Below are 57671 nucleotides of genomic sequence, written 5' to 3' on the forward strand. Positions count from 1 at the left end.
CAGTTAATCCTGACAGAACAATATTATTTTTAAATACTTTACATAATCATATGCTTTGCATAACCTTTATTATGTGAAGCTTCACATAACAAGGGCAAAATTGAAAGGTTTTACTTAACTGTTAGAAAAAGGTTTTTACCTCTTTTAACTGATGAAGATTTATCTTCCCTGGATAAGCTAAACAAGAGCTTTTTTAAATGGCTGGAAAAAGATTATCACCGTAAAGTGCACTCTTCTCTAAAGATGACTCCTCTGGATAAATACATGTCCCAGATAAGTCAGGTTAAAACCTATGATGATCCTGAAAAACTTAAGCTGCTTTTTCTTAAAAGAGCACAGAGAAAAGTCAGACACGATGGAACCATATCTGTTAATTCTAAACTCTATCAGGTGCCACCTGTCTATATTGGCAAAAAGGTTAAAATCCGCTTTGATCAAGAAACATATGATAATATTTATCTTTATGAAAATGGTAAATGCATTACTAAAGCTGAGCCTGTGATTATGGCTGATAATGCTCATGTTAAAAGAGGTAATCCTATCTCCTTTGCTAAAATGACTGAAGGAGGTAGCAAAAATGTATAAATCTTTTTATTCTTTATCAGATAATCCATTTAAAAAAGAAATTGAAACTAAAGATCTCTACCAGTCTGAAAACTTAAAAGAACTTTCTGCCAGACTTAATTATCTTAAAAAAACAAGAGGCATTGCTGTCATTATTGGTGAACCTGGAAGTGGTAAAACTTCTGCCCTGAGATCTATGGCTGACAGTGTTAATCCATCATTATTTAAGGTCATCTATTTCCCTTTATCTACAGGCTCAGTAATGGATTTTTACAGAGGCATAGCCATTGGCCTGGGAGAAGAACCTAAATTTAGAAAGGTGGACCTTTTTAATCAGGTTCAGGCTGCTATCTTAAAGTTTTACAACGAGAAAAAGATTACTCCGATTATTATCTTAGATGAAATGCAGCTTGCTCCCAACAAATTCTTAAGTGATCTTGGTATTTTATTTAATTTTGCTATGGATTCTCAGAATCCATTTATTCTTATTTTAGCTGGTTTATCTCACTTTATGACCAAACTAAATTTAAATCATAATCAGTCCTTAAATCAGCGAGTGATCATGAAGTATCAGCTGAACCCCTTAAACAAAGAGGAAGTCAAAGAATATGTTGAGCACCAGCTTAAACTTGCTGGAGCAAATCACCCAATATTCATACCTCAGGCTCTGGAGGCAATTGCCTTGAGATCAAGAGGACTACCCAGATTGATTAACAATATCGCAGTTAATTCTCTGCTTTTAGGGTTTCAGCTTAAAGCAGAGCAGATAAACCAGGAAATTGTCTTCAAAGCCTGCGAAAAAGATACATTTTAAAGTGAAAAATATTATTCAAATTAAAGGGGCTTATTTTTAAGTCCCTTGCTAATTTAATCTGCAAAATGTTTTTGTTTTTACTAATTTAATTTGAAAATTATGCTGTAATTTTAGCTAATTTAGGCTGATTTAATCTGAATAATTTAACTGGATTAATTTGCAAAATCACAATGATCTAAGTTTTCTATATACCAGTGATCATCTTGATATAAGCTGATATGTACATCTAAATGTCTGGCTAAACTATATATATCTTTTAGATCCCTTTTGGCTATAGTTAAATTTAATAAATAATCTGAATTTTTTTCAATAACTAATGCACCATTATATGAAATTATTGCTTGATCGATCTCCAGTTCATCCTGTAAAAACCAGATCCCCTTGGGCATCCGTGCTGATACTAAGATCACTAAGATTCCTCTTTTGACAGCCTCTTTAATCATTCTTTTAGTTTTGGAACTAATTTGATGCTCTGAATTAAGTAGTGTCCCATCAATATCTAAACATAACATCTTAAAATCATCCATCAAATTCCTCCTATTTTTCTTTGTTTAGGATCAATCAAAGTGTAAATTTCAATCCTTGTTGTAGTGGATTTAGTCTTCTGACGCTTAAAAAATATAATTATCCGGGCCAGCAGCAGTAGTTTCAATCCTTGTTGTAGTGGATTTAGTCTTTTGACTCAAGCAGTGATTTAGCATTAGAGAAAATAGAAATGTTTCAATCCTTGTTGTAGTGGATTTAGTCTTTTGACATTTCCTCTCAGCCAGGGAATAAATATGGTTGGTTAGTTTCAATCCTTGTTGTAGTGGATTTAGTCTTTTGACAATGGCCTGTTTTTATTTAAATTACTTAAGGAGGAAGTTTCAATCCTTGTTGTAGTGGATTTAGTCTTTTGACCAAGTTTTTCTCAGATGATCCATACTGGGAACTTTAGTTTCAATCCTTGTTGTAGTGGATTTAGTCTTTTGACAGGTTAATCGGAAATATTATGGGAAAGATGCTTATCGTTTCAATCCTTGTTGTAGTGGATTTAGTCTTTTGACCCCTACTTATGATGTTGTGCCACTCCCTGCAGATGTGTTTCAATCCTTGTTGTAGTGGATTTAGTCTTTTGACCTATTAATTCAGCAAGTGGATTAATGCAGTAAGTTAGTTTCAATCCTTGTTGTAGTGGATTTAGTCTTTTGACCCCATTTACCTGATAGTAGTCCTTCATTATAAGCTGCGTTTCAATCCTTGTTGTAGTGGATTTAGTCTTTTGACATGATAATACATTCTATTATGATTTAGAAATCGGGTTTCAATCCTTGTTGTAGTGGATTTAGTCTTTTGACCTAGCCCCCTGCAGCTCATTATTTATTTCTTTTTCGTTTCAATCCTTGTTGTAGTGGATTTAGTCTTTTGACCCGTCAAGCTTTACAAATCCTATTTTAACAGCTTTCAAACCACTTTGCCTGGAACAGGTGATTAACATTTCAGACTCAAAAAACGGCTCAAAATAGCTGTTTTTAAGAAAATGCCGCGACTTTGACTATCCTGACCAAATTGCTATTTCAATAATTATCAAGGTTCAAATTTTTACTCTTAAATAATTTTGTCTCAGAATAAAATTATTTCTTAATTATATATTTAAATATAGCCCTCTTAAATCCTCTTTTTTGTCTTAAATATTTATTTTTGACTATCAAATTTATATACTAATTAAATTATAGCCGACTATTAAAATCAGAAAATAATTTTATTTAATCCTTTCTTTGAGAAACTGATCTAAATCCTTTTGACCGGGGATAGAGCTCTGAGCTCCCTTGATAGTTACTGAATAGGCCGCTGCTTTAATGGCAAATTCTATAGCAGATTTTAGATTTCTTTCTCTAACAAAACTGGCTGCAAAAGATCCTGCAAATACATCTCCTGCAGCTCTTGTGCCAACTGCTTTCCGCTTGAGCCTCGGGAAATAACAGGTTAAGCTCACCTTCATTTGGCAGCAGATAATCAATTTTTGCTAAAATATGTGCCGGCAGTTTCTGAGCTGGTGCAGGATCCAGAATTATTTTTGTATTGTTTTCAGAAGCTATTTCTACAATTTTCTCAACTGCTGCCATTTTAATTTCCAGCTGCAATAATATATTTTCAGCCTCAATAATTTTATCTTTTAACTTTCCTATTTTTTCAGAATCAAGCTCATAATTGACCCTTTTCCACCATGAATTTGTTCAAACTTGCCTCCGATGATGGTTTCGCCTGCTTCAGGATAGCGCTCAGTTTCGACAACTAAATCCATATTAATACTCCCAATCACAAGTACTTTAGACAATTAATTCCCCTGCTTTTGTATATATTTTTCTTAAAAATAATTGAAATCTTAAACTAATTATTTTATCAAGAAATATTTCGGAAAAATGTTGATATATATCCTCTATCCGCAAATTACTTATGATTTAAAATAAATACAAAAACATATAATTAAAATTTTTCTGAAACTTATAAATATTGAGTAATACCTAGTATTTTAGATTTAATATCATTTAATAGAGTTTAAGCATTCATTTGATTTCTTGATAAATAAAATAATTCAGTATATCATTATACTTGATAAATCGATTACATGAGTTCCGATCGAACTTTATTGGTTTATTTCTGTCATGTCAGGCTTTTATGATAAATATTTTTTAATAATTTGATAAAACGATTACATAGGAGGAAGATAAATGAAAAAACTCAATGGTGTAACTGTAGCTATGGTCACCCCTTTTGATAAAAATGGGGAAGTCAATCTGGAAGCAGTGAGAAATTTGAGCAGTTTTTTAATAGATAAAGGTGTAGATGCCTTATTCCCTTTAGGCACCACTGGCGAAATGTACAGATTAAACATTGCGGAAAGAAAAAAAATTGCCGAGGCAGTCTTAAAAGAAGCAGCCGGAAGAGTAACAGTCTATCTTCATACCGGTGCAATGAGAATGGATGAGACAATAGAACTTTCTCAGCATGCCGAAAAAATAGGAGCAGATGGTATTGGAGTGGTTACTCCTTCTTATTTTAATGTTAATGATCGAGAATTGGAAGAGTATTATACAGCAGTAGCTGAGTCTGTTTCAGAAAATTTTCCGGTTTATCTCTATAATATACCGCAGTGCAGTGCTAATGATCTCTCAGCTGAGGTAGCAGAAAAATTATATCAAAAACATTCTAATATAGTCGGAATCAAATACAGCTATCCCGATATTATGAAAACAAATAAATATCTAGAAATTGGAGATGGCCAATTCTCTGTGATGCACGGAACAGATAAGTTAATGCATACACTCCTGACATTAGGCTGTGCTGGTGTAGTTTCCGGGATATCTTCTGTTTATCCTGAACCCTTTGTGGCTCTTTATCAGGCTTATCAAAATAATGATCAGGAAAAAATACTAAAAGTCAAAAAAATAGCCGCAAAATTTGTAGAAACATTAAAAGCAGGCACCAATCTTGCCTATTTTAAAGCTGCCCTTAACCGGAGAGGAATTAACGCAGGTTACATGAGGCGTCCCCAGTTAGAATTAACAGCAGCTGAAAAAGAAGAATTATATGCTAACCTTGATATTCTTGAAGATCAGCTAAAACTTTTATAATGATTTTAGCTGGTTTATATCTGAAAAATATACATTTGTCGGCTTTTATCTACTAAAATATTATCAGGAAAGGAGGGATAACTCTATCTGTCTGTGATCAGGGAATTTTTTCAAAAAAATTTAAGGGGGAAGAAAACTAATGATTAAGAAATTAACTGTATTGTTTTTTGCTTTAACTTTAGTATTTAGTTTAGCTTTTGCTGTTAGTGCTCAGGAAGAAGAAGTAGAACCCGATTATGTTTTAACTTATGCAGACGTTGCAAGTCCTAATCAGCCTCAAGTTAAGGCTGCCCAGACATTTGCTGCCGCTGTTAAAGAATTAACAGATGGTAAAGTAGTTATTGAAATTGCACACTCCGGAACATACGCCGATCAGACAGGACAGATTACCGGTGTAATGAGAGGTCAAATTGATATGGCTCCTGCCGGCCCTGAATGGTTTGCTGATCTGGTTCCACTTCCAGAAATCAGTGTATTAGCTTCTGCTTATGCCTATCGAGACATTGATCATTTATATCAGGTAATGAATGGTCCTATTGGTAAGAGATACTGGAATCAGGTAAGAGAACAGGGAAATATGGTAGTCTTAGATACCTGGTACCTGGGTGCCAGACAGCTTAACTTAACAGAATCCGCTGGAGAAGTCCGCACACCTGAAGATCTAGAAGGCGTAAGATTGAGAATGCCCGGTAGTGCAGCCTGGTTAGATGTTGGTAGAGCTCTGGGAGCTGAACCAACTCCAGTTGACTTTGGGGAACTATATACAGCTCTGGATACAGGAACTGTTGAAGGTCAGGACAATCCACTGCCCACAAATAGAGCCCAAAATTTTCATGAAGTAACCGACTCTATTGTTTTAACTGAGCATTTCTTAAGTGTTATCAACCCCACAATTAATGCAGATCTGTGGGAAGAATTGCCAGAAGATTACAAACAGGCTCTCACAAAAGCAGCCAGAATTGGCAGAATGCACATGAATTATATGGTGCTGCAGCAGGAAGCTGAATTGTTAGGATATTTCTCTGGAGAGGGTCTAAATATTATTTATCCTGATAAAGATGCTTTTATGGAAAATGTAACCGAATACTATCGCGAAAACCAGCCAGAAGAATGGTTCGAAAATTATCAAGAAATTCAGGAAGTCGGTTCAGAAATGTATTCCAAGTAATTAACTTTTACTGCCCCCTTCTCTTAAACTATAAGGCTGAGGGAAGGGGGAATTTAGCTAACCAAAGGGTGATAAATTAATGAAAAATAATTTATTAAAAATCTACAGCTTTATTATTAATTTTATGGAAGAAACAATCCCATCTATAGCAATTCTTTTAATTATTTTAGTCTTAATTGTACAGGTGTTTATGAGAACGGTTTTCAGGATTTCTTATACTTCCCTCTATGAACTCTCACTCTGGGGATATGTCTGGCTTTTATATTTTGGAGCTTCTTATGCACGCCGCAAGGATAAACATGTGCGTCTGGATATTATTTATGAGAAGTTTCCTACAAAGGTTCAAAAAGGTCTTAACATTTTTTTCAATTTATTTGTGACAGTAGTTTTTGTAATCTTATTACCAGATATCTGGGAGTACTTAATGTTTGTCAGCAGAATTAAAACTCACACTTTAAGATGGAGCTGGACCTATGTTTTTTCTCCATTTTTTATTTTCATGGTATTAGTTATTATTCATAATTTGGAATATATTTATAAAGATCTTAAATATATACTTGATAATTAAGGAGGAATATTTTTATGTCTCTTCAGATCTGGTTTTTAACTTTTATTGCTATGTTTGCCCTGGGCTATCCAGTAGCTTTTGCCATAGCAACAAGTTCAATGTTATACATAATTTTAGAAGGTATTGATCCTGCTGTTATAGTTGATCAAATGGCTATTCACTTTCAGACCCAATTTGTATTAGTTTCAATACCACTTTTTATCTTTGCCGGTCGGGTGATGAATGAAGGGAATATAACTTCTAAAATTTTTGGTTTTGCAAATAGCCTTGTCGGTTCTTTAAAAGGAGGACTGGCTCATGTTAACGTGGTTTCATCTCTAATTTTCTCTGGGATGACCGGTTCTGCTCTTGCTGATACTTCTGGTGTGGGTTATATGGCAACTACAGCTATGGAAGATGAGGGTTTTGATTCTGCTTTTAGCTGTGCTGTAACAGCTGCCTCTTCGACTGTAGGTCCGATTATACCTCCCAGTATACCCATGGTTATCTATGCCAGTATTTCTGGAGCTTCAACAGGATACTTATTTTTAGGAGGTATTTTACCTGGTCTTATTCTGGGATTGGTCTTAATGGCTTATATCTGGTGGGTATCCAAAAGAAGAAATTATCCTGCAGGCGAAGCTTTTAGTCTAAAAAACATCTGGACTAAGTTTATTGCTTCTTTTCTACCTCTGCTCACTCCGGTGATTTTATTAGGAGGAATTTACAGTGGTGTTTTCACCCCGACAGAAGCTGCGGCAGCAGCCAGCTTTTATGCCCTCATCTTAACCATGCTTGTTTATAGAGTTTTAGGTTTTAAAAAGCTGAGAAATATTTTAAAGGAAGTCACACTTTCTACCGGCTATGTGGCCTTTATAGTTGCTGCTGCCTTTTTGTTCAGTTATGTAGTGGCAAAAGAAGGAATTGCCGTTTCGGCTGCTGAGTTTGTAACTTCCTTCGAAATTATGACCAACCCGATAGTTTTGTTATTTGCAATCAACATCATGTTTTTAATTCTCGGCATGTTTTTAGATACAATGGTTGTTCTAGTTATAGTAATCCCAATATTTTTACCAATTTTACAGGCAGTTGGTATAGATTTAGTTCACTTTGGAGTAGTAGCTGTGTTTAACTTAATGATCGGTCTTTCTACACCACCTTATGGGGTTAATTTATTTATTATCAGCGGTTTAACTGAGACTCCTTTAAGCAAGATTTTCAAAGAAATAATTCCGTTTATTAGTGTGCTGCTTATTGCCTTATTTTTAATCAGTTTTGTGCCTGATATAGTTTTAGTGCTGCCAGAGTTATTTGGTTATTTACCATAATATTTTACTTTTTAGTTCTTAGATTACTTATTGTTTTTGTTTGTAATAAAACAGCTTTCTTTATATAATTAGGTTTAAAGTAATAACTATTATTTTAAAGGAGTAAAAAAATGACTAACACAACCATGAAGGATGTTGCAGAAAAAGCTGGTGTTTCTACTGCAACAGTATCTAGAGTTATCAATAGAGCAGATAATGTAAATCCTGAGTTACGGAAAAAGGTTATGAGGGTAATTGAAGAACTCGATTATAAGCCTAACCAGCTGGCCAGAAGCTTAAAAAGTAGTGAAACTAATACTATAGCTTTTATTTCTTCCGATATGTCAAATCCCTTTTTTATTAGAATTGCCAAAAAAGTTGAAGAAGCTGTTAGGAAAAATAATTACACTATAGTTATTGGCAGTACAGAAGATAAACCTGAGATAGAATTAGAATATTTAAAATTATTATATGAAAAAAGGGTCGATGGAATTGTCATTTCTTCGACTGGAGAAAATGAGGATTACTTAAAAGACTTAAGTAAAAAAATACCGGTTATTTGCGTTGACAGAAGACCTCAAAAAAACAATTTAAATTCAGTTTGTGTAGATAAAGAAAAAGCTACTTATGAGGCAGTTAATTTTTTAACTGAAAGGAAGCATCAGAAAATTGCCTTAGTTACTGGAGCTAAAAAAATTATCACAAATTATGATCGATACGTGGGATATACAAAGGGAATCTATGATAATAATGTTGCTTTAAATTCAGATTATATCAAGTTTGGGCAATTTAGTTTTGAATTCGGAAAAAATTCTCTGCTGGAATTGCTTGCTTTAAAAGAAAAGCCAACCGCTGTAATCGCAGGCAACAGCTTTATTGCGGCAGGGATTTTGTTAGTTGCCAGGGAAAAAAATATTAATATTCCTGATGACCTCTCTCTTATCAGTTTTGGTAACATCTCTAATTCTCAATTAATCACTCCATCATTGACCTATATTGATGAAAAAGTAGACGAAATTGGTGAAAAAGCTTCCAATTTACTTTTATCTAATTTAAACAATAAAAAAAGTGAAATTAAACATATTAAAATTAAAACTAAAATTAATAAGGGTAATTCAGCTGCTGTATTAGAATAATAAGTTGGTTATAAGAACTATAAAATTTTATAATTATTTTTAACAGGAGGGAAATTTAATAATGAGTGAATTTAACGGCAAAAAAAGGCTAATTGGTGCAATGCCCAAAATTGGTATCAGACCCACAATTGATGGTCGAGAAAGAGGAGTCAGAGAATCTCTAGAAGCTCAAACAATGGGCTTAGCTGAAAGTGTGACTGAACTGTTAGAAGAGACTTTAAGACATCCCAATGGTTTACCGGTAGAATGTGTAATAGCTGACAGCACTATTGGGGGAGTGGCAGAAGCAGCAGCGGCCGAAGAAAAGTTTCAGCGTGAGGGAGTTGGGGTTTCCCTGACTATAACTCCCGCCTGGTGTTATGGAACTGAAACAATTGACCAAAATCCTTTACGGCCAAAGGCAATCTGGGGATTTAATGGCTCCGAAAGACCGGGAGCAGTTTATCTGGCTGCAGCTGCAGCAGGACATAACCAGAAAGGACTTCCTGTTTTTAAAATCTATGGAGAAAATGTACAGGATGCAGGAACCGAAAGTATACCGGAGGATGTAAAAGAAAAAATACTCAAATTTGCTAAAGCTGGTCTGGCAGCAGCAACAATGAGAGGTAAATCCTATCTATCAATGGGCGGAGTTTCCATGGGGATAGCTGGTTCAATTGTAGACGAAGAAGTTTTTCAGGATTATTTAGGTATGAGAAATGAATATATAGATATGAGTGAGTTTACCCGTCGAATTGAAGAAGAAATTTATGATCAGGAAGAATTCGAAAAAGCATTAGCCTGGGTTAAAGAAAATTGTAACGAAGGTCAGGACAACAATCCAGAATCAGAACAGTTCAGTCGGGAAGAGAAAAATGAGCAGTGGGAGTTTATAGTTAAAATGACTATTATAGCCAGAGATTTGCTGGTTGGTAATCCTAAACTTAAAGAAATGGGTTATGGAGAAGAAGCAAATGGTCATAATGCAATAGCAGCTGGTTTTCAGGGACAGAGGCAGTGGACAGATCATTTCCCCAATGGAGATTTTATGGAAGCAGTGCTAAATTCATCTTTTGACTGGAATGGAATTAGAGAAGCCTATATGATGGCCACAGAAAATGACAGCTTAAATGCGGTACCAATGCTTTTTAACCATCTCTTAACAAACAGAGCTCAGATCTTTTCTGATGTAAGAACCTTCTGGAGTCCTGAAGCAGTTGAGAGAGTAACTGGTAAAAAACTAACAGGTAGAGCTGAGAATGGAATAATTCATTTAATTAACTCAGGTTCTACAACTCTTGATGGTACTGGTAAGATGAAGGATGAAGCTGGTAATTCAGTTATGAAGGAATTCTGGAATATCAGTGAAGAAGAGGTGGATGCCTGCCTTAAAGCAACAGAATGGCGCCCTGCTAATTTAGGCTACTTTAGAGGTGGAGGCTTTTCCTCACAGTTTTTATCAGAAGGTGGAATGCCGGTCACAATGGCCAGAATGAACATAGTAAAAGGCCTGGGACCGGTATTACAGATAGCAGAAGGATACACAGTGGATATAGATCCAGAAATCCATGAAGTCTTAAATCAGAGAACAGATCCAACCTGGCCCACAACCTGGTTTGTACCAGAGCTGACAGGAGAAGGAGCTTTTAAAGATGTCTATTCAGTTATGAACAACTGGGGCTCAAATCATGGAGCAATTAGTTTTGGCCACATAGGTGATCAGTTAATTACCTTAGCTTCAATGCTCAGAATACCGGTCAACATGCACAACATTGAAGAAGACAGGATATTCAGACCGGATGCCTGGAATCTATTTGGCACCAGGGATTTAGAAAGTGCTGATTACAGAGCCTGTAAGAATTTTGGGCCTCTATATAGTTAAATCATTAAAATTAAAAAATGAACAAAAAATAACTAAGGAAGCTGCTTCCTTAGTTATTTAAGACTAACCTTAATTTAGTGAGCTGACTTTTTGCGGATTCTGAACTCAGAAATCTAATTTGACTTCTGCCGCGCTCAGCCTCTACTGCCAAATTTCTGTTTGTACATATTCCGGTCAGCCTGATTATAACAGTTTATAATATCTTTTTCTCCACAATCAGGATTACTGCAATAGGTTGTTGCATAGCCAAGGGCGATGCTCAGCGGTTCCGGCAGCTGTTTACTGTTATGTTTTTTGATGCTCTTTAAAATTCTGTCGGTTACTGCAGCAGCTTTCTGATTGTCAGTTTCAGGTAAAATAACTGCAAACTCGTCTCCACCAATTCGTGCCACTACATCTTCTACTCTTAAAGAATTTTTAACTGCTTCAGCTGCCATTTTAATATATCTGTCTCCCATGCTGTGACCATAATTATCATTAATCTGCTTTAAGCTATTTAAATCTCCTACAATAATGCTTACCGGGTATTTCCTGGAATTATGAAGCTTTTTTAACTCTTCATTAAAATATCTCCTATTGTAAAGGCCGGTCAGTTCATCATGATTGGAAAGATATTCAATCTTTTTGGCCGTTCTTTTTTCCCGATCAATATCAATATGCACTCCAACAACCCTTACAGCAGCTCCCTGTTCATCTCTTTCTGTAACCTTACCAATATCCCGGATCCATTTCCATTTGCCTGATTTAGATTTTAACCGGTGCTCATTAAAATATTTTTCTGTCTTGCCTGACAGATGATTATTAATATCTCTCAAAACCCTGCTTTTATCATCAGGATGAACTAAATCCAGCCAGGTGTCCAGACAGTTATCCAGCTCAGAAAGTTCGTAACCAAGCATCTGGGCCCAGTTATGATTATAATGAACTATCTCCTGCTCAACTTTCCAGTCCCAAATGCCAATATTTGCACCTTCAACCGCCAGCTCCAGTCTTTCCTTGACCTCTTTTAGTTCAAATTCTCGCTTCTTATTTTCTGTAATATCATTCAGGGCAGCATAAATTAAATTCCCGTGTTCATCATCCAGAGCTGAAAAAATATGTATATTGCAGTATTTTATTTGATCATTCACTCGATAGGCAGCATCTTCTTTCAATTTCCGACCCTGCAGAAAAAATTTCTTTTTCTGCTTAATCCTGTCCGAACTGGACACCGGAACTGCAACCTGGTTTATATTTTTATTAATCAGCTTCTCTTCAGCAACTTCAAATATCTCTTTAAATTTTTTATTAGCCTCAAGTATATTCAGATCTCTGTCAAGTAATACTATACCGGCAAGTGAGTTAGTAAACAAATTTTCAAAAATAATTTTTTGTTTTTTCAGCTGCTGTTTCTGTTTTATTTTATGAGAAATATCTATAATCTCAAACAGTATCATTCCAGCTTCTAATTCCGAATAACGAAAGTTAAGATATTTATGCTCTCCAGCAGCAGTTATAATTTTATGGGTCCTATCCGGGATATCATTTTTTATATCTGATTTAAAAATTTTTTTAACTTTTTTTCTTTTTTCTGGATTCGGAAAAACTTTCTCATACCATGTGGTTAAACTGTTTACTTCTTTTTCAGTATAGCCGGTCATTTCCTGAATAACATTATTAGCAAAAACAAACTCTCCCTTCTGGTTGACTAAAATTATTCCTATTGATAATTTATCTATTAAATCTTCTCTGAGCTCAGACTTTAAATTCATAAGCTCACCTCCAGAATATCATTATAATAATAATACTAATAGTATATTTCTGTATTAATCTATGAAGTCCTGTATTTTATTTGCTTAGCTGCTCAGTTTGCTATATGAATGACAAGTTATAATTGAGCGTATAAAAAACCGGTTAAAGCATTTCGCCTCAACCGGTTATTTCAATCTCTCTTATAATCCACTTTAAACCTTAGAACAACTCAGGTTTGATTCATAAATAATCGAATATAGATATTCTTTTTCTAATAATTTAATATCTGTGATTTCCATTGAAGTCAGCTGCTCTTTACTCCAACCATAAAATTCAACCACTGTTAGATATATTTCTGTCATAATCACTCACTAAAAACACTCTTTTAAGCTTTTATCAGTAAAATCTATAGATTAAATTTCTTAATTACTTCTGTAAGCTCGACTGCCATATCGGTTAAATCTTCAGAGGCACTTACAATTTCTTCAGTAGAAGCAGTCTGTTCTTGACTGGCTGCTGCGACTTCTTCGGCATTGCTGGCAGCTTCCTGACTGACTGAAGCAATTTCTTTAATTGTAGCTTCCACATCTTTTCCGTTTTCACTTACTTTTTCTGATCTGTCATTAATATTCTCAATTAGATTTCTCAGGCTTAAGGCTGCTGAATTAATTTCTGCAAATGATTTGCCTGTATTTCTAATTGCATCAACACTGCCATTTACGACTTCTTCGGTAGCATCCATCCTTGTTACTGCACTTCCGACACCACTCTGAATTTCTCTGACCAGTCCTCCAATTTGATTTGTGGCAGTTTCGGATTCTTCTGCCAGCTGTCTTATCTCATCGGCAACAACAGAAAAGCCACGGCCGGCCTCCCCTGCTCTGGCTGCTTCAATAGCAGCATTTAAGGCTAAAAGATTGGTCTGAGCAGCTATATTATTGATTAAGTTTACTATCTCACCAATTTTATTTGATAAGTCTCCTAAATTATTTATCGTATTCGATACTTCCTTAGTATTTCCCTTAACGTTTTCTATCTGATCAACAGAATTATCTATTGATTGATTACCAGCTTCAATATTATTCATCACTTTATCTGCCTGTTCCTCCATATCTCTAGACATCGAGGTCACATTATCTATTTGATCTATAAGCTCATCAATTTTGCTGGTTGTCTCCTCTACCTGGGCCGACTGTTCTTCCGCACCGGAGGCCACCTGCTGGATAGACTGTCCCACCTGAGTGGCAGCAGTGGCTACTTCCTCACCTGAGGCAGACAGTTCCTCACTGGAAGCAGAAAGGTTTTCGGCAATATCTGTCACTTTAGAAAGTATTTGATTTAAGTTTTCTTTCATTTTATTTAAAGATGAAGCTAAGATACCAATTTCATCATTTCTATCTATTTCAAGATCATCAACCCCGAGGTTACCCTTTGCAATACTATCAGCCATTTTAACCGCTTTAAGAATTGGATTTGCAATATAACTGGCAATAAAATAGGTGATTATTATTCCAATAAATACTGCAATTGCTGCTATCCAGATACTCATATTTCTGGAAGTAACTAATTTTGCCAGCACATCACTTTGATCTGCTGTCATGGCCACAATCCAGCCTGCCAGGCCCACAGGAGCATATGCTAATTCTTTTTCGACTCCATTATATGTATATTCTCCTGTTCCAGAACCACTATCCTGGGTCATCCTGTCAATAAGCTGCTGGAGTTCAGGTTGTCCTCTCTGAGCATCTGCATTACCGATATAATCTTCGTCTGGATGAGCAATTGTTCTCTGCTGTTGATCTATAATCCAGCCATAGCCAAAACCGCCGATCTCCATATCATTTATTAGAGTCTGTAAGTATTCACTTTTTACTGTCCCACCTATCACTCCGAGCAGGTTGTTATTTTCAATTATGGGAACTGCAATAACTATCACTTTGTCTCCCGAAATTCTACTTGTCATCGGAAGAGAAATTGCTGTTTCCTGAGTTGACATTACTTCCTGAAAGTATTGGCGATCAGAAATATCAATGCTGCCTCCATTTAAGATATTACCACTCCCGGCAGTATCAGCTATTAAAATCGATTCAATATTGGGATTACTAAATTGTAATAAAAAGTCACTCTGCTCTGACCAGTTCATTGATTTTACCCGTTTGGCATTTGCAAAATCTTCTATCTGAGTTTTTAGTCCAGAAAGCCATTCAAAAATAATCTGGGCGTTCTGCTCCGCACTATTTAAAGAACTATCAGCTGTAGAATTTTGAATAAGATCACTAATAAAATTGTTGAAGGCAATAGAACTGCCCACCATTAAAATCAAAATCATAAGTGCAATAATAAGAACCATTTTACCTTTTAAACTTTTAAACATTTTACTCTCCCCTTGTTTATTTTTAGTTTTTAAAAAAATATTTCTACCACTTAAACAATCCAACTGATTATCTTTTTAACTAAAATGAGAGCTATAGGTAATTAAACATTCTATAATATAATTAGTAACCTTTATTAATAAAAAAATAAATACTTTAGATTTTATGCCTTAGTATTTATTGAATACGATGATAATAATTTATCAAAGGCAACCTGGCAGTCATAGATGCTGATACTCCTTAGACCCATAGCTTTGCGTCATCATTTTTCAATGATTTTGCTAAATATTTAGTTAATTTTTATTATGTTAATTGTATCACATATACAGCTAAAATTATACCACTAAATTAAGACATAATAAATCAAAATCCGACAAATTACAGCTGCTTTATAACGACTGCTGATGTTTAAGCATTAAATTTATGTTTTAGGCTCGTAATATCTTTATACAAAGTTATACACATTTCTGTAAAAATATTAATTCCCGAAGTAAAAATAAAACCAGCTGAATTCTTAAACCCAGCCGGTTTGTTTACTTTCTTCAAATTAATGCTTTAAAAAATCTACTAATTCTGACTCAGAATTTGTAGTTACTATTTTTTCACTTAAATCCTCAATTTTACTTAGCTCAGCCTCATTAATCAAATTACTGATTTCATTATCTAATTCACCGAACTTAGCTTTAATTTGCCGCATCAGAATTAATCTTGCTTCTTCCTGTTTCCCTTCGATCTTGCCTTCTTCTTTTCCTTTTTTCTTGCCCTGCTCTTCTACATATTTAAAAAATTTAACCATTTTGCGATCCCTCCATAGTTCTATCATATTTTCACTGCTTAAAAATTTATCACATAACACAATAGTTAATGCAGCCAAATTATTCTTAAAATTTTGATCGGCATCCAGCTTATCTTCCAGTTCAATAGTTTCTTTAACCCGTTTAACCATATCCTGCTCACTATTCATCAGCGGAAGAAATATTAATTCCAAATAATTAATTTCTTCCCCTTTCTCTATTTTTTCTCTTAATTCTTTCATCTTTTCTTTTCCATCTTTATCAGACATGTTAACAACAGTTGTATTGTAGCCCAGGCTCCCAGCATTAAAAGCTGCCTCAGAGGCTGGATATCCTTTAATACATAAAATTATAGTCCGAATATTATCTCTATATCTATTATATAACTTTAAGTCATAGGAAGCAAAACGAATCAGATCATCAACAGAAACCTCTACCTCTTCTTCTAAATGCAAAATTGAACCATCTTCCAGTTTAAAATTCAAATCCATTCGTTCTGCACTGGTTTCGATCTCAGCAAATTCAGTTTCCAGATAGGAAGCAATTCCAGGCATCTCGACCTTTAAAAAATCAGATATCATTTTTAAAGAGATTAAAAGAGTCTTCAAACACAAAATCATAGTTGTGAGCCGTCACATCAAAATGCTGCATTAATTTTCCTCCATTTCTAATATTTATACTATATAAAGTATATCATAGAATAATTTGGAAATAAAGTTAAATATTAAAATAAATGAGTTTAAAAAACCCTACACTTGTGTAAAATTATGTAGGGTGAGATAAAATAGAAATATATTTAGTTTTCTCAATCGTTGATTTCTCTAATATTACTCCAGCTCTCTTCACTCGTCAGCTACAATTGAAAAACCTCTCCAGCTTTACCAACTCTATATTCCTCTTTTAAATAATTCTTTTTTCATAAATTCAAGAAAACTATCTGCCAACTCTGGAGCAAACTGACTGCCCGCACAAACCTTTATTTCTGCTAAAGCCTCTTCTTCTGAAACAGCCTTTTTATAAGGAGTATTATGAGTCATAACATCATAAGCATCTACAATGGTAATAATCCGGGCCAGATACGGAATAGCTTCCTCCTGCAGCTGGCGGGGATAACCACTACCATCCCAGCGTTCATGATGTGCATAAATATCTTCAGCTATTGTCACAAACTCTTCTGATGAAGAAGCAATTTCAAAACCTGTTTCAGGATGCTTTTTTACAACTTCCCATTCGATTTCTGTTAATTTCCCGGCTTTATTTAATATTGATTCCGGTATTGTGATCATCCCGATATCATGTAAAGTACCAAGCAGCGACAATCTGTGTAATTGAGAGTTATTTAAATCTAAAAACTTTCCAAATTCATAAGCCAAGCTGCTCATTCTTTCAGAATGCTCTTTTGTTTCATTACTTTTCTCATTTAGAGTGTTCACCAGGCTTTTTACTATTTTACTTTTAGTGCTTCTACTCTCCGATAATTTATTTTGATACATATCATTATCTGCCTGTTTTAAAATCTCTGTCAGATCAGGATCTGGGGTTACCTTTGTAGCAGTCCCCAGCGCAATCGAAACTGTTAGTTCATCATTTTCGGTGTTTTCACATTTTTCATTAATTCTGTTTATTATCTTCTGAGCATCTTCTTTGCTTGTTTGTGGTAAAATAATTGCAAATTCGTCTCCACCCTGACGGGCTAAAATATCCTCATCTCTAAGGGAAGATTTTAAAATTTCAGCTGTTTTAATTAAAAGTTCATCACCTTTTTGGTGGCCAAAACTATCATTAATTATTTTAAGCCCATTAACATCAGCCATAATGATGCTTACCGGCAGCTGCCGTCCGGTATCCAATCTTTTCATTTCTTCTTCAAAAAATCTCCGGTTATATAAATCAGTGAGAGAATCTTTGTATAGAAGATATTTAATCTGTTCTTCCTGGTGTTTTTGATCATTGATATCAAGGTGGATTCCAACCAGCCTCAGTGGATTTCCTTCCTGATCCCGCTCCACTATTTTCCCAATACCTTTTATCCATTTTAACTTCCCGGACTTAGTCTGAATTCGATGCTCGTTTTCATAAAACTCTTTTTTTCCTTCAAAATGTTCTTTTAAACTTTTGTCAATTTTCTCTTTATCTTCAGCATAAACGAGATCTCGCCAGGTTTTAACATCATTTTCTAATTCCTCTAAATCATATTCTAACATCCTGGCCCAATTTTTATTAAAGTCAAGTTCGTCAGTTTTAAAATTCCAGTCCCAGACACCTACGTTTGCTCCTCTAATGGCCAGTTCAAGTCTTTCTTTGATTTCTTTAATTTCTTTATCTTTTTTCTTTTTAGAAGTTATATCATCATAAACCGCATAGATTCCTACTTTACCAGTCAATAATTCGACTTTAATTACATGTAAAGAAAAATATTTGATTTTTCCAGCTCTGGTCTTTCTTTTTACTTCTGCTTCTACATTATTATTCTTTAATACCTGATTTTTATATTTATAGAAATCTTTCTTTTCAGCTTCGGGAATTATATAATTTTCAATATTATTACCTAAAAGCTCGTCCTCAGAATAACCAAATACCTCTTCAAATTTGGGATTTGCCTTCAGCACATTATAATCCTGATCCATGAGCAGTATACCTTCCAGAGATTTATTAAATAGATTTTCAAAAAGTTTTTTCTGGTCACTTAATTCTATCTGATTAATCAGCAGCTCTAAATCTTCTTCAATAATTCTTTTAAATTCCTGCAGTAATTTTTTGTCTTTATTCTGCAGATCCATACTCTTATTATCAAGAATACAAATTGTTCCAAATGATTTTTGATCCGGCCAATTTATAGGCAGACCATAATAAGATATCATATCCAGTCCGACATCAGGATTGTCCTTCCAGACCTTATTTTTAAGAGCATTTTTAATATAAAGCTCTTTGTTTTCTGCCAGAACAGTCTCACAGTACAATCCCTCACCTACTATGTTTTTCTCCCCGGTGGTATAGGGGTTTGACTCATTCTGGCTTTTTAGAAAAACCTCTATTGACTCCGCATTTATTTTCATTATTAAAGCAGCAGATACCTCTATCATATCGGTAATTAAGTTTAAAATGTTCTGCCATTTACTCAAAAACTTTTCGTTTATATCCGGTTTATTAAGATCAGTAATTTCTATCCCTTTAAGTTTGTTTTTCTTTCTTGAAAACACCTGAGCTCGCATTTCCAGCCTCCTCTAGCCAAAATTTATGGATTATCTTCTTTATTGTAACATTTTTTTATGATTTTTGCAGTATTTGTTACTTTATATAGCAATCTACTCAGCTTTTAGCAATAACAATAACTGTTCTAATTAAATATCACGGTAAATATCATTTGATTATCACTGTAACAAATCAAAATTTTGGCATAAAAAAACACCGCTCAAAGGCGGCATTTCAATGATAGGAGAAGTCAAATATTAAATTTTTTGATAGCTGTAACTAATACTGGTTTCAGCAGGAGGAAAATTATCATTATAGATATTTCTGATCCTTTTTAGAATTTTATCCACTACTGCCGGCACTATATCTACCAGCAAAATTAAATAATAGCGGGGTTTCCAGCGGGTAATTACATCATTTTCTCTCAGATTTTTATTGACCGTATTGCGCAGTATCTTCTCTGCTTTCGTCAATTTATCGGGAGAAGGAGTCCCGTTTATTTTAAGATGCACAAGATAAATATCTTTATTATTACGCTTACTTCTCCGTTTTTCTAGAGAATAAATACTGGAAAAGGTCATGGGTCCACACTCAAAAGTTTCACCCCGGCACAATTTGTTACTTTCCAGGATATCAGCTGGATTATCGGTTATATCCGCCTGAAAAAAATTGTTGATTTCTGTATTTAAATTTTCAGGCATCGGTAAATTGGTGTTTTTTAGATAGAGCATAGCCTCTTCTGTCTTCGTTAAGGCCAGATCAGGCCTGCCCGATTTCTTATAGCCTTCAATTAAAAATCAACACAGAGCGGATTAATCTGCAGAGCCTCCTCGTAAGTATCAATTGCTCTCCCATAATCTTTCTGCTCCAGCAGAATTATACCTGCCTGGGTCACAGCTTCTTTGTACAATTCCTGATATTTTTCCCGCAATTTATTGATTTTTACATTTGCCAGCTGCTGATTTTCTAAAAACTTACCTTTATATAAATTAACCGCTTCCTGATAAAAATTGAGTGAGCTGTGTTTTTCCTTAACTTCTTTTGCTTTTTTGATAGTGAACAGTCATTACTTACCCCCTCTGTCTTATCGAATCTAACCTTTACCCTAAAATTTTAATTGACTCAGTTTTATGTTAAAATATCAGAGTTATGTTAAAGTATCGGAGACAGCAGCCTGGAAACAGATTCCCTGAGCTTCATGGTCCAACCTCTATTTTCATAAAGTTCTTTTGTGATCTCCTGAGAATACTTTAAATCTTCCCCGAAAAGTTGATCATGATATTCGGCTCTTTCCCTATTATAGATAAAGGCATTAATTTCAAAATTAAGTTTAAAGCTGCGGACATCCATATTGGTGGTTCCAATTGAGAGCACCCGGCCGTCAATACAGATTGTCTTACTGTGGAGAAAACCCTTAGTATAATGGAAACAGCGGGCACCGGCTTCTAAAAGCTGTCCCACAAAAGAGTTATTGGCTGCATATACAAAAGGATGATCCCCGCGATCAGGAATCATTATTTTTACATCTACTCCCGAACGAGCAGCAAGCATCAAGGCTTCCAGCATTGACTGATCGGGAATAAAGTATGGGGTCTGAATATAAATTGTCTCTTCTGCCTCATAAATCATCTTTAAAAACATGGCCTTAATTTCTTCTTCCCTGGAGTCAGGTCCACTGCTTACAATCTGCAGGGCCTCTTTACCCTGATACTTCTTTGCCGGAAAATATTTTCCCTCTGCCAGCAGATCATCACCTGAAGCAAAATTCCAGTCCAGTAAAAAACGATACTGCTGACTATCTACACTTTCTCCTTTAATTTTAAGATGAGTATCTCTCCAGTCGCCAAATCGCTTAGAACGGCCCAGATATTCGTCGCCAATATTAATTCCACCGAGATAACCAATCTGACCATCAATAATTACATTTTTACGGTGATTTCTATAATTGATATCCAGTAAAAAAGGAGCAAAAGAAACAACCTCCCCACCAGCATCTTCTAAATTGAAAATAGCATAACGCGAAAGATTACGGCAGCCCATTTTATCATAGAGCAGCCTCACTTCAACACCTTCTGCTGCTTTGTCAGTTAAAATTCGCATAAATTTGTTTCCCAGCTGATCGTCATTGATGATAAAATAATTGGCATGAATAAATTTTTCTGCCTTCTTTAAATCCTGAAATAGATCTTCAAACTTTTCCTGTCCATTTTGGTATATTTTAAGCTGATTATAGCCAATCTCTGCTGGCAGGTCGCTCTGAATACCGAGCCTCATAATGCTCTGCTCAAGGTGATCAAAGCCTTCCTTTTGTTCCTCAGCAGAACGCTTAAAATATTTAAGTCTATTATTTTTAAGTTCATCTGCCTGCTGTTTGCGCTGATAAACTCTTCTTTTTTTGGGAGTTAGACCAAAAAAGAGATAGAGTATAAAACCGAGCACAGGAATCAAAGTCAAAATCAAAAGCCAGGCCCAGGTTGCAGTAGGATCTTTTCTTTCGAAAAAGATCAGCAGAATAATAAAAATTATATTTAAAATTAAGATTCCAGAAGGTAAAAACGATAAAAAATTCATAAAATCTCCTCAACAAAATTTATTCTTTTAATTTTACAGCTTTTTCTGCTTCTTCAACATCCTTAACCAGCCTTTTTATACTCAGCTCACTTTCGTCATTGAGATCAATATAATTATCATCAACCCTGACAATTGGCGATTCCGGATGCCGGGAGTTGATAAAAACAATAATAGCTACCTCTCCATTACTCAATTCTACCTGATCCCCGATTAAAGAATAGGGGATTTTTTCAATAAAAATTGATTTTAACTTATGGTCAAAAGAATTAAAGTCTTCTTCCAGCATTTTAACAGCGGCAAAAGGTGAAACTGATTTTTGATAGGGTCGATCTGTAGTTACTGCATCAAAGGTATCACAGATAGCTATAATTCTACCAAAAAGAGGAATTTTTTTGCCTTTTAATCCCAGGGGATAACCACTGCCGTCATATCTTTCGTGATGAGTGAGAATCCCGGCCATTATACTTTTGGAAAAGCGGTTACTTTTTTTAAGCAGCTGGTAACCGTACTGGGCGTGTTTTTTTGCTTCTTCGTATTCTTCCTCTGTCAGAGGCTCTGGTTTATTTAAAATCTCTTTTTTTATTTTACTTTTACCAATATCATGCAGCAGGGCAGCTGTGGTCAGGTTACCAATCCTGTTTTCATTTAAATGCAGCCATTTACCAAATTTATTGGCTAAAATACCAACATGTAGGGAATGGGAATATGTATAATTATCAATCTCGCGGGTCATTTTTAAAGTATCTTCTAAATCAAGATAATTAGAAATTTCCATTGCCTCTTCGGAAAGGCTCTTTACTGTTTTAAAGTCAATTTTTTTCATATAATATGCCTTTTTATAAGTTTCCGAAAATTCTTCTAAGTTTTGCTGATATTTTTCCCTGGCAATTTTTTTCTTATTAATTGTTTCTTTTATTTCCTTTTCTGTTTTGACTTTTACTTCTTTGAGATCCATATTTTTTATCTGTTCAATTAAACGCCTGTTAAGCTCAGTCCCGGGAGGAATTAAGACTCCTCCAAACTCACTTCTTATTTCCTCATCAATTATCATTCCGTTTTCTAAATCTGCTACTCTTACTTTGTTATCAGAAATAAAAACCCTCTCCTTTCTCAGAATTAACTAGTATATTCAATATTATAACATTTTATTACTAAAACAACAATAAAATGACAGATTTAAGTACTTTGCATTTCCCGAGCAAAATTGTTACTATACTATCAGAAGATTCGCAAAATAGGAGGTCAATAAAAATGGATGTTGAAGATTTAGAAAATCAATCGATAAATGACTACAACTATTTAAAATTATTAAAAAAGTTTTATGATTCCTATCTTAAAGATTATAAATTAAAGTTTTTTAGTGTCCAGTTTTTACATGTCTTAATTGCCGGTTTGACTTTAATTCCTCCTCTTATCCTGCGGGAAATTATAGATCAAGCAATCCCGGCCGGAAATATATCCCGAATTATCACTCTGGTCATCATTGTATTTGCTGTTTATCTGACCAGTTCTATTTTTCGTTATCGCAGAGTTTTTCACGGCCATAAAGTGGCTCAATTTATCACCAGAGATATGCGCAATGACCTCTATAATCATTACCAGTATCTCTCACTTAATTTTCATGATAATAAAAAAACAGGGGAGCTGATGTCCCGGGTTATTGATGATTTAAATCGGCTGCAGGAGTTTATCCATCACGGTCCGGAGGCAATTATTGGCTCAGCTGTGCTTTTATCAGGTACAGTAATAATTATTTTTACTTTAAATGTTAAACTAACTTTAGTCACCTTATTATATGTACCCTTTTTGATTTATTTTTCTTACAAAATTATGCAGAAAATGCACCAGGCCTTCCGGGCTACCAGAAGTGCCAAAGCCAGTTTAAGTGACCGCCTGGAAGATAATTTAGCTGGAATCAAAGTTATCAAAGCTTTTGTCAATGAAGATTTTGAGCAGGGCCGTTTTAACGAAAAAAATCAGGCTCATACAGATAATAGAATGTCTGCCGTTAAATATTTAAGTATTCTTTTCCCCGGTTCCAGAATGCTCAACAGTTTTGGAATTTTGAGTGTGATCAGCTATGGTGCTTACTTGACGGTAATTGGAGATATCACAGTTGGTACAGTTGTTGCTTTTTATACTTATTTAATCCAGTTTAGAGAACCTCTGCTCAGGATCGTCCGCATGTCAGAGGGTTTAAGCCGATTTTTTGCCAGTACAGAAAGATTCTTTTCCCATCTGGAACTTAAACCGGAAATTTTATGTAATACGGGAGATGAAAAAAGAGAGAGCCTAAAAGGAAAGGTAGAATTTGATAATGTACACCTGACCTATGATAATCAACAGGAAATCTTAAAAGGAATTAATTTTACTGCCAATGCAGATCAGACTGTGGCTCTAGTGGGCCCCAGTGGTGCCGGTAAAACCAGTATGGTCCGCCTGATCCCCCGCCTCTACGAGGCTAATTTAGGGAAAGTAAAAGTTGACGGGATTGATGTCAGAGAATATGATTTGAAAAATCTGCGCAGCTATATTGGAATGGTGATGCAGGAAGATTTTCTCTTTTCTGATACGGTTGCTGAAAATATTGCCTACGGCCGACCTGATGCTGCCAGAGAAGAAATTATTAAGGCAGCAAAAGATGCCAATGCCCATGATTTTATTGTCGGGCTTAAGGATGGTTATGATACTTTAGTTGGCCAGCGGGGTATAAAGCTCTCTGGTGGCCAGAGGCAGCGGGTCTCTATCGCCCGCGCCTTTTTGAACAATCCTAAAATATTAATTCTGGATGAGGCTACTTCTTCGGTTGACTTAGAAACCGAACAGCTAATCCAGGAAGCTGTAGATAAAGTCAGCCGGGGCAGAACCACCTTTATTATCGCCCACAGACTGGCAACCATTGTCAATGCCGATCAGATATTATTTGTAGAAGCTGGAAAAATTGTTGAACGCGGCAGCCACGAAAAATTAATGGCGCTGGATAATAAATACCGGGAGTTTTATGAGATGCAGTTTAAAAAAGAAGAGATAGCTTAAATAATCTGAATCCCAATTACGCCCAGGGCCAGCATCGCAATTGCTGCCAGCAGGGTCGAATAACTTTTAAAAACTGGGGCAGCATCGGAAACAATAATTTCTTCTTTAATAGCAGCAATTAAAACAAACAGCAGATATCCACCCAGAATATAAGCAGTATTAGCTGTCATCATTTCTGGATAAGTATAGCTGCCTTTCTGCATTAAAAGCTGAGTTCCAAAAAAAAGTCCCAGGGCTGGTACAAATCTGGGCAGGCCAAACCACTCACCTTTAAGCTCACCCCAGTACTTCAGGACTGTAACTCCAGTGACAGTTGTCAAAAAGAAAATTGCCGGGTTAAGTGGATCCAGCCCTCCCGGTAAAATAGTGTGTAAAAACCAGCCCAGGACATTAATTACAAAAACTGTGCTCATATATTTTAAACCTTTAATCGCTGTCTGCTTAATTGTTCCGGACTCAATCAGCATAAACAGAATCCCCAGAAAAAAAGCAAGACTCATATTTTCACTTAATAATGAATTTAAAAATAAACGAGATAACTCAGACAATTTTCTCACTTCCTTCCTGCAGGCTTGCTTTATCTTTTCTTAAAAGTTCAACCAGAAGATAAATAATACTGACTATCAAAAATGCCCCCGGAAAATCCTTAACAAAGCCCAGAGGCGGATACCCGGCTGCTGTTAACTGAATGGAAAAGATAGTTCCTTTTCCCAGAATCTCGCGCAGAGCTCCCACAAAAATCATCAAAATGAAGAAGTCTTTTTGATAGGAAAAAAATTTATTTTCGCTCCGGCTGGCTCCAATATAAATTAGAGGGGTTACTCCCAGTAAGAGCAGATAATTATTGATAAATACCTCCAGATTAGGAAATAAGTCGATAATAGCTATATAAAAAATATAGCTCAAAGTAATACCGACTCCAATTAATAAATACCAGTGGTAGTCCTCTCTTTCGGAAATAAAGCGGGCAAAAAATTTGATTAAAAGTGCAATTAATACTGCACTGACGGCTGTTATTAAGGCCTGTTTTAAATTATTGGTGGCGCCGAGAAGGGGCAGAAGCCCCATCAGCATTACCTTTTCGAGTATTGTTAGATTTTTATCCATTGGAACCTCCTTCAGCAGTATCCTCTGCAATCTCTGTTTCCAAATCTGAATCAGCTGTGCTTTCTTCTTCACTTTCTTCTGCCGGAGTGGCTGAAGAATCTGTATCTGTCTCCTCTCCATTTTCTGCAGCAGAGTCAGCATCGCTTGCCTCAGTTTGACTTTGATCAGAAGCAGCCTCCGCCTCACTATCTAAAGCATTTTCGACTGCATTAACTGTTCCTACAGAAGAATTAGTTGCTCCGGAGACAGTATCAACTTCCAGACTCTGGTTTTCTATAATTGCTGTTTTAGTTGCTTCTACTGCATCATCACCAAGATTTGGAGTCTCGTTCTCTGACAGCACCTCTATCTCAGTGATTTCGCCAGCTTCAACTACTACCTCTAATTCGATTGGGCCGGCATGCCCCTCAGCTGAGCCCTGATAAACACCATCCTCAATTTCAAAATCAGATTCACTGTCGGAGTCAGGTGATGCTTTAGCTATTGCTTCCTCAACCGCTTCCATAAAGGCCTCACTTGTATAAGTTGCCCCTGCAACTGTATCTAAGTCAGCACTCTGTTCTGCTAAAAGCTGTTCTTCTAACTCTTCGTAAGCTGGTTGGGCCAGATGCTCAGTCTCCTGCTCTGCTAAAATTTCTAGATCCACTATATCACCATTTTCAACGGTTATCTCTAAAACTATATCTCCCTGAACTCCTTCGGCCTGACCCTGATAGACTCCATCCTGCAGACCAGTTTCCTGTTCAGCAATTAAAAGTCTCAATCCTGCCTGGACAGCTCTGACTACCGTCTGCGAAGAATAGGTTGCTCCACTGATCAGATCTGTCTCTGCCATTATCTGTTCAGCATCTGCAGTAGTGAATTCTCTAAACTGGTTCAGAAAATCCTGATCTTTAATTCTGGCTCCCAGGGTTGGTGATTCACTTTGATTAATAATTTTTATATTTTCTATATTTCCATCTGGCTCCAGGATGAGTAAAACCTCAATTGGGGCCTCAAAACCATTGCGTGATATGTAGATTAGATCTTTAATTGTTTCTGCTTCGGCCCGGGCTGCAAATAAAATATCATCCTCATCTCGTTCTATAATTTCAAAATCATCTGCGGCCGGTACGGACTGGTTCAGGTGGCTGTAGCTTAAATTGCCGGGATAAGGTGCTTCCTCATCAATTAAAGTCATTCCGACAAGCAGAATTAAAACTGCAGCTGTGATTACAGCACTAAAATGGGCCACTTTTTTTCTGACAAATTCAACTTCTCCAAAATGGGCAGTCTCAAAAGCATTATCCAGAAAATAGGAGGCGCCATTGATAATCAAAATAGCAAAGGTTACTCCTTCTGGATAGGGAGTATAGCGGCGAATAAAAATTGTTAAAAAACCGCCAAGAAGTCCATAAATAATTTTGGCCCATTTGGCTACCGGAGAGGTTACCATATCAGTTGCCATATAAATTGCAGCAAAAATTAGTCCTCCCGATAAGATCGTAAAAACTGGATCCTGGCCAAATATCAGGGCTGCTCCTACAGCACCTGCTGTAAAGGACAGTGGAATTTTTAAGTCAATATAATCTCTAAGATATAAATAAACTCCACCGATTAAAAGAGCAATTACCGAAGTTTCCCCAATACTGCCCGGAATATTACCGATTATCAGCTCTGAATAGCTAAAAGCATCTGTTCCAAGCTGCAGTGGGGTGGCTGTCGAAACTCCATCCAGCGGACTGACCCACTCAATCATTAAAGCTGGATAGGATAAAAGCAGTATCGCTCTGGCAACTAAGGCCGGGTTGAAAATGTTGCTGCCCAGACCGCCAAATAAATGTTTACCGATAACTACTGTTAAAAAACCACCCAGGATGGGCAGCCACCAGGGGACAGTGGGCGGCAGAGTTAAACCAAGTAAAAGCCCGGCCAGAAAAGCACTGCCATCACCCAGGGCAGCAGTATTTTTAACAAAAGGTTTTTCAAAAACTACAGCACTTAAAGCACTGGCTAAAACTAAATAAAGTGCATATAAACCAAAAAAATAAACACCTGCGATTAAGGCAGGAATCAGAGCAATTACCACACTCCACATATTTGTTTCAATTGTTTCTGGACTCTCTATATGAGGTCCACTTGACCTAAATAAATTTGCCATTTTGATTACCACCCCTTTTATTTTTCAACTGCTCTCAACTCTGCCTTTCCCCGTTTGATCCAGCGAACCAGTGGCCGTTTGGAAGGACAGATATAAGCACAGGCACCACATTCGATACAGTCTTTTAAGCCCACATCGTCTGCTCGCTCCAGCAGGCCATTATTGACAAAGGCACAGATCCGATTGGAAGCTAAATACATGGGACAAACCTCACTGCATTTGCCGCATCGAATACAGGCCCGGGTTTCACTGTCAGCATATTCTGCAGCAGTGATTAAAACTATGCCTGATGTTCCCTTAACAACAGGCATACTTTCGTCATCAATATTAATCCCGGTCATTGGCCCCCCAACAATAATCTGATAATCCTGCTGGTCTTTAGGACCTCCACAAAATTTAATTACATCTTTAATTGAAGTTCCAATCGGCACTTTTACATTTGAGGGAGTAGTTAAAGCTTCTCCACTTACTGTCAGCACCCGGTCGGTTACTGCTTCTTCAAAATCAACAGCTCTGGCAATTTTTACCGCAGTCTGAACATTGTTGACAACCACATTCACTGCTATCGGCAGCTCACCTTTAGGCACTTCTCGATTTAGAACCGCCTTAATTAAATGTTTTTCTGCACCGTGGGGATAGCGGGTGTCCAGGGCCTGGATCTCAATTCCCGGCCAGTCGGCTGCCTTCTGCTGCAGTTTTTCTATTGCATCCTTTTTATTAACCTCAATTGCAACTATTCCTTTTTCCGCCCCAACTGCTTTTTTAATCAGTTCTAATCCTCTAAACAGATCCAGATATTCCTCCAGCAGCAGCCGGTGATCAACTGTCAAAAACGGCTCACATTCAGCTCCATTAATAATTACAGTATCAATTTTAATTCCTGCCGGTGGTTCCAGTTTAACATGGGTGGGAAAACCTGCTCCTCCCATCCCGATCACACCTGCCGCCTTGACTCTTTTTCTAATTGTTTCAATCTCTGGCAGCGCTCCTCTAGCTGACTTTTGAGCTTCTGCTTTCAGCTCCAAATCATCTTTTTTAATTAAAATACAGCTGTAAGTTCCCTGACCCGGTTTTTTCCGTTCAACAATTCCCTCTACTATACCGCTGATGCTGGAATGGATTCTGGCTGAAATTTTTCCCTGCAATTCCGCTATACATTCTCCTTTTTTTACTCTATCTCCCACCTTAACAATTGGCTCAGCCGGAGCACCAATATGCTGAGATAAAGGAATAGCTACTTCTGCTGGTTCAGGCATCACTTTAATTGCCTGATCACTGGTCAGTCCCTTTTTTTCAGGTAACTGAATTCCGCCGATCGGGAATTTTTTTACTTCCTTAATTGCCATTTCGGCACCTCCGAATTAAATTAATTATCCAGGCAAATACAAATTAAAACTTTTTGAGATAAAAAATGTGGATCCTTCTTAAAAGATATCCACCAGCATCTAAGCCTATATGTTCTGTTTAAAAGCTCTAAATTTTGAATTTTTTTCTAGATAAAATTAAATTTTTGAAAACATTTTCACAACTCAATTATAACAGAAAGGAACTGTGCTTGAAAAGAGTTTTAGGCAATTTAATTGAATTCTAATATATGATAATATTGTGAGGGATCAACTTTCTGGTATTTGCCAGAAGGATAAATAATCCCACTCCAGGCCTGATTGCCGGTTTTAATCACAGGCTTTCGATTTTCTACCGCCCGGAGTACAGCCGCCTGCCACATTATATTCTTTAAGAGCCTGCTGTTATTAAACCAGGCTTCATTTGTCTGGTTAACTATAAAATCAACTTCAGCAGATTCGGGCTTCACATAGGAAGGATAGAGTATTTCGGAACAGAGCACAGTTTTCCAGCTCAAATTTTTGTTTTTAAATACTTTTGGCTCTTCTCCAGCATTCAGGGAGGAAAAATGATAGGGAGTATATTTGTTTAAGAGTTCCTGATAGGGATAGCTTTCCCCAAAGTACAGGAGTAAATTTTTATCATAGCGGGAAATAAGCTCTCCAGACTTCGAAATTAAATACGAACTATTATAGCGGCCAGCACCCGAATCTTTAGCTGCCAGGGAGCCAATTTGAATTGGAGTTTCAAATTCTGCGGCCAGCTGCTCCAAAAATTGCTGTCTCTGCTGCTGATCTGAGTGAAAATCAAAGGTGAGATTTGTCTCAGGAGCAATTATCAGTCGGGTCTGATTTAATTCTGCTGCAGCATTTAAAGTCAGTTCAATATTTTGGTCTAACTGGGCTGAAGTCCATTTTTGTTCCTGGTCGATATCTGTTGTGATAATGCCAATTTGTATTGTTCCCACTGTTCTGGCTGCAGTAAAATCTATCTGCTGGCGGGAATAAGCAAAACCAAAAATCAGGCTCAGAATTAGAGTTATTATAATAATGTTTTTGTAATTTTTCTGAAAAATAAGCTGAAAAAGCAGGCCGTTAACCAGAATTAAAATAAAGGTCAGAATCCAGATTCCTCCCAGCTCTGCCAGCTGGATAAAGCTAAAAAACTCTGTCTGAGTAGAGGCAGGATTGGCAATTGGAAAAAATCCCAGTAGATAGTGGCGGCTGAACTCAAAGAAGGTCCAACAGATAGCAAATAGCAATGGGTTAAACTCATTCTTCGCGAAAAACTTCCGCTGCAGATAAAAGTAAAGCAATAAAAAGAGACCATAAATTAGGGAAAGTAACAAAAACAGTAAAACTAAAAGAATAATGATGATCGGCATCGGAGCTGAAGTATACAATTTAATGGAATAATAGAGAAAATTGCCCGAAAAAAGCAAAATCCAGAAGCCCAGTTTCCAGCCGCTAAAGAAAATTTCGCGATAAGATATTTCACCATTTTTTAATATAAAAAGATAGTAGAGAATTGGCAGGAGGGCAGCCCAGCCCAAAAAATATAATTTTCCATAATAATTGGCTGCTGTAAATAATGCTGCTGATAAAAAAGCTGAAATCAAACCCATTTTTCTTCTCCTTATTTTTTATCTAAATTCCAATTTTCTGAGAACCGCTTTACTTAATCTTTTCTCTAAATTTAGCTTAGTTCCTGCTTTTTGAGGTTTAAAAAAGAGAATTCAGCCAGCTGATGACCAAATTCCCTTTTCTCAGTTTATTTATCTGGATTGTTTTTTGGACGAGATTAATGGGTTAGTCTTAGTACTGACTTCCCCAGACTGCAATTCCCTGATCTGAAAGCGCACTAAAGGTCATCACATCTTTTTCCAGACCTTCATCATATTGTACTAACAATTCACCCAAATATTCAGTACCGTCAATATTGATTAGAATTGAATTATTATCTTTTAACTCCCAGCTACCTTCTACTGTTCCTTCAACATTTCCGGATTCATCCAGTCTAATTTCTTCTGAGATGTTAATAGATGCATTAATTGAATTTCCATGATTTATAAACTGATAATCTCCAGCCACTTCTGCTTTACTGTAACTGTCAGCCTGAGTCTCACCTGTATAACGGTGAGGCATAATTAAAGGCCAGCCCTGATCATTGATTAAGACCTGATGGACCCTTACTTTATGCATTTCTCCTTTGCCGGGGAAGCGGGAATGCATAATCACAAAAGTTTTATCCAGTTCTTGGTCATAAAAAGCCGAGTTATGTCCGGGTGACAGGTAACCAATCTCGCTTTTATCAAACCAGAAATTACCAATCAATCTGGCTCCATATTGGTTACTATTCATTCCAATCCGGGGCCGAGCCTCTACCATCCTGTCTCCATCAGGATCAATAAATGGCCCATCCGGATTTTTGGAGCGGGCCACCCGAATATTATAACCGCCATCTGGAGCCAGTGTTCCAAAAGAAATCATAAAATAATAATAATCTGCTGCTGGATGGTAAAGGATATAGGATCCCTCCATGGCAGAATGATTGCCGCCTGCTAATTTTTTGCCATAGCTATCTTGCTTGAGGGGCATGCCGGTATCAGGATTCATTTCCAGGATATAAATTCCACCAGAATAGGAACCATAGCTCATCCAGAGCTTTCCCTGCTGATCATAAAATACATGGGGATCAATGGCATTTGGATCCTGGCGCGGATTATGGGACTCTCCTTCTCTATTTGTTTCATCTTCGTTAAATGATTTTACCACCAGCTCCTGATATTCATAAGGACCTTCAATCTGATCGGAAACTGCCAGTCCGATTGCGGAACGAGTAGCTCCCCAGGTGCTGACACTAAAGTAAAGATGATATTTATTTCCAATTTTAACTGGACTTTTGGCCCAGGTGCTTGTGGCAGGGTCGGGCTGGGGCCACTCCAGTGCTTCCTTGAGTTCTTCTCCCGGCTTACCCTTTATAATTGGATTGGCAGCATGGAATCCATTTGCCAGCTGCTCCCAGTCAACTAAATCTTCAGACTTTGCTGCTGCGAGATGTGAGCCAAAGAGATAATAAGTTCCATCTTCTTTAATAATCATTGGATCATGAACTGAGACACTACCAGCAGCTTGAGGGGTATAGGACATTTCCGCTGCTTCAACTGCAGCTGCCGCAGAAACGGCAGCAAAAAACATAAAAACAATTAAGCCTGAAATTAATAATGATGATTTATTTTTCTTCAAATCTGACACATCCTTTTTTAGTTTTTAATAACTGCTGCCCCAGACTGCAATTCCCTGATCTGAGAGCCCACTAAAAGCCATAACTTCTCTATCCAAACCTCGATCATACTGTTTGATAAATGTCCCGTAATATTTTTCTCCGGCAATAGTAATTTCCGCGTAGTGGCCATCTACCAGCTGCCAGCTTCCTGCAATCTGACCGCTGATACTTCCATCTGAATTTAATTTAATTTCCTGAGAGTAATTAATATTTCCCTCCCCATTTTGAATATCCCTCCCGTGATTTACAAATTGATAATTTCCTGTTACCTGCGCTTCAGTATAAGAGGAAGTGCTTTCTCCATTGTAGCTGTGGGGAGTGATTACCGGCCAGCCTTTTTGATTGAACACTGTCTGGTGGACTCTGACCTGATGATACTCTCCCTGACCTGGATAGCGGCTGTGAAAAACCACAAAACTTTTGCCTGTTTCCTGATCATAGAAGGCTGAATTGTGGCCGGGTGAAAGATAACCAAGTTCTGATTTTTCAAAAATAAAATTACCAATTAATTTGGCGCCATAGTTTACTGCATCTGCCCAGTCACCACTGTCATATTCCCGCATATCTTTTCCCGCTGGGTCCAGGTAAGGTCCCTCAACATTTCGGGAGCGGGCAGCTCTAATATTATAACCACCATCTGCTGCCAGAGTTCCAAAAGACATATAGAGATAATAATAATCGGTTTCCGGGTTATATAAAATATATCCACCTTCCATTGGTGAATGACTGCCACCAGCAATTTTTTTGCCATAACTGGAGCCTTCTTTTAGATAATTGGTCTCCGGATTGTATTTTTCAGGATACCCAGTTTCTTCATCAAGTTCCAGTAAATGCAGGCCACCAGCATAAGATCCATAAAGCAGCCAGAGCTTATCATTTTTATCATAAAATACATGAGGGTCAATTACTCCAGGATGCTCTACATGCTTAAAATCTTCACCAGCTTCGTGACTGTAGTTTCCTTCTTCGTACTTTCTGATTAGAATTCTATCAAATTCGTAAGGGCCTTCTATCGTATCTGAAACTGCCAGAGAAATTGTTGATCTTTCTGATTCCCAGTGAGCTGTGCTGAAATAGAGGTGATACTGATTGGAATTTTTAGCTTTAATTTTAACTGGACTTTTGGCCCAGGTGCTTTCTGCATCTGGTTCAGGCCATTTTAAAGCTTTTTTTAATTCTTCTTCCGGATTGGGAATAATCGGATTAGCAGAATCCCAGTCACCTGCCAGCTGCTCCCATTCAATTAAGTCATCTGATTTTGCCGCTGCCAGATGAGAGCCAAAAACATAATATCTACCATTCTCTTCTATAATCATTGGATCATGGACGGAAACACTTTCTGGATCCAGTTCGACAGCAGTTGCTGCCTCTGCTTTAATTTTTTCTGCGCCAGCGTAAGTACTAACAAATACGACTAAAAATAATGGAATTAATAAAAATACAAACTTAGCTCGTAAGTTTCTCAAAATATCACTCCCAGAAAATTTCTTTAGTTTTTTTGTTTAACTAAAAGTATAATTATTTAGTTTATGTTAAAATTATATCAAGCAATATTAATAATTGTCAAATAATTTTCATTATTTAAGCCCATAGGAAAAGACCCAATCGCTAAATTAGGCCTTCAAAATGGTTTCTGATATTTTATTTTTTATTTTAATAAAAGCTAAAAGATAAATTTAAAATCAATTTCAAATTAATTTTCAACTGTCTCCAAATTATAATATCGACCGGGATTTCTACTTCAATCCCTGCTGGCTTCTAGACTCTCCTCTTAAGTGAAGGAGCAACCCGCAGACTAAAAAATATTATTAAAGATGCTGCAATTGAAATATCATATAAACCATAACCTATTGCCAGACCAAGACCGGCAACTCCCCAGAGGCTGGCTGCTGTGGTCAATCCTTCAATCTTATCTTCCTGTTTCAAAATAGTACCAGCACCTAAAAAACCAATTCCGCTTACCACCTGAGCTGCCAGGCGCGCCGGGTCACCTTCCACCCCACTTAACGTTTTACCAGCCTGTGCAACTTCTACTGACAAAATCATAATCACACAGGAAATAACAGCAACAATTACATTTGTTCTGATCCCTGCCGCTTTATTCTGCTTCTCTCTATCATATCCAATTAAAGCCGCCAATACTGCAGCTAAAATTAACCTGAAAATTCCTATCCAATTTAAAATCAAAAAAATCACCTCCAGAATCTTTCTATATATAATATTCTTCGTAATTGATTCCAATCCTTTAATATTTTTATTAATAACTGCTTAACACTTTAAATTCTCAGGCTGTTGAATAAACTTCAATGGTCTTTTTTTATTTGCTCTCAATTTTAATGATTTTAGACAAAACTCATTATAAATTTATTATATAAACTTCTTTTTCCATCAAAATAGCTCAGAATTTCTCCCTCATCCACCAGCTCACTTTTTTCTTCTCCCAGATATATACTATAACTGCTCCAGCGATAATCTCCAGGTTTTAAGGTAAGCTTATCTTTAACTGGATTCAGATGAATATAGCGATTAACAACTAAATTATAATAATTATTTTCTATTATTTTGGAACCATAGCGCCCCTGAAAAACATGGCCAACTGTGTTATATCGCTCATTAAAATATCTTGCATAACGCCAGTTAACTTCTCTCATAATTCTCCAGATTTCAATATCTTTTGTTTTAATTTGAAGATGAACATGGTTGGGCATCAGGCAATAAGTTAAAATACTGTAATCATGTCTTGCTTTTACTTCTTTAATTATATCTAAATAGATCAGATGATCAACAGCATCTAAAAAAATATTTTGCTTCTTATTACCTCTGCAGATTATGTGATATTTTGCTCCCGGATACCAGACTCTTTTTTGATGGCCCATGATCATCCTTCCTTTCATTATTTTACTTTAATTATATTATATCCTTTTATTTTATTAATTTCAATTATTTTACATAATAAAATAAAAAATATTATTTCGTACGCAAAGTTTTACATAATTCGACAGGTTCACGGTGCGTGTACATAAATAAACATAAACGCACATAAACGCAAAAAGACCAGCGGCGTCCCGCTGGTCTTTTATCTTTGATCTTATTTATTTTTAAGCTGTTTTTTCTTTAGCCTTACTCTTCTTCAGGAGCATAAGCTGTTTCCAGTCTCTTGTAGGACTGATAGCGTTCTTCTGCATCCTTTTCTGATTTTTCAAAGAGCTCTTCAGCAATTTCAGGGAATGTCTTCTGTAAGGAGGAGAAACGTACCTCACTGAGTAAGAAATCTCTGAAGCTTTCAGTAGGCTCTTTAGAATCCATGCTGAATGGATTCTTGCCTTGCTCTTTAAGCTCTGGGTTGAAGCGGAATAAATGCCAGTAACCTGCTTTAACAGCATCTTTTTCCTGGCTCACACTGCAGCCCATACCAGCTTTAAGTCCATGAGAAATACATGGTGAGTAAGCAATTACGATGGAAGGTCCATCATATGCTTCAGCTTCGGCGATAGCTTTGATAGCCTGGTTCATATTAGCTCCCAGAGAAATCTGAGCTACATAAACATAGCCGTAAGTCATAGCCATCTGGCCTAAGTCTTTCTTCTTGATCTTCTTACCAGAAGCAGCAAACTTAGCAGCTGCAGCTGTTGGAGTAGCTTTAGAGGACTGTCCACCGGTATTAGAATAAACCTCTGTATCAAAGACTAATACATTTACATCATCACCAGAAGCGATAACGTGGTCTAATCCACCATAACCGATATCATAAGCCCAGCCGTCTCCACCGAAGATCCACTGAGATTTTTTAGTAATAAATTCTTTGCGGTCTACGATCTCAGCAATTACTTCGTTTTCACTGTACTTAGCGAGTAAAGGCATCATTTTCTTCTTGATTTCTTGAGTCTTCTCGCCGTCATTATAGTTATCTAACATTTCTTTCATTAATTCAGTTAACTCTGGATCCAGGTTAAGCTCAATTGCTTCTTCCATCAGGTCAGCAATTTTAGCTCTAATCTGCTGATTAGCTAAGAACATACCATAACCATACTCGGCGTTATCCTCAAATAAGGAGTTAGCCCAGGCTGGTCCGTGTCCTTCTGGATTAGTAGAGTAAACAGATACAGGAGCAGATCCACCCCAGATTGAAGAACAACCTGTAGCGTTAGCAATTAACATTCTGTCTCCGAATAACTGTGTAACTAGCTTAGCATAAGCTGTTTCTCCACATCCGGCACAGGCACCGTGGAACTCAAGTAGTGGTTCCTGGAACTGACTACCTTTAATATTAACAGCATCCATTAAGTCATCTTTAATAGATATTTCGTCAATAGCATAATCCCAGTTGTCTGCTTCTTTGGCTGCCATTTCTGCAAATGAAGTCATTTCTAACGCATCAACAGGACATACCTCAGCACAAACACCACAACCAGTACAGTCATAAGGACTCACCTGGATCTTGTACTGTAAACCTTCTAACTGCTTACCGCGTGCATCCAGAGTTTCAAATCCTTCTGGAGCTGCTGCAGCTTCTTCTTCATCCAGTAAGAAAGGTCTGATAACAGCATGTGGACATGCTAATGAACACTGGTTACACTGGATACACTTGTCGCTTAACCAGTTAGGTACATTAACTGCGATTCCACGTTTTTCATACTTAGATAGCCCTGGAGGGAAGTGTCCATCTTCACGGCCAACAAATGTACTAACAGGTAAATCATCACCTTTTTGTGCATTAACAACTTTAAGTACATTTTTAACGAATTCTGGCACGTCTGCTTCCTCTTCCTCTTCTGCATCTACTGCACTTGACCATTCAGCAGGTACATCAATTTTAACTAAGGCATCCATAGCTTTATCTACAGCTTTATTATTCATTTCAACAATCTTATCACCTTTGTGTCCATAAGATTTCTGAATAGCTTCTTTTAGATATTCAATGGCTTCATCAACAGGAATAATATCAGCTACCTCAAAGAAAGCAGTCTGCATAACCATGTTGATTCTCTGGCCTAAGCCAACTTCCTGAGCGATATCTACAGCGTTAATTGTATAGAAATTAATATCGTGATCAGCGATATATTTCTTCATTTCTGCAGGAAGATTTTTGTCTAACTCTTCTGCTGACCAGGTACAGTTAAGAACAAAGCTTCCACCGTCTTTTAGATCCTGTACCATCTCAAATTTATCTACATAAGATTCGTTATGACAGGCTACATAGTCTGCCTCATCAATTAAGTAAGTTGACTTAATTGGCTCATTACCAAATCTTAAGTGAGATACTGTTACACCACCAGATTTTTTGGAGTCATAAGAGAAATATGCCTGAGCATACTTGTCTGTATTATCACCAATAATTTTGATAGCATTTTTGTTAGCACCAACAGTACCATCAGAACCAAGACCCCAGAATTTACAGCGAACTGTATCTGCTGGAGAAGTATTAATATGTTCATTAAGTTCAAGATTGGTATGGGTCACATCATCTTTAATACCAATAGTAAACTGATTTTTAGGCTTATCTTTTCTAAGGTTATCAAATACAGCCTTAATTTGAGTAGGTGTAGTATCCTTAGAACTTAAACCATAACGTCCACCAACAATAACAGGACGCTTTTCATGATCATAGAATAATGATCTTACATCTTCATAAAGTGGTTCCCCTACTGCACCAGGTTCTTTAGTTCTATCTAATACAGCAATCTTCTCAGCAGTTTCTGGAAGAGCTTTCATGAAGTATTTTTCGGAGAATGGACGATATAATCTTACTTTAATCAGACCAACTTTTTCTCCCTGATCAACTAAGTATTTAACAGTTTCTTCGATAGTATCAGTTACAGAACCCATTGCCACAATTACATATTCAGCATCTTCTGCACCTACATAGTTAAATGGATGGTATTCTCTACCTGTTAATTCGGAAATATCCTGCATATAATCTTCTACAATATCAGGCACTGCATCATAGAAACCGTTTGCAGCTTCGCGAGCCTGGAAGAAAATATCCGGATTTTGAGCTGTACCCATTGTTACAGGACGCTCAGGATTTAAAGCTCTGTGTCTGAATTCGCTAACCTTACCGTAGTCAACCAATTCTGCCAGATCATCATAATCTAAAACTTCTATTTTTTGATACTCATGAGATGTTCTAAAACCATCAAAGAAATGTACAAACGGAACACTTGATTTAATAGATGCCAGATGAGCAACACCAGCTAAGTCCATAACTTCCTGAACACTACCAGCAGCAATCATAGCTGTACCTGTCTGACGGGCAGCCATTACATCAGAGTGGTCACCAAAAATTGATAGAGCATGTGTAGCAACAGTACGTGCACTAACATGAAAAACACCAGGTAATAATTCACCGGCGATTTTGTACATATTAGGCAGCATCAGTAATAATCCCTGAGAAGCTGTAAAAGTAGTTGTCAAAGCGCCTGCCACCAAGGAACCGTGTACTGCACCAGATGCTCCTCCCTCAGACTGCATTTCAGTCAACTTCACTTCCTGGTCGAAAATGTTCTTGCGACCGTTAGCACTCCATGAGTCGACTAATTCAGCCATTGGAGATGAAGGAGTAATAGGATAGATAGCTGCTACGTCTGTAAAAGCATATGCTACATGAGCTGCAGCAGTGTTTCCATCCATGGTCTTCATTTGATTTGCCATTATAACTTTCCCTCCTATTAATAAGGTAAATTTTTATTATTTATTTCCTCTTTAAGTATAATACTTTACAATTCTGCTGTCAAATATTTCACAACTTTTAAAGGGGATTTTTTGGTATTCGAAATTATTCGAATTCTTTAAATAACCGCACTATTATCCGGGCCTTGATTTTGCTTTATCCAGCAGCTTTTTTGGCAGTAATAATATAGAGTGATTTATTAAGGTATTCTGCCTCCGTTTTTAGTCCGCTTTCAGCCATCATTTCTGCCATTTTTTGCGGCTGATAAAAATTAACCGGCTCTCCTGCAATTTTTTCAAAAAAGATAATGGTTTTTGTGAAAAGTGTAGTGGGGTCAAATTCCAAAATATAGAGTTTTCCTCCCGGTTTGAGAACTCTTGCAGCCTCATTTAAAGCTGTTTCCACCTGGCGGAAATGGTGCAGAGCATCCGAAATTGTTAAATAATCAAAAGTCTCAGCTGCAAAAGGGAGATCTGCACCATCTGCCAGCTCAAATTTTACTTCCTGACTAAATTCTTTTTTTCTGCCCTTAGCCAGCATTGCCTGAGAAGGATCGGCAACTGTTACTTTCAGATTTTTAGGGAGGTGATTTGCCAGTTCTCCGGTTCCACCTCCCAGATCAAGTAATTTTATTGATGACTTTTTCTTTTCAGACTTCTGTTCTGTTTTAAATTTTGTCTGATTTAAATTAAACGAGTTTCGATTTCCATTCGAATGTCTTTTTAGCTCATCTTTCTTAATTCTATTTCCCAGTTCAACCAGAACCTGATTGTGTCCGGAAATTTTCATTGCCAGATCAAAAACAGGAGCTGCCAGAGTAAATAAGTCCATTTCCCCCACCTCAATTCTTCCTAATTTCGCCTGGATTAAAGCTGCTTATTTATTAAATAAAACTTCTAAAAACTTTCTGCCATCACTTTCGATTTTTCGTGAATAATTGAATATAAATATTCTTTTTTGGCAAATGGAATTGGCTGGCTGTAGACTTCTACATCTTTAATTTTATCATTTGCGGTCCTGTGTTTAAAATTAAAATGATTTCTGTTTTTTTCTCTGGCCTGCTGCATTTCTTTTTTTACCTCTTCCTGATCTAAAATGTTTATTTCTGAAATTTTCATTGATATCAATTTTTCTCTGTTCCAGCCATAAAAATTTTCGGCTGCAGGATTAGCATCAATGATTTGCCCATCAGCAGGATCAATAATCAGCATCACAACCTCTTCATTTTCGAAGAGAGCCCTGTATTTTCCGCGAGAACTGATATACTTTCTTTCTAAATTCTTGAATTCCGTAATATCCTGGTAAATAATATAATAGCCGTAATCCCCCCGGTTAAGTGAAATGGGAAAACCCTGAATCGAGACTTCAATTTTTTCCCCATTCTTTTTATGCCGAAATGAGCGGGCATTGACCCTCTCTCCATTTTCGACCATTTCCATAAAATTATCGGTTTCTGAACTTTTTTCTGCCGGAACTACTATCTCTTTGATCTGTTTGTTTAAAATTTCATTTCTCTGATAGCCAAACATTTCTAAAAAGTGCTGATTTGATTTAACAACCCTAAAATTATTGTCCAGAATAACTATTCCTTCAGCACTCTGATCAAATAATTGTTCAAAGTAATTTTCATCAACATTACTCAGAAAAATCTTTTCCCTGTTATTCTGCTGATTTTCCTGATCTAAATTATTATTTTTTAGCAGTTCTAAAAATGCATCTACAACCTCAGGTGCAAATTGAGATTTTTTATTATTTTTTATTTCCAACAAAGCCTTTTTTTGGCTTAAAGGATTCCTGTAGGATCGTTCAGATCTCATTGCATCCCAGGAGTCGGCCACAGAAAGTATTTGAGCAACCAGTGGAATCTGCTCGTTTTTTAATCCTTCCGGGTATCCTTTGCCATCCCATCTTTCGTGGTGATATAAAATATATTCTGAAATATGTTTTAAAGAAGCAGAATTGGATAGAGCTTCACTGCCCCAGACGGGATGATTTTTTATTATTTCATATTCGGTGTTGTTTAATTTTCCTTTTTTATTTAAAATATTTACCGGCACCAATAATTTTCCAATGTCATGCACCATACCTGCCCAGTAGGTATCAGTAATCAATTTCCTTGAAAGTCCCATTTTCTCAGCAATGGCGGACGCTAACTCAGCCACATTTTCTGAATGCCCCCTGGTATAAGGATCATAAATTTCTAAAATTTTAATGATTGCAGAAATTAGTTCTCTGGTAAAACGCCCCTGTAAATCTTCGTAATGTTTAAAGGCAAAAAATGTAGAGGCTAAAGTGGCAAAAGACTCCATTACCTTCTTTGTTGTATCCCGAAATTCTCTGCTGCTGTCTGCAGCAATATCGAGAGAAATTCGCCCCCTGAGAGTTTGATTTGTCATAATATTGATATTCAGAGATTTTTTTATTGGTTTTAAAGCTTTTGCAAGTTTTTGTTCAGTTTCTGTTGAAATCCCCTCCATATTAATTAAGCAGTCCTGTGAGGTAAAGGCTTCTGATTTATTATAATTAAGCAAATTACTCTTATCGATTTTGATATTTTTTAAAATCTCAATATCATGACCTATAGCATCTATAAAATTGCAGATATCACCCTTTATTAAATATATTTTTCCATAATCAGCTTCGGGAACTATTTTGACTGCGCTTTTTAGTAAATTTGATAAAAACTCCATTTCGTTAGTTTTGTTCTCTTCTCCCAGATCTGATACCATATTTATCATTGAAATAAATCTTTCATTGAGCTCATTCAGTTCATCTAAAGACTGATCCAATTCTTCATTCATTGCCAGCAGCTCTTCATTATAGGCTGTCAGCTGCTCATTTAAAGCATAAACTTCTTCTTTTGACTCTTTTAAACTGTCAACATGCCTCTTAATTAAAATGAAAAGCAGAACAGCAGTAAATAAAACATAAAAAGCTCCCTTAAAAGTCTGGAGCCGATTAAAAGTTTCTACATCATTAACTACAGTCAATAAAATCCTATCAGAGAAATAAATCCAGGCAAAACCAACAATTAAATAAATGATTATTATCTTCTTTTCTTCTTTTAAAAAATTCAGCATAATTTATTCCTCCGTTTGGGGAAGGTATTGCTCTGGCTTGCGGCTGCTTCCGTTCTTTATAATTAATAATACCCCTTTGTTTTATTTTTATTAACCAGGCCAAATTGCTTAAAAAAATAGTGACTGTTACTAAATATATTAGTTATTAGTTTCTAAATTCCTTTATAATTTTGAAAATTATAAAAAATTATCTTAGAAAATAAAAAATCGACAAACTAGATTGAAACCCTGCCAATTTATCCATAGAACTGAATTTTGCTGCAGCTTTGCAAGCAATAATAAAGATGTTACAATAAATTATACTAATCATCCCAAAATGTTAAACTGATTTTTTAATTCCTTCTAACAATTTAATTAATGGAGGTTTTTTATGAAACTTAAATCAATAATAATAAAATTAATTATAATTTTGTTTTTAGTCTGTCCTCTGCAGGCGGCTGAATTAGAAAATTATTATATCCAGACAAGTTTTCATACTCATCATTACAGTCAAAAAGATTATCAAAACAATGAACAAAATCTGATTGGACTGGAAAAACACTACTCAGATAATGATTTATGTGGGATTGCTTTTTTTAATAACACCTATGAGCAGGACACTTTTTATATTTATAAGGGAACAAACTATCATTTATTTTCAGTCGGCAGGACCGAAATAACGGCTAAATTTACCTATGGCATCGTCCACGGATATGATGATGAAGACGGAAGGTATTCTACCTGGATGCATGAGATGGGAACTTTTCCGGCAGCAGTTTTTAGTTTTGGCTTAAGGCGCGAACCTTTCAGGCTGGATATTATACCTTTTGCTGACGCCGGAATTCTGGTCACTGGAGGAGTAGAATTTTAAAAAAACCACCCGAATTTAGTCGATAAATTTCGACATAATTCGGGTGGTAAACGGTAAGTGCAAATTATAAGGGCACATTAATTATTATTAAATAAATCTCTGGTATAAACCTTTTCCTCTACATCTTCCAGCTCAGCAGCCATTCGGTTGGCAATTATAATCTCTGATTCTGCTTTAAACTCATCTAAATCCTTAATAACTCTTGATCTATAGAATTGATCGTCTTCCAGAGCCGGCTCATAAACTACTACCTCTATTCCTTTAGCTTTGATGCGCTTCATAACTCCCTGGACAGAGGACTGTCTAAAGTTATCCGAGTTCTTCTTCATTGTTAAGCGATAAATCCCGACTTTTTCCGGCTGCTGTTTAACTATCATTTCGGCAATGTGATCTTTTCTGGTTCGATTGGCATCAACAATCGCCTGCATAATATTGTTGGGAACATCTTCGTAATTAGCAAGCAGCTGTTTGGTATCTTTGGGAAGACAGTAGCCGCCATAGCCAAAAGAAGGATTGTTGTAGTGATCTCCAATTCGCGGATCCAGACCAACTCCTTCAATAATCTGTTTGCTGTCTAAGTCTCTAACTTCGGCATAGGTGTCCAGCTCATTAAAAAAGGCAACTCGCATGGCCAGATAGGTATTGGCAAATAACTTTATTGCCTCTGCCTCAGTCGAATCGGTAAATAAAACCTGGATATCTTCCTTTTTTGCTCCCTCTACTAAAAGGCCAGCAAACTCTTCTGCTCTTTCAGACTGTTCCCCCACAATAATCCGGGAAGGATAAAGATTATCGTAAAGAGCCTTACCCTCTCGTAAAAATTCGGGGGAAAATATGATGTTTTCTGTATCAAATTTTTCCCGTAATTCTTTAGTATAGCCAACTGGAACTGTTGATTTGATAATCATTACCGCATCTTCGTTAAAAGAAAGTACATTTGCTACAACAGCCTCAACTGTTCTGGTGTTAAAATAGTTTTGATCCGGATCATAATTTGTTGGAGTAGCGATAATCACATAGTCCGCCTCACGATAAGCTTTTAGCGAATCAGTTGTCGCCTTTAAATCAAGCTCCTTATTGGCCAGATAGTCTTCCAGTTCCTGGTCAACAATTGGAGACTCTCTTCGATTAATCATCTCTACCTTTTCCTCGATTACATCTACTGCAGTTACCTCATGGTTTTGAGCAAGTAAAACTGCATTGGACAGCCCCACATATCCAGCTCCTGCTACTGTGATTTTCATATTATCATTCTCCCTGTATGTAAATTTTATTATTAATGAATAATTTCTCAACTCTAATTTTATTACAAAAAGGGTCGAGATTCAAACCTAAAGCTCGACAATTTTTACTGTTTGAAACTTCTAATCTAAAAATAATTTGATTTTAGATGCAGGAAAAGCAATTTTGAGTTATAATATAATATATAAGCTAATCAATCAACTTTAGCACCCTGAATCTACCCGGTGCGTGAACATATGTGAACATAAATGAAAGTAAACAAACATAAATATCCAAAAGGAAAGGAAAGATTATGGACTACCAAAAACAGATTGACACATTTGTTAGATATTTTAAAAGTGCTGAAAGCAAAAAAGAAGATCATAAAATAGGCATGGAATTTGAACACCTAATTTTAAATGAAGACCTCACTGCTGTAGATTATTTTGGAGAGCAGGGTATAGAGTCACTGCTGCACAGTCTGGGCCAGGGAGAATGGGAAAAAGTTTATGAAAAAGAACATTTAATTGGGCTCAAAGCTAATGAAAAAATTGTAACTCTTGAACCAGGTGGACAGCTGGAAATCAGTATTGCTCCTTTCCCCGGGCTTGAAAAAACAGAAAAAATTTACCTTGAATTTATAGAAGAACTGAAAGAGATTTTAAATAAAAGGGGTCAAAAACTAGCTGTACTGGGTTATCAGCCCAGAAGTTCAATTAAGGATATCCCGATGCTGCCCAAAAAGCGTTATGATTTTATGTACAAGTATTTTAAAAACACCGGCAAATATGCACATCATATGATGAAAGGCACTGCCTCAGTCCAGATGAACATTGACTATATAAATGAAAAAGATTATACTAAAAAAATGCGGGTCGGCTACTTTTTATCTCCTTTAATCTATTATCTTTTTGACAATACTCCGTTTTTTGAAGGCCAGCCGGCAGCTAACTCCAGCATCAGAGAAGAAATCTGGACCAACTGTGACAGCCAGCGGTCGGGTATTATTGAAGGTATTTTCGATAAAGAATTTGGCTACAGCGATTATGCAGAATATCTTTTAAATACTCCTCCCATTATCAGAAAAAAAGAGGAGGAACTGCTCTATACTGATGATCAGCTTTTAAAAAATGTCATGGAAAATGATAAGTTAGAAGAAGTTGAACATTTTATCTCTATGGTTTTTCCAGATGTTAGAACTAAAAAATACATAGAAATCAGGTCAGCAGATGCCCTGCCATATCCTTACAATTTTGCTTTTGCTGCCCTCCTGAAATCTTTATTTTATAATCAGGAAAATCTCGATTATCTTTATCAGCTGTCTTTAAGCTACAATCAGCAGCAGTTTTTAAAGTTCAGAGAAGAAATCCTGAGAACCGAAAAAAATTCTAAAAGAGAAAAATTGATAATAGAAATATTTAAGCGCGCAGAGGCTGCATTAGATCAGCCTGATTTGAATTATTTAAAAGAACTCAAAAAACTATATTTAGATTACGGCAGATTCAAATTTAAAACTCTATCCAATCTAAAGCAGGGAAAAAAAGAGGCCCTTGACTGGTGTCTTTTAAACTAAATAATTAAACCCCGGCAATTTCAGCTGCTCCAGGATTTGCCTCTGGACCAGTTTTTTCGAAATCAGCCGGGGTTTTCAGTTTCTATTTGATTTTTATATCATTTATATAAGAAACAATATTTTTAATTATTCTTCTTTCATAAATTCTTTAAAGAAGACTATAAAAACTGCCAGCATTAAGGCCAGAACTGCTGCAATAGCAACATTCAGTTTAGTATTTGGACTAATTGGATTTTCGGGCAAATACGGCGCGTCAAGCACTTCTAAAGGGTAAAAGTTTAATAATTTGGTCTCTTTTTCCTCAATTTCACTTCTTAATGATCTTCTAGAGTTCTGAAGAGAAGAATTTTCTTGAATTAATAAAGAAACAGTTTCTAATTCTCCTTCTTCTCTACTTTCTGAAATTAATTCCTGGTTTCGATCTATATTTGAATTAAGAGTTTTTAAATCAGCTTTTAAATCTGAAATATATTCTCTTTCATTGTCAATTTTGTTTTGAAAATATTGATTAGAGTCATTTTCAAAATTAGTAATAATTCCTTCTGTTATATCTAATGTCAATTGTGGTTCATTATTTTTTACAGTTATTGAGAGAATAGAAGTGTTACCAATCTGGTTGACAGTTAAATTATTGTTGATATAAGAATTCAATCTTGCTGCTGACATCTCAACCTCTAATTCTGACATAACCCTCTGCATTAAATCAGTACTGCTCAAAAGTTGTACTGCTGTATCTGGCTCACTATATAAACCCTCATAATTTGAAAGCTGGATTCTTGCTCTGGTTTGATAGGTCGGATCCATAACAAAGGAACTGGCTAAATAAGCAGCAATTACAGCGACAACTGCCAATCCGATTATAAAAAATTTATTATTCCATAACAGAATTATGTATTCTCTAAGATCAATTTCGTATTCATCATAATACATCTGCTGATTAGCACTGTCATTTTCATTTTTCATCTAAATCTCTCCTTACATAATATATTTGAACCTCCTTACTACATTTTACATTGATTTTTGATAAAAAACAACATATTTCGACATATTATCAAAATACTATAAAGTTCATTTAAGCACAAAATCCCCCTTGTCGTAAATTATTTGATAATCAACTTACGAAAAGGGGGATTAATATTATTTTGTAGTTTAGTTGTCTTCTTTCATAAATTCTTTAAAGAAAACTATAAATACTGCCAGCATTAATGCCAGAACTGCAGCAATAGCTATATTAAGCTTCTTATTATTAGCTAATGGTCTTGAAGGTGTAATTGCTTCAGCATAAAATTTAACATCACTAGTTCTCTGAGCCTCAGTAATTCTTGCTTCCTCCACTCTAGAAGCAAGAGAATCATAAGTATTTTGTACATCATCAATTTTTTGTTCAAGTAAAGATTTTTTGTTTTCGCCTTCCCATAATTGATTCTGTATTTCTTTAATCTCAGAAGTTAATTTTTTTTCATTATTTCTAGAATAAGCTAGTTCAGCATCTATTTCTTCAATTTCCAATTCTAAATTAACTTTTTTGTTTATTAATTCTTTATATTTTTGAGCATAATTATTATAAGAGTCCCGATAAACAGATAAATTATTATCAATATTATCTTTTTCTAATTTTAAAGAATAATACTTTTTATTTAAATTTTCAAGCTTTGACTGTTCATTTGTAATCTGAGTATTATAATAATCAATTAAATTTGGTCTCTTTTCAGTAACTATAAGATTGTCAGTTAAATTATCTTTTGCTTTTTTATAAATCGGATTAATTATTTCATTTTCAAGTTTTAACTTTTCCAATACATTAATTTCTGACTCAGAGAAAATATTAGCCCATAAAGTATTATTATCAATACTTCTATTAACTATCCATCTATCATCTTCTTTTTCAAGTAATTTAGATAGTTCTTTATTTTCTTCTCTTAAATCAATTAACTCATTTTCAAACTCTGAAATAGTATTTTTATATTTAATTATATTACTTCTTGCTAATTCTATTTCTTTCTGCAAAAGATCTAAATCATATTTCTGATTAAAAGTTTTTAATTGTTGCTGATAACCAAGATATTGATCTTTAATCTTTAACAAGTTATAATTATCATCACTATATTCTTCATTATTTAACTCTCCGATCCAGACACCATTTTCTTCCATACTTTCTAACTGCTCTATTGTATTTTCATATTGAGCATTTTTAGTACCCATATTTTTTTCAAGTTCTAATATCCTTTTATTATTCTCATTTAACGATTTCTCTTTATTATTCAAGTGTTGCCTCAATAATCCAAGTCTATTTTCTTTATTGAAAGCTAATAAATCAGATTTAAGATTATTTAATTTTTCCTCAGTATCTTCAAACTGTTCCTGAATAACTGTAGCAACCTCTAGAACTTCATTTTGTCTTATTTCTCTACTATCATTAATAAAGTTTTCTGCCCAGGCATTAGCTATATCTGCTGCTAATTCTGGTTCTTTACTTTTTACCCTCAATTCAATTAATGGGGCGTCTCCATTATCACTCTCTTCTGAGGCTAGAATTTCAATACTCATCATACTCTCTAATTGATCAGCACTATATCTTTCACCTTGTTTATTTCTTAAATCTAAATCTTCTATAATTTTTTGTCTAATTGAATCAGTAGTTGCTAAATTTCTATATGTATCTATAGAAAAAGATTCTACCTCCAGAGAGGTTGTATAGTTGGGTGTTAAAATTAATAAAGTTGATTTAGCCTCATAAACTGGCTCAACCATAAATGTACTATAAGCAAATGCGATTATAATTGCCAGGATTACTAAACCACCAATAAAAAATTTATTATTCCATAAAAGCATTATGTATTCTCTTAAATCTATTTCATATTCATCGTAATAATTCGGATCCGGTTCATTTTCCATAAAAAACCCCCCTTTATTGTACTATTCAACATCTTACTGACATTAATACTATTATAATATAAGCCATTTTTCAAGAAGCAAATTCCGACAAAATATTTTATGATCAGAATAGGAAACTTATGATAAAAGTTTTTAGTTGAAAGCAATCTCACTCACATAATCAAATTCAAGCTCAACAATCTCAGCGGCAGCCGGCCAGACAATTATTTGCTGCCCACCCAGATTTGCCTCAATATCAGAAGCATTATTGCGTCTAATTAAAAAGATATCCTCTCCACTCAGATATTCAATAGTAGTTAAATTGTTATAACTAATATTTAGGCTGCCCAGAGAAGTATTCACACTAATAGAATTATCTACTGTACTGGCCGAGAAAAAGTCTCCATTTCTTAGACTTACTGAAATCTGGGTATTATCATTAAATGCATTACTATTAGAAAAATCAACACTGCTGATTTCTGAAGCAGCAAAAGTCTGTTCTCCTCCATTTGCCAGAAAAGTAATATCAGAAAGTAATTGGCCGCTAAACCTATTGCTGGCAGAAGCTCTGATCACAAAATTTCCATTTGCCCTATCTATTTTATTGATATACTGGCTCTGAAGATTTAATTCGGCATAAGAAGTCTGCAGAGTTAAACTTGAATTCTGGACATCTCCCCTGAGCTGCTGTCCATTTTGAAGTTCAATCTGATCTGCAAAAACAGCCGGACTCAGCATAACTGCTATTAAAAACAGCAGGATAAAAGCAACTAAATGTTTTTTCATTTTTTTCTCCCCCTCACAAAGTTCCCTGGAAAAATTATTCTTCAAACATGCTGTGTAAAATACTGGAGACAAAACTAACAATTATCGAAGCAATTAAAGCTGAAAAGAAACCGCTGACTGCAAAACCTGGAACTAAAACAGAGGTTAAAGCCAGCATGATTGCATTGATCACCAGTAAAAATAGGCCAAAAGTTAAGATTGTAAAAGGAATGGTCAGGATTGTAAAAATCGGTCTGATAAACCCGTTAACAAAACCCAGGACTACTGCTGCAAAAAATCCAGCCCAGACACCGGTCACTGTAATTCCCGGCAGTAGATAAGCCGCCACTATAAGAGCCACCATTGTAGAAAATACTTTTGCAAAAAAATGAGACATAATAAATTCCTCCTTTTTGAAATTTGACAGGTTATAAGCCATCATAAATTTAATTAACTATTTAGTCTTCATTTTACTTTAGCTTTTATTCCATTATTATTTATTTCTTTGATAATTACATTATACCTTTTTTGAAAAAAATGTCAAAGTTTTAGCGGCTGATTAATTTTATCTGGAACAACTTCTATATTCATTTTTTATGATATAGTTGACAGTCTCTAAATACTATATTATAATATAAATCAAAGTAAAGTGCTCAACTTTAGAAGCTTTAACTCGGAAATGATTTTAGGAGGTAATTTTATGATTTTTGATAATGTAACTGAACTGATAGGAAATACACCTTTAGTTCGACTTAATAATTTAGTAAATGATAATTCTGCTGAGGTTGTTCTCAAACTGGAGAGCTTTAATCCCGGCGGCAGTGTAAAAGATAGAATTGCTTTTAATATGATCAGGGAAGCTGAAAAAGCTGGCAAAATTGAGCCAGGTGGAGTTTTGGTGGAACCAACCAGCGGTAATACCGGAATTGGAATTGCAATGGTAGGAGCTGCTAAAGGTTATGAAGTCGTTTTAACGATGCCCGAATCAATGAGTCAGGAAAGAAGGCAGATGCTTAAAGCCTACGGGGCAGAATTAATTTTAACTCAGGCTTCCGAGGGTATGAAAGGTGCAATCTCTAAAGCAGAAGAAATTGCTGCTGAGAGAGATGGATTTATTCCTTCTCAGTTTACCAATCCTGCTAATCCGGATATTCACCGCAAAACTACTGCTAAAGAAATAATTACTGAAACTCAGGGTAAAATTGATTATTTTGTGGCAGGAGTAGGAACCGGTGGTACAATTACTGGAACCGGTGAGGAACTTAAAAAAAGAATTAATAATCTTAAGGTAGTAGCAGTCGAGCCTGAAAACTCAGCTGTTATCTCTGGCGGTGAACCTGGACCACATAAGATTCAGGGTATTGGAGCTGGATTTATACCTGAGGTTTTGAATACTGAAATTATAGATCGAGTGGAAAAAATAACAAATGACGAAGCTTTTGCAGCTGCTAAAGACTTAGCAGCAAAAGAAGGTATCTTTGCCGGAATTTCAACTGGAGCTGCAGTTGCTGCCGCTCTCAGGTTAGCTGAAGAAGTAGGTAAAGATAAACGAATTGTAGTAATCGCACCTGACACAGGTGAGCGTTACCTCTCAACCGGAGTCTTCGGTTAAAGTACCGCTGCCGTTTACGCAACCAAATTTAACCAATTTTATGTTTTTTAATAAAGTTTACCCCGATAATTTGATATAGAAGAATTTCCCCTGTGAAAGGCCCGGAGGACCCCCAACCTACCGGGCTATTTCCATGTCTAGATATGTTTGCTTGTGTTCATTTATGTTCACGCACCGGGTACCTGGGCAGGCTTCATCTGGCAGTGAAAGTCTGGTAAATAAGCTGGGAAAATTATTTTATCAGGCAGTGTGTCAAACACTGCCCTGTAGATTGTATTACTATCAATGATCAGGAAAGCACAATCAATCATCAAATCTGTATTGGCTGTGGAGAATGTGTTGTTACCTGTCCCACAGATGCAATTGCTGTGGAATGGGAATCCACCAGTGAAGGAATGGAAGAACGTCAGGTAGAATTCACTTATGGTATTGTTAAAGATAGAAAGAATATCTATCTCAATTTTATCACTAATGTTTCTCCTGACTGTGACTGTGCCGGCTGGAGTGATCGCCCGATCGTTAATGATATCGGGATTTTAGCCTCTAAAGATCCGGTTGCCCTGGAGCAGGCTTCCCTGGACCTGGTTAACAAGGCTGAACCAAAGGGAATGCTCGAAGATCGAGATTTAGAGCCTGGAGAAAATAAGTTTAAAGCAGTTCATCCCAGTACTGATGGAGGAGTAAGGCAGATTGACTATGCTGCTGAAATCGGAATGGGCTCAAAAGAATATGAATTGATTTCTCTGTAAAATGGAAGAAAAAAGGGCAGGAACCCGTGAATTTTGCAGGCAGCCGTTAAATGCTGCCAGAGCAAGATTAGACAAATCGCGCGGGAACCTGACCTTTTTTATTTTTACTTACTGCATTATTTCACTTTCTCCTAATTTATAATCGACAATTTCTAATTTGTCTTTGATATTTAAACCATATTTACAGGCTTTAAATTCAGCCGTCTTTTTTAATAAATCTGCTGCTTTTATTTCCAGCTGCTTATATCTTTTTTCCGCCAGCTTCTGATCCCCAAACCAGAAGCGCAGACGGTCACGCAGAGCATAGTCGGCAGGATTCCTGGGTCTTCCATCATACATCTGGCGGTCATAATAGCCTTCCATTCTAAATACATCTTTTATGTTTTCTCCATCTTGCCTGGATACAGTACACTCTTTACACTGACGGCAGACATAATCGCCTAATTCTTCTGCATTTTTAAATAATTCTTCCTTCTCAACTGCAGTCATTGGCTCAAATTCTGCTGCCAGTTTGAGATCCATCTCCAGCATTTCCTGATTGTTCATCCCTGTCACAACAGTATCTATCGGCAGTGAAAAAACATAACGAAAAGCGTCTTCTACATTCTGCCACAAAAATCCGTCGGCCAGGGGCTTCATACAGAGAGTGCCAATATTTTTTTCTTTAACTAAGGGCAGCAGCTCCTGTTCTAATCTGGGAAAATTAAAGTTATCAAAATAATTAAAATGAGTCATCATCACTTCGAATTCTCCAGTTTTTAAAGCCTCAATTAAAACATCTGGCTGGCCGTGACCGGTAATTCCAATATGCTTTACTTTTCCCATCTCTTTTGCCTTTTTGGCAGCCTCCAGTGAGCCACCGGGTTTTAAAATTTCTTTTAAATCATCCTCATCACCAACTCCGTGCATAAAAATTATGTCAAGCTGATCTGTCTGCAGATTTTTTAGACTGCGATCTATTTCCTCCATCGCTCCTTCGGCATCCCTGACCCCGGTCTTGCTGGCCAAAATAAGCTCATCTCTTCTCTGTTTTACTATTTCGCCAATTTTCTTTTCTGACTCTCCATCACCATAAGAAGCTGCTGTTTCCAGGTAATTGCCCCCACGATCTAAGTAAGTATTTAATAAACCAGCAGCTTGATCAGCCGGAATTTCTATTAAGTGAAAACCTCCAAATCCCAGCAGACTAATTTCTAAACCAGTTTTTCCAAGTTTTCTCTTCTTCATTTTTAATTCCCCCATGTTAAATAATTTAATTGAATATACTTTTCCAGATATTGATTTGCTAAATTAGAACATACCCATTATTTCTGGCTTAATTAATCCTCCAATTTGACTTTAAATGTTTTGATTTCATAGGGCTTTATTTCAAACTCGAAATAATAATTTTCAGCTTCAATTTCCCTGCTGTTTTCTTCAACTAAATTACATTCACTGACTTTTTTCAGCTCTCGCCCCAGATCAACTCTAACTTTTTCTCTGCGGCTGCCGTATTCATAAAATCTCAAGATCAAATCATCACTGGTTTCTGCTTTTTTAACCGTTTCTAAAATGGTACTCTCTGCCTCAACTTCTATAAATGATTTCTGCTGTGGCTGCTCACCAGATTGACTCTGAGTAATTACTGTCTGGAGAGGATAATTTAGCTCATAGGCTTCTTTTGCAGTCTCTGCCTCAAACCAGTCACCACCATGGGGATAGATGCTGTAGGTAAAGCTGTGCGGGCCCTGATCTGCCTCTGGATCGGGATCAACCCCTGATTTAATCAGACTCAGCCGCATTGTCTGGTCTTTAATATCATGTCCATATTTACAGTCATTTAAAAGACTAACTCCATAATCTCTTTCGGAAAGATCTACCCATTTCTGGCCCACAGTTTCGAATTTAGCGTAATCCCAGCTTGTATTCCAGTGGGTGCTCCGCTCAACATTTCCAAATTGAATCTCATAAGTAGCTGTCGTACTGCGAACATCCACCGGAAAAGCAGTTTTTAGCAGAATCTGCTCTTCCTGCCAGTCTATATCTGTTTTAAAATCTATTCGCCTCTGATTGGCATAAACAATCAGCTGCTGTGAAATTGTAGAATCCAGAAACTTCCATTCCAGATTAACAATTATTCTATCATCTATTTTGTCTATTTTTAGCTGCTGCAGCTGGTCAACTATATATTCCTTTTCCTGATAGTAAATATCGATATCCCAGGCATTATAATTCATTGGTCGATCCTCAAATGCCTGCAGCAGGTTGGCTTTTTTACCCTCAGGGATTATTTCTCGCTGAAACTCGCGGTCGTAAATTGAAGTAATCTGTCCCTGCTCATTTAATTTTATCCGATAATATCTATTTTCTATCAAGTTTTTCTCTACTTCTGTTTTCAGAAGATTTCTTTTGCTGCTGGCCCCAGCCGTCTGAGCCTTACTTTTGGCAATTAAATAATTTATCTGGCTTTTTTTGAAATCAGCTTCTTTTTGAGCCTCGATTTCAGCTTCCAGTTTTAGACCTTCACTGCTTTCTACAATATTATAGGCTTTATAACCGCTGGCAGGAACATCGTCAATCATAATTTCTCGTCCATCAAATTTGATATAATCCGAGCGCTGCCAGGGCAGAGAATTAAAAACAACCAGCTTCTTTTCTGATCCCTTTATCTGGGCTGCAATTTTCTCTAAGCTGCTGTTTAAAAGACTTTCTGTACTTGCAAAAAGTTCTTTAAATTCTGCTGCACTATCCTGATAGACTTCTTTGATTGAAGATCCGGGAAGAATATCATGAAATTGATTTTTAAGTAAAATTTCCCAGTTTTCCTTCAGATTTTCAGCCGGATAATCCAGATCAGCTTCTAGAGCGGCAAAAGACCTGAACAACTCTGTGTCATGGAGTATAATTTCTGCTTTTCTATTATTTTTTTTGATTTCAGCCTGAGAGGTATAGGTACCCCGGTGATATTCCAGATAAAGCTCACCATCCCAGACGGGCAAATCCTCATTCTCACTTACTCTTTCTGCCAGCCTGGCAAAGTAAGCTTCAGCACTGCCAAATTTAATTTTAGGCAGGCCTGGAATCTGCTGCATATTTTTGCCTGCTTCAATCATTTTGCGGGTTGGACCCCCTCCACCATCACCCCAGCCGTAAGCCAGGAGAAGCTCGTCATTAATATCTTTCTGTTGATAATTATCCCAGCTGCCTTTAACAGACTCGGGATCTAAAAGTCCATTGTAAGTGTAGAAAGACTCGTCATTATTGACTTCAGGTGTTGTAATAAAATGGGTTAGAACTTCGGTGCCGTCAATTCCCCGCCAGTTAAAGGTGTCATATTCTGGCCGATTAAACTGACTCCAGCTAATTTTAGTGGTCATAAAATACTGCATCCCGCTTTTTTTAATAATCTGGGGCAGGGCCCAGGAATATCCAAAAACATCAGGCAGCCAGAGTATATTCCACTCCAGATCAAATTCTTCTTTAAGGAATCGCTGCCCGTGTAAAAATTGTCTGACCAGAGACTCACCCGAAGTCAGATTGCAGTCAGCTTCAACCCACATTCCACCGGTAACTTCCCAGTTACCTGCTTCAATTTTTTCTTTAATCCTGGCGTATATTTCCGGATAGTCTTCTTTAATAAATTTATATAGCTGAGGACTTGACTGGACAAAGGTGTAATCTGGATATTCATCCATTAGTTTTAAAACTGTAGAAAATGTCCGGGCAGTCTTTTCCCTTGTGTGCAGCAGCCGCCAGAGCCAGGCTACATCAATATGAGAATGTCCAACTGCTGTTAGCTGAGGCAGATTCGACTCTGACTTCAGCTCTGCCAGTGAATCTTTAAGATATTGATTGGCTTCAGCTGCCGACTGCAGAAATTTAGCTGAACCCGGTTTCCTAAAATCAATCAAATTAAAGGCCTGATTAAGTCTGTTTAAAAGTTTATGCCGCAAATTTTCACCTGCAGCCATTGTTTCTATAGATTGACTTAAAGTCTCAGCCAATCTGTAAAACTCTTCTATGTTTTGATCTCTAAAAACTAGAGCAGCTTTTTTAAACTGCTGCTTTTCTGATCCGGGACCGCTGAAAGCTTTAACTGCTATTTCTAAGTTTTTATTTTCTAAGTCTTTTCTGCTTAACTTGACCAGGGAGTGATTGCGGTCCAGTCCCTGTAAGGGTTTTTCGTTTAAATAAAGCAGTGATTCAGCTCCATTTAAACCTCCAGAATGGCCCCGGCCGGGGATGATTTCTAAATAAATATTCCCCTGCAGTTCTTTCCAGCTATCAGGTACTTCAATCCCAGCCCTAAACCAGCAGCTTTTATCTTTCCCTCCCCAGCTTTCTCCCACCTTAAAATCTTCTCCTGCAAGTTTTGTAAAATCAGGCAGAGATTTATTCTGAAGGCTGGCTGGATATTTTTTGAATTTTTCAATTGCTATTTCTTTCTGGTTTAAGACTGATTTTAAATCTTTTAAATATCGTTCAATTTTTCCTGCTTTAAAAAACATTATTTTCACTCCTTTAATATAATCAATATATCTATTATTAATTGAGACATTAAAATTCTGATAAAATATTATAAAACTCAAATTACATTATACTAGTAAATTTATTTAAAAAATAATTTATTGATTTATTTTTTTGAACTGCAGTTTCAATTGAAAAGATTTTTAATACTTCTCTCATAAAATCAATTCTCGAATCGTATTTAGTTGCTATCAAATCATTAAAATCTTCTTTAAATAATTCATCAGTGTTCTTAAAACTTTTAATCCCAAGGCTATTGCTTGACTCTCCATCTAATCCTGCAAGATACCAGCTTTCAATTTCTTTTATTACCACAATTATTCTATTAAAAGCTAGATAATCAAAAGTCTCTAAAACTTTCCGTTTCTTTTCAATAACACAATTGTTCTCATCCAAATCCCCAACAAAAAAATAATCGGCTCCCATAGAGTTTATACTAGCTATAAATTTTTTAATATTCTTATATTTTTGCTGAGCATATTGCCAGATAATTATATGATCATAATCATCTTTAAATAGTGGTTTAATTATTTCATTAAAAAATCTTTCATCATCATTGCCTTCTACCAAAATATATAATCGCTTATACAAAAAGCTACACCCCCAGCAAATTTTGTATATATAAATCGTCTATACCCATGTCATTATCTAAAAATACCTGCACTTCCTTTTTCTCTACCGGTTTTGTGATTTTAGAAAACCCGTCTGGATCACGATGGACTAAAAAAAGATTCCGCAGATCAATATATTTAATCAGTTCTGGATTATGGGTGGTGATCAAAATTTGCTTATTTGCCGATGCATCAACAAACATATCAACTAATTTAGAAATCAAATGGGGATGAATATTTCTTTCCGGCTCCTCAATTATTGCGATTTTTTTATCTTCAAAATAAAGTGCAATCACCAGAGCAATTGTACTAATTGTTCCATCAGAAAGAATTGAAGCTGGAATATATTCTTTTTCCGAATATTCTTCTTTAAGTTTAAATAGTAAGGATTTATCAGCAAATTTTTCTATATCAATATTATTGACAAACGGCAGAATATCTTTTACAATATTAGTAAATTTCCTTGCTTTGTTCCTATTTTCTATTATATTTTTTAATACAATTGCCAGATTCTCACCATCTTCTTCTAATTCAGCTTTTCCAGTTATTGGAGTTGCTTTTTTAGATAATAGTGGAT

The 57671-nt window shown here is 36.2% G+C and carries 43 protein-coding genes, 3 pseudogenes, 1 CRISPR repeat array and 1 riboswitch (1 of these 48 running past the window's edge); of the genes and pseudogenes, 14 read left to right on the plus strand and 32 right to left on the minus strand.

The window, feature by feature from the left end; genetic code table 11:
• Positions 1–87: 87 nt before the first annotated feature.
• Positions 88–585, plus strand: a pseudogene (locus C7958_RS15950) (Mu transposase C-terminal domain-containing protein); the annotation flags it as partial.
• Positions 578–1378, plus strand: a complete 801-nt coding sequence (locus tag C7958_RS09720) for an ExeA family protein (RefSeq protein WP_111572483.1) — start codon at positions 578–580, stop codon at positions 1376–1378. The pseudogene C7958_RS15950 and the gene C7958_RS09720, both read left to right, overlap by 8 nt.
• Before the next feature lie 152 nt (positions 1379–1530).
• On the opposite strand, the gene C7958_RS09725 is transcribed toward C7958_RS09720, so the two are convergent.
• Together C7958_RS09725 and C7958_RS15955 are read right to left on the minus strand one after the other, a co-directional pair.
• Positions 1531–1905 carry an HAD-IIB family hydrolase gene (locus tag C7958_RS09725; protein WP_111572484.1) on the minus strand — a complete coding sequence of 125 codons (375 nt, stop codon included), beginning with the start codon at positions 1903–1905 and terminating at the stop codon, positions 1531–1533.
• A gap of 45 nt (positions 1906–1950) precedes the next feature.
• A CRISPR array of direct repeats spans positions 1951–2787; the repeat unit is 37 nt; unit sequence GTTTCAATCCTTGTTGTAGTGGATTTAGTCTTTTGAC.
• A gap of 332 nt (positions 2788–3119) precedes the next feature.
• Positions 3120–3483: pseudogene (locus tag C7958_RS15955) on the minus strand (PfkB family carbohydrate kinase).
• A 606-nt stretch (positions 3484–4089) separates the two neighbouring features.
• On the opposite strand from C7958_RS15955, the gene C7958_RS09735 reads away from it, so the two are divergent.
• From C7958_RS09735 to C7958_RS09760, 6 genes are all read left to right on the plus strand, one after another.
• Positions 4090–4992 (plus strand): dihydrodipicolinate synthase family protein, encoded by a 903-nt coding sequence (locus tag C7958_RS09735; RefSeq protein WP_111572485.1) that lies wholly within the window; start codon positions 4090–4092, stop codon positions 4990–4992.
• Between the two features lie 139 nt (positions 4993–5131).
• Positions 5132–6160: a DctP family TRAP transporter solute-binding subunit gene (locus tag C7958_RS09740; protein ID WP_111572486.1), complete on the plus strand. Its 1029-nt coding sequence runs from the start codon at positions 5132–5134 to the stop codon at positions 6158–6160.
• Between the two features lie 79 nt (positions 6161–6239).
• Positions 6240–6728, plus strand: coding sequence for a TRAP transporter small permease (locus C7958_RS09745; protein ID WP_111572487.1), 489 nt, complete (start codon positions 6240–6242; stop codon positions 6726–6728).
• A 14-nt stretch (positions 6729–6742) separates the two neighbouring features.
• Complete coding sequence (locus tag C7958_RS09750) at positions 6743–8035, plus strand: TRAP transporter large permease (protein WP_111572488.1); 1293 nt, start codon at positions 6743–6745, stop codon at positions 8033–8035.
• Positions 8036–8145: 110 nt separating this feature from the next.
• On the plus strand, positions 8146–9150 hold the full coding sequence (locus tag C7958_RS09755) for a LacI family DNA-binding transcriptional regulator (protein ID WP_111572489.1): 1005 nt from the start codon (positions 8146–8148) through the stop codon (positions 9148–9150).
• 61 nt (positions 9151–9211) lie between these two features.
• Positions 9212–11011 carry an L-fucose isomerase gene (locus C7958_RS09760; protein WP_111572490.1) on the plus strand — a complete coding sequence of 600 codons (1800 nt, stop codon included), beginning with the start codon at positions 9212–9214 and terminating at the stop codon, positions 11009–11011.
• Positions 11012–11145: 134 nt separating this feature from the next.
• Here C7958_RS09760 and C7958_RS09765 read toward each other — a convergent pair whose 3' ends face one another.
• The 9 genes from C7958_RS09765 to C7958_RS09800 all read right to left on the minus strand — a co-directional run bounded on the left by C7958_RS09765 (position 11146) and on the right by C7958_RS09800 (position 22722).
• Positions 11146–12762 carry a sensor domain-containing diguanylate cyclase gene (locus C7958_RS09765; protein ID WP_111572491.1) on the minus strand — a complete coding sequence of 539 codons (1617 nt, stop codon included), beginning with the start codon at positions 12760–12762 and terminating at the stop codon, positions 11146–11148.
• Positions 12763–12954: 192 nt separating this feature from the next.
• Complete coding sequence (locus C7958_RS15655) at positions 12955–13104, minus strand: hypothetical protein (protein WP_166668513.1); 150 nt, start codon at positions 13102–13104, stop codon at positions 12955–12957.
• 44 nt (positions 13105–13148) lie between these two features.
• Positions 13149–15116, minus strand: coding sequence for a methyl-accepting chemotaxis protein (locus tag C7958_RS09770; RefSeq protein WP_111572492.1), 1968 nt, complete (start codon positions 15114–15116; stop codon positions 13149–13151).
• 203 nt (positions 15117–15319) lie between these two features.
• Positions 15320–15407, minus strand: a riboswitch (cyclic di-GMP riboswitch).
• A gap of 254 nt (positions 15408–15661) precedes the next feature.
• The gene (locus C7958_RS09775) at positions 15662–16516 is read right to left on the minus strand and encodes a DUF4351 domain-containing protein (RefSeq protein WP_166668514.1); all 855 of its coding nucleotides are present in this window, start codon (positions 16514–16516) and stop codon (positions 15662–15664) included.
• Between the two features lie 279 nt (positions 16517–16795).
• A complete protein-coding gene (locus C7958_RS09780) occupies positions 16796–19120 on the minus strand; it encodes a sensor domain-containing diguanylate cyclase/phosphohydrolase (protein WP_111572494.1) in 2325 nt (774 codons plus the stop codon).
• Positions 19121–19357: 237 nt separating this feature from the next.
• Positions 19358–19831: a hypothetical protein gene (locus C7958_RS09785; protein WP_133960288.1), complete on the minus strand. Its 474-nt coding sequence runs from the start codon at positions 19829–19831 to the stop codon at positions 19358–19360.
• Between the two features lie 59 nt (positions 19832–19890).
• Positions 19891–20010 (minus strand): tetratricopeptide repeat protein, encoded by a 120-nt coding sequence (locus C7958_RS15660; protein ID WP_166668717.1) that lies wholly within the window; start codon positions 20008–20010, stop codon positions 19891–19893.
• A 242-nt stretch (positions 20011–20252) separates the two neighbouring features.
• Positions 20253–21671 (minus strand): cardiolipin synthase, encoded by a 1419-nt coding sequence (cls, locus tag C7958_RS09795; protein ID WP_111572497.1) that lies wholly within the window; start codon positions 21669–21671, stop codon positions 20253–20255.
• 19 nt (positions 21672–21690) lie between these two features.
• Positions 21691–22722, minus strand: a complete 1032-nt coding sequence (locus tag C7958_RS09800; protein ID WP_111572498.1) for an HD-GYP domain-containing protein — start codon at positions 22720–22722, stop codon at positions 21691–21693.
• Positions 22723–22922: 200 nt separating this feature from the next.
• Between C7958_RS09800 and C7958_RS09805 the strand changes: the two genes are divergently transcribed.
• Positions 22923–24707 carry an ABC transporter ATP-binding protein gene (locus C7958_RS09805; protein WP_166668516.1) on the plus strand — a complete coding sequence of 595 codons (1785 nt, stop codon included), beginning with the start codon at positions 22923–22925 and terminating at the stop codon, positions 24705–24707.
• On the opposite strand, the gene C7958_RS09810 is transcribed toward C7958_RS09805, so the two are convergent.
• From C7958_RS09810 to C7958_RS09865, 12 genes are all read right to left on the minus strand, one after another.
• Positions 24704–25255 carry a hypothetical protein gene (locus tag C7958_RS09810; RefSeq protein ID WP_111572500.1) on the minus strand — a complete coding sequence of 184 codons (552 nt, stop codon included), beginning with the start codon at positions 25253–25255 and terminating at the stop codon, positions 24704–24706. The genes C7958_RS09805 and C7958_RS09810 overlap by 4 nt on opposite strands.
• Positions 25248–25814, minus strand: a complete 567-nt coding sequence (locus C7958_RS09815; RefSeq protein WP_111572501.1) for a hypothetical protein — start codon at positions 25812–25814, stop codon at positions 25248–25250. The genes C7958_RS09810 and C7958_RS09815 overlap by 8 nt, the downstream gene beginning before the upstream one ends.
• Entirely contained in the window at positions 25807–27954 is a 2148-nt protein-coding gene (locus C7958_RS09820; protein ID WP_111572502.1) for an RnfABCDGE type electron transport complex subunit D, read from the minus strand. Before C7958_RS09820 ends, C7958_RS09815 begins: the two co-directional genes overlap by 8 nt.
• A gap of 17 nt (positions 27955–27971) precedes the next feature.
• Entirely contained in the window at positions 27972–29300 is a 1329-nt protein-coding gene (gene rsxC, locus C7958_RS09825) for an electron transport complex subunit RsxC (protein WP_111572503.1), read from the minus strand.
• Positions 29301–29530: 230 nt separating this feature from the next.
• The gene (gene lnt / locus C7958_RS09830) at positions 29531–30922 is read right to left on the minus strand and encodes an apolipoprotein N-acyltransferase (protein WP_111572504.1); all 1392 of its coding nucleotides are present in this window, start codon (positions 30920–30922) and stop codon (positions 29531–29533) included.
• A 190-nt stretch (positions 30923–31112) separates the two neighbouring features.
• The gene (locus C7958_RS09835; protein WP_243834320.1) at positions 31113–32543 is read right to left on the minus strand and encodes a glycoside hydrolase family 43 protein; all 1431 of its coding nucleotides are present in this window, start codon (positions 32541–32543) and stop codon (positions 31113–31115) included.
• 24 nt (positions 32544–32567) lie between these two features.
• The gene (locus tag C7958_RS09840; RefSeq protein WP_111572505.1) at positions 32568–34049 is read right to left on the minus strand and encodes a glycoside hydrolase family 43 protein; all 1482 of its coding nucleotides are present in this window, start codon (positions 34047–34049) and stop codon (positions 32568–32570) included.
• Between the two features lie 292 nt (positions 34050–34341).
• The gene (locus C7958_RS09845) at positions 34342–34770 is read right to left on the minus strand and encodes an MgtC/SapB family protein (RefSeq protein WP_111572506.1); all 429 of its coding nucleotides are present in this window, start codon (positions 34768–34770) and stop codon (positions 34342–34344) included.
• A gap of 155 nt (positions 34771–34925) precedes the next feature.
• On the minus strand, positions 34926–35459 hold the full coding sequence (locus C7958_RS09850) for a transposase (RefSeq protein ID WP_111572507.1): 534 nt from the start codon (positions 35457–35459) through the stop codon (positions 34926–34928).
• Positions 35460–35703: 244 nt separating this feature from the next.
• The gene (nifJ, locus tag C7958_RS09855; protein ID WP_111572508.1) at positions 35704–39234 is read right to left on the minus strand and encodes a pyruvate:ferredoxin (flavodoxin) oxidoreductase; all 3531 of its coding nucleotides are present in this window, start codon (positions 39232–39234) and stop codon (positions 35704–35706) included.
• A 175-nt stretch (positions 39235–39409) separates the two neighbouring features.
• A complete protein-coding gene (locus C7958_RS09860; RefSeq protein ID WP_111572509.1) occupies positions 39410–40084 on the minus strand; it encodes a class I SAM-dependent methyltransferase in 675 nt (224 codons plus the stop codon).
• 65 nt (positions 40085–40149) lie between these two features.
• On the minus strand, positions 40150–42333 hold the full coding sequence (locus C7958_RS09865) for an HD domain-containing phosphohydrolase (RefSeq protein WP_111572510.1): 2184 nt from the start codon (positions 42331–42333) through the stop codon (positions 40150–40152).
• A 370-nt stretch (positions 42334–42703) separates the two neighbouring features.
• Here C7958_RS09865 and C7958_RS09870 point away from each other — a divergent pair, with 370 nt between their 5' ends.
• Positions 42704–43183 carry a hypothetical protein gene (locus C7958_RS09870; RefSeq protein WP_111572511.1) on the plus strand — a complete coding sequence of 160 codons (480 nt, stop codon included), beginning with the start codon at positions 42704–42706 and terminating at the stop codon, positions 43181–43183.
• A gap of 77 nt (positions 43184–43260) precedes the next feature.
• Here C7958_RS09870 and C7958_RS09875 read toward each other — a convergent pair whose 3' ends face one another.
• Complete coding sequence (locus C7958_RS09875) at positions 43261–44427, minus strand: nucleotide sugar dehydrogenase (protein WP_111572512.1); 1167 nt, start codon at positions 44425–44427, stop codon at positions 43261–43263.
• A gap of 290 nt (positions 44428–44717) precedes the next feature.
• Between C7958_RS09875 and C7958_RS09880 the strand changes: the two genes are divergently transcribed.
• Positions 44718–45977, plus strand: coding sequence for a glutamate--cysteine ligase (locus C7958_RS09880; protein WP_111572513.1), 1260 nt, complete (start codon positions 44718–44720; stop codon positions 45975–45977).
• A 126-nt stretch (positions 45978–46103) separates the two neighbouring features.
• Here C7958_RS09880 and C7958_RS09885 read toward each other — a convergent pair whose 3' ends face one another.
• From C7958_RS09885 to C7958_RS09900, 4 genes are all read right to left on the minus strand, one after another.
• Positions 46104–46940 (minus strand): YveK family protein, encoded by an 837-nt coding sequence (locus tag C7958_RS09885; protein ID WP_111572514.1) that lies wholly within the window; start codon positions 46938–46940, stop codon positions 46104–46106.
• A 186-nt stretch (positions 46941–47126) separates the two neighbouring features.
• Positions 47127–48872, minus strand: a complete 1746-nt coding sequence (locus C7958_RS09890; protein ID WP_111572515.1) for a GumC family protein — start codon at positions 48870–48872, stop codon at positions 47127–47129.
• A 132-nt stretch (positions 48873–49004) separates the two neighbouring features.
• Positions 49005–49637: a hypothetical protein gene (locus C7958_RS09895; RefSeq protein ID WP_111572516.1), complete on the minus strand. Its 633-nt coding sequence runs from the start codon at positions 49635–49637 to the stop codon at positions 49005–49007.
• A gap of 34 nt (positions 49638–49671) precedes the next feature.
• The gene (locus C7958_RS09900) at positions 49672–50013 is read right to left on the minus strand and encodes a phage holin family protein (RefSeq protein WP_111572517.1); all 342 of its coding nucleotides are present in this window, start codon (positions 50011–50013) and stop codon (positions 49672–49674) included.
• 303 nt (positions 50014–50316) lie between these two features.
• On the opposite strand from C7958_RS09900, the gene cysK reads away from it, so the two are divergent.
• From cysK to C7958_RS09910, 3 genes and pseudogenes are all read left to right on the plus strand, one after another.
• Entirely contained in the window at positions 50317–51228 is a 912-nt protein-coding gene (gene cysK, locus C7958_RS09905; protein ID WP_111572518.1) for a cysteine synthase A, read from the plus strand.
• A gap of 239 nt (positions 51229–51467) precedes the next feature.
• Positions 51468–51590, plus strand: a pseudogene (locus tag C7958_RS16205) (4Fe-4S binding protein); the annotation flags it as partial.
• Between the two features lie 6 nt (positions 51591–51596).
• Positions 51597–51977, plus strand: a complete 381-nt coding sequence (locus C7958_RS09910) for a DUF362 domain-containing protein (RefSeq protein ID WP_243834321.1) — start codon at positions 51597–51599, stop codon at positions 51975–51977.
• A gap of 108 nt (positions 51978–52085) precedes the next feature.
• Here C7958_RS09910 and C7958_RS09915 read toward each other — a convergent pair whose 3' ends face one another.
• From C7958_RS09915 to C7958_RS09930, 4 genes are all read right to left on the minus strand, one after another.
• Complete coding sequence (locus C7958_RS09915; RefSeq protein WP_111572519.1) at positions 52086–53204, minus strand: aldo/keto reductase; 1119 nt, start codon at positions 53202–53204, stop codon at positions 52086–52088.
• Between the two features lie 92 nt (positions 53205–53296).
• Positions 53297–56464, minus strand: a complete 3168-nt coding sequence (locus C7958_RS09920; RefSeq protein WP_111572520.1) for an alpha-mannosidase — start codon at positions 56462–56464, stop codon at positions 53297–53299.
• Between the two features lie 82 nt (positions 56465–56546).
• Positions 56547–57074 (minus strand): TOPRIM nucleotidyl transferase/hydrolase domain-containing protein, encoded by a 528-nt coding sequence (locus C7958_RS15775; RefSeq protein WP_111572521.1) that lies wholly within the window; start codon positions 57072–57074, stop codon positions 56547–56549.
• 4 nt (positions 57075–57078) lie between these two features.
• Positions 57079–57671, minus strand: the final stretch of a protein-coding gene (locus tag C7958_RS09930) for an AAA family ATPase (RefSeq protein ID WP_111572522.1). It continues 685 nt past the right edge of the window; the window shows 593 of its 1278 coding nt (coding positions 686–1278); the start codon falls outside the window, past its right edge; its stop codon occupies positions 57079–57081.

Origin of the sequence: Halanaerobium saccharolyticum (assembly GCF_003259895.1) — a bacterium.
Taxonomy (GTDB): domain Bacteria; phylum Bacillota; class Halanaerobiia; order Halanaerobiales; family Halanaerobiaceae; genus Halanaerobium; species Halanaerobium saccharolyticum_A.

Bases quoted from the DNA above. Each gene is read 5' to 3' on its own strand.
- C7958_RS09745 (WP_111572487.1), top strand. From the start codon at position 6,240: ATGAAAAATAATTTATTAAAAATCTACAGCTTTATTATTAATTTTATG.
- C7958_RS09780 (WP_111572494.1), bottom strand. From the start codon at position 19,120: ATGCGAGCTCAGGTGTTTTCAAGAAAGAAAAACAAACTTAAAGGGATA.
- C7958_RS09740 (WP_111572486.1), top strand. From the start codon at position 5,132: ATGATTAAGAAATTAACTGTATTGTTTTTTGCTTTAACTTTAGTATTT.
- C7958_RS09875 (WP_111572512.1), bottom strand. From the start codon at position 44,427: ATGAAAATCACAGTAGCAGGAGCTGGATATGTGGGGCTGTCCAATGCA.
- C7958_RS09890 (WP_111572515.1), bottom strand. From the start codon at position 48,872: ATGGAAAATGAACCGGATCCGAATTATTACGATGAATATGAAATAGAT.
- C7958_RS09860 (WP_111572509.1), bottom strand. From the start codon at position 40,084: ATGGACTTATTTACTCTGGCAGCTCCTGTTTTTGATCTGGCAATGAAA.
- C7958_RS09880 (WP_111572513.1), top strand. From the start codon at position 44,718: ATGGACTACCAAAAACAGATTGACACATTTGTTAGATATTTTAAAAGT.
- C7958_RS09800 (WP_111572498.1), bottom strand. From the start codon at position 22,722: ATGATAATTGATGAGGAAATAAGAAGTGAGTTTGGAGGAGTCTTAATT.
- cls (WP_111572497.1), bottom strand. From the start codon at position 21,671: ATGAATTTTTTATCGTTTTTACCTTCTGGAATCTTAATTTTAAATATA.
- C7958_RS09755 (WP_111572489.1), top strand. From the start codon at position 8,146: ATGACTAACACAACCATGAAGGATGTTGCAGAAAAAGCTGGTGTTTCT.
- C7958_RS09785 (WP_133960288.1), bottom strand. From the start codon at position 19,831: ATGCTCTATCTAAAAAACACCAATTTACCGATGCCTGAAAATTTAAAT.
- C7958_RS09870 (WP_111572511.1), top strand. From the start codon at position 42,704: ATGAAACTTAAATCAATAATAATAAAATTAATTATAATTTTGTTTTTA.
- C7958_RS09805 (WP_166668516.1), top strand. From the start codon at position 22,923: ATGGATGTTGAAGATTTAGAAAATCAATCGATAAATGACTACAACTAT.
- C7958_RS15655 (WP_166668513.1), bottom strand. From the start codon at position 13,104: ATGACAGAAATATATCTAACAGTGGTTGAATTTTATGGTTGGAGTAAA.
- C7958_RS09750 (WP_111572488.1), top strand. From the start codon at position 6,743: ATGTCTCTTCAGATCTGGTTTTTAACTTTTATTGCTATGTTTGCCCTG.
- C7958_RS09770 (WP_111572492.1), bottom strand. From the start codon at position 15,116: ATGTTTAAAAGTTTAAAAGGTAAAATGGTTCTTATTATTGCACTTATG.
- C7958_RS09725 (WP_111572484.1), bottom strand. From the start codon at position 1,905: ATGGATGATTTTAAGATGTTATGTTTAGATATTGATGGGACACTACTT.
- C7958_RS09735 (WP_111572485.1), top strand. From the start codon at position 4,090: ATGAAAAAACTCAATGGTGTAACTGTAGCTATGGTCACCCCTTTTGAT.
- C7958_RS09915 (WP_111572519.1), bottom strand. From the start codon at position 53,204: ATGAAGAAGAGAAAACTTGGAAAAACTGGTTTAGAAATTAGTCTGCTG.
- C7958_RS09865 (WP_111572510.1), bottom strand. From the start codon at position 42,333: ATGCTGAATTTTTTAAAAGAAGAAAAGAAGATAATAATCATTTATTTA.
- C7958_RS09815 (WP_111572501.1), bottom strand. From the start codon at position 25,814: ATGGATAAAAATCTAACAATACTCGAAAAGGTAATGCTGATGGGGCTT.
- lnt (WP_111572504.1), bottom strand. From the start codon at position 30,922: ATGGGTTTGATTTCAGCTTTTTTATCAGCAGCATTATTTACAGCAGCC.
- cysK (WP_111572518.1), top strand. From the start codon at position 50,317: ATGATTTTTGATAATGTAACTGAACTGATAGGAAATACACCTTTAGTT.
- C7958_RS09885 (WP_111572514.1), bottom strand. From the start codon at position 46,940: ATGAAAAATGAAAATGACAGTGCTAATCAGCAGATGTATTATGATGAA.
- C7958_RS09820 (WP_111572502.1), bottom strand. From the start codon at position 27,954: ATGGCAAATTTATTTAGGTCAAGTGGACCTCATATAGAGAGTCCAGAA.
- C7958_RS09720 (WP_111572483.1), top strand. From the start codon at position 578: ATGTATAAATCTTTTTATTCTTTATCAGATAATCCATTTAAAAAAGAA.
- C7958_RS09920 (WP_111572520.1), bottom strand. From the start codon at position 56,464: ATGTTTTTTAAAGCAGGAAAAATTGAACGATATTTAAAAGATTTAAAA.
- C7958_RS09895 (WP_111572516.1), bottom strand. From the start codon at position 49,637: ATGAAAAAACATTTAGTTGCTTTTATCCTGCTGTTTTTAATAGCAGTT.
- C7958_RS09760 (WP_111572490.1), top strand. From the start codon at position 9,212: ATGAGTGAATTTAACGGCAAAAAAAGGCTAATTGGTGCAATGCCCAAA.
- C7958_RS09765 (WP_111572491.1), bottom strand. From the start codon at position 12,762: ATGAATTTAAAGTCTGAGCTCAGAGAAGATTTAATAGATAAATTATCA.
- nifJ (WP_111572508.1), bottom strand. From the start codon at position 39,234: ATGGCAAATCAAATGAAGACCATGGATGGAAACACTGCTGCAGCTCAT.
- rsxC (WP_111572503.1), bottom strand. From the start codon at position 29,300: ATGGCAATTAAGGAAGTAAAAAAATTCCCGATCGGCGGAATTCAGTTA.
- C7958_RS09850 (WP_111572507.1), bottom strand. From the start codon at position 35,459: ATGGGCCATCAAAAAAGAGTCTGGTATCCGGGAGCAAAATATCACATA.
- C7958_RS09900 (WP_111572517.1), bottom strand. From the start codon at position 50,013: ATGTCTCATTTTTTTGCAAAAGTATTTTCTACAATGGTGGCTCTTATA.